The 56673-nt window shown below is 61.5% G+C and carries 50 protein-coding genes, 2 tRNA genes and 2 pseudogenes (1 of these 54 cut by a window edge); 23 read left to right on the top strand and 31 right to left on the bottom strand.

Annotated elements, in window-relative coordinates:
* The first annotated feature begins 256 nt into the window (after positions 1-256).
* Positions 257-466, top strand: coding sequence for a hypothetical protein (locus IYX23_RS07690; protein ID WP_196392332.1), 210 nt, complete (start codon positions 257-259; stop codon positions 464-466).
* A 181-nt stretch (positions 467-647) separates the two neighbouring features.
* On the opposite strand, the gene IYX23_RS07685 is transcribed toward IYX23_RS07690, so the two are convergent.
* From IYX23_RS07685 to IYX23_RS07665, 5 genes are all read right to left on the bottom strand, one after another.
* Positions 648-812, bottom strand: a complete 165-nt coding sequence (locus tag IYX23_RS07685) for a hypothetical protein (protein ID WP_196392331.1) — start codon at positions 810-812, stop codon at positions 648-650.
* A 174-nt stretch (positions 813-986) separates the two neighbouring features.
* Positions 987-1910 (bottom strand): IS3 family transposase, encoded by a 924-nt coding sequence (locus IYX23_RS07680; RefSeq protein WP_196392330.1) that lies wholly within the window; start codon positions 1908-1910, stop codon positions 987-989.
* 196 nt (positions 1911-2106) lie between these two features.
* Positions 2107-2265, bottom strand: a complete 159-nt coding sequence (locus IYX23_RS07675; RefSeq protein WP_196392329.1) for a hypothetical protein — start codon at positions 2263-2265, stop codon at positions 2107-2109.
* Positions 2262-2462 (bottom strand): hypothetical protein, encoded by a 201-nt coding sequence (locus IYX23_RS07670; protein WP_196392328.1) that lies wholly within the window; start codon positions 2460-2462, stop codon positions 2262-2264. The genes IYX23_RS07675 and IYX23_RS07670 overlap by 4 nt, the downstream gene beginning before the upstream one ends.
* Complete coding sequence (locus IYX23_RS07665) at positions 2459-2848, bottom strand: hypothetical protein (protein ID WP_196392327.1); 390 nt, start codon at positions 2846-2848, stop codon at positions 2459-2461. Before IYX23_RS07665 ends, IYX23_RS07670 begins: the two co-directional genes overlap by 4 nt.
* Before the next feature lie 385 nt (positions 2849-3233).
* Here IYX23_RS07665 and IYX23_RS07660 point away from each other — a divergent pair, with 385 nt between their 5' ends.
* Together IYX23_RS07660 and IYX23_RS07655 are read left to right on the top strand one after the other, a co-directional pair.
* A complete protein-coding gene (locus IYX23_RS07660) occupies positions 3234-3503 on the top strand; it encodes a helix-turn-helix transcriptional regulator (protein ID WP_348643638.1) in 270 nt (89 codons plus the stop codon).
* Positions 3481-3774, top strand: coding sequence for a hypothetical protein (locus IYX23_RS07655; protein ID WP_196392326.1), 294 nt, complete (start codon positions 3481-3483; stop codon positions 3772-3774). Before IYX23_RS07660 ends, IYX23_RS07655 begins: the two co-directional genes overlap by 23 nt.
* Positions 3775-3972: 198 nt before the next feature.
* On the opposite strand, the gene IYX23_RS07650 is transcribed toward IYX23_RS07655, so the two are convergent.
* From IYX23_RS07650 to IYX23_RS07640, 3 genes are all read right to left on the bottom strand, one after another.
* Positions 3973-4049, bottom strand: a tRNA-Pro gene (locus IYX23_RS07650).
* A gap of 74 nt (positions 4050-4123) precedes the next feature.
* Entirely contained in the window at positions 4124-4639 is a 516-nt protein-coding gene (locus IYX23_RS07645) for a dihydrofolate reductase (RefSeq protein WP_196392325.1), read from the bottom strand.
* A gap of 6 nt (positions 4640-4645) precedes the next feature.
* Complete coding sequence (locus IYX23_RS07640) at positions 4646-5449, bottom strand: thymidylate synthase (protein WP_196392324.1); 804 nt, start codon at positions 5447-5449, stop codon at positions 4646-4648.
* A gap of 113 nt (positions 5450-5562) precedes the next feature.
* Between IYX23_RS07640 and IYX23_RS07635 the strand changes: the two genes are divergently transcribed.
* From IYX23_RS07635 to hrpB, 4 genes are all read left to right on the top strand, one after another.
* Positions 5563-5838 (top strand): BrnT family toxin, encoded by a 276-nt coding sequence (locus tag IYX23_RS07635; RefSeq protein ID WP_196392323.1) that lies wholly within the window; start codon positions 5563-5565, stop codon positions 5836-5838.
* Positions 5828-6049, top strand: coding sequence for a BrnA antitoxin family protein (locus tag IYX23_RS07630; RefSeq protein ID WP_246716563.1), 222 nt, complete (start codon positions 5828-5830; stop codon positions 6047-6049). The genes IYX23_RS07635 and IYX23_RS07630 overlap by 11 nt, the downstream gene beginning before the upstream one ends.
* A gap of 212 nt (positions 6050-6261) precedes the next feature.
* On the top strand, positions 6262-7248 hold the full coding sequence (locus IYX23_RS07625; RefSeq protein ID WP_196392321.1) for a TIM44-like domain-containing protein: 987 nt from the start codon (positions 6262-6264) through the stop codon (positions 7246-7248).
* A 153-nt stretch (positions 7249-7401) separates the two neighbouring features.
* Positions 7402-9978, top strand: a complete 2577-nt coding sequence (hrpB, locus tag IYX23_RS07620) for an ATP-dependent helicase HrpB (protein WP_196392369.1) — start codon at positions 7402-7404, stop codon at positions 9976-9978.
* A gap of 62 nt (positions 9979-10040) precedes the next feature.
* On the opposite strand, the gene IYX23_RS07615 is transcribed toward hrpB, so the two are convergent.
* Positions 10041-12752: a DUF2235 domain-containing protein gene (locus IYX23_RS07615; RefSeq protein WP_196392320.1), complete on the bottom strand. Its 2712-nt coding sequence runs from the start codon at positions 12750-12752 to the stop codon at positions 10041-10043.
* Between the two features lie 281 nt (positions 12753-13033).
* On the opposite strand from IYX23_RS07615, the gene IYX23_RS07610 reads away from it, so the two are divergent.
* Together IYX23_RS07610 and cobS are read left to right on the top strand one after the other, a co-directional pair.
* Positions 13034-14533 carry a phosphomannomutase/phosphoglucomutase gene (locus IYX23_RS07610; RefSeq protein WP_026222900.1) on the top strand — a complete coding sequence of 500 codons (1500 nt, stop codon included), beginning with the start codon at positions 13034-13036 and terminating at the stop codon, positions 14531-14533.
* A gap of 66 nt (positions 14534-14599) precedes the next feature.
* Positions 14600-15367, top strand: a complete 768-nt coding sequence (gene cobS, locus IYX23_RS07605) for an adenosylcobinamide-GDP ribazoletransferase (RefSeq protein ID WP_196392319.1) — start codon at positions 14600-14602, stop codon at positions 15365-15367.
* Positions 15368-15369: 2 nt separating this feature from the next.
* Here the strand turns inward: cobS and dusA are convergent, their stop codons facing one another.
* Both dusA and IYX23_RS07595 read right to left on the bottom strand, forming a co-directional pair.
* A complete protein-coding gene (gene dusA / locus IYX23_RS07600; RefSeq protein WP_196392318.1) occupies positions 15370-16404 on the bottom strand; it encodes a tRNA dihydrouridine(20/20a) synthase DusA in 1035 nt (344 codons plus the stop codon).
* Between the two features lie 131 nt (positions 16405-16535).
* Positions 16536-16715, bottom strand: a complete 180-nt coding sequence (locus IYX23_RS07595) for a hypothetical protein (RefSeq protein ID WP_196392317.1) — start codon at positions 16713-16715, stop codon at positions 16536-16538.
* A gap of 301 nt (positions 16716-17016) precedes the next feature.
* Here IYX23_RS07595 and IYX23_RS20240 point away from each other — a divergent pair.
* A pseudogene (locus IYX23_RS20240) lies at positions 17017-17129 on the top strand (IS5/IS1182 family transposase); the annotation flags it as partial.
* Positions 17130-17137: 8 nt separating this feature from the next.
* On the opposite strand, the gene IYX23_RS07590 reads toward IYX23_RS20240, so the two are convergent.
* The 3 genes and pseudogenes from IYX23_RS07590 to IYX23_RS07580 form a co-directional block, all read right to left on the bottom strand.
* Positions 17138-17488 carry a NirD/YgiW/YdeI family stress tolerance protein gene (locus tag IYX23_RS07590; protein WP_196392316.1) on the bottom strand — a complete coding sequence of 117 codons (351 nt, stop codon included), beginning with the start codon at positions 17486-17488 and terminating at the stop codon, positions 17138-17140.
* Positions 17489-17637: 149 nt separating this feature from the next.
* A pseudogene (locus tag IYX23_RS07585) lies at positions 17638-18155 on the bottom strand (transposase); the annotation flags it as partial.
* 112 nt (positions 18156-18267) lie between these two features.
* Positions 18268-19155 carry a transglutaminase family protein gene (locus tag IYX23_RS07580; RefSeq protein WP_196392315.1) on the bottom strand — a complete coding sequence of 296 codons (888 nt, stop codon included), beginning with the start codon at positions 19153-19155 and terminating at the stop codon, positions 18268-18270.
* A gap of 670 nt (positions 19156-19825) precedes the next feature.
* On the opposite strand from IYX23_RS07580, the gene IYX23_RS07575 reads away from it, so the two are divergent.
* Positions 19826-20338 (top strand): DUF1269 domain-containing protein, encoded by a 513-nt coding sequence (locus IYX23_RS07575; RefSeq protein ID WP_196392314.1) that lies wholly within the window; start codon positions 19826-19828, stop codon positions 20336-20338.
* 282 nt (positions 20339-20620) lie between these two features.
* Here IYX23_RS07575 and IYX23_RS07570 read toward each other — a convergent pair whose 3' ends face one another.
* Both IYX23_RS07570 and IYX23_RS07565 read right to left on the bottom strand, forming a co-directional pair.
* Positions 20621-21679 (bottom strand): AI-2E family transporter, encoded by a 1059-nt coding sequence (locus tag IYX23_RS07570; RefSeq protein WP_196392313.1) that lies wholly within the window; start codon positions 21677-21679, stop codon positions 20621-20623.
* Positions 21680-22096: 417 nt separating this feature from the next.
* Complete coding sequence (locus IYX23_RS07565; protein WP_196392312.1) at positions 22097-22582, bottom strand: DUF1269 domain-containing protein; 486 nt, start codon at positions 22580-22582, stop codon at positions 22097-22099.
* A gap of 401 nt (positions 22583-22983) precedes the next feature.
* On the opposite strand from IYX23_RS07565, the gene IYX23_RS07560 reads away from it, so the two are divergent.
* Complete coding sequence (locus IYX23_RS07560; RefSeq protein WP_196392311.1) at positions 22984-23127, top strand: hypothetical protein; 144 nt, start codon at positions 22984-22986, stop codon at positions 23125-23127.
* Positions 23128-23323: 196 nt separating this feature from the next.
* On the opposite strand, the gene IYX23_RS07555 is transcribed toward IYX23_RS07560, so the two are convergent.
* On the bottom strand, positions 23324-26791 hold the full coding sequence (locus IYX23_RS07555) for an HAD-IC family P-type ATPase (protein WP_196392310.1): 3468 nt from the start codon (positions 26789-26791) through the stop codon (positions 23324-23326).
* A gap of 215 nt (positions 26792-27006) precedes the next feature.
* On the opposite strand from IYX23_RS07555, the gene ppk2 reads away from it, so the two are divergent.
* On the top strand, positions 27007-27804 hold the full coding sequence (gene ppk2, locus IYX23_RS07550) for a polyphosphate kinase 2 (RefSeq protein ID WP_246716561.1): 798 nt from the start codon (positions 27007-27009) through the stop codon (positions 27802-27804).
* 22 nt (positions 27805-27826) lie between these two features.
* On the opposite strand, the gene IYX23_RS07545 is transcribed toward ppk2, so the two are convergent.
* Both IYX23_RS07545 and IYX23_RS07540 read right to left on the bottom strand, forming a co-directional pair.
* Positions 27827-30865, bottom strand: a complete 3039-nt coding sequence (locus IYX23_RS07545) for an efflux RND transporter permease subunit (RefSeq protein ID WP_196392309.1) — start codon at positions 30863-30865, stop codon at positions 27827-27829.
* Positions 30865-31971, bottom strand: coding sequence for an efflux RND transporter periplasmic adaptor subunit (locus IYX23_RS07540; RefSeq protein WP_348643637.1), 1107 nt, complete (start codon positions 31969-31971; stop codon positions 30865-30867). The genes IYX23_RS07545 and IYX23_RS07540 overlap by 1 nt, the downstream gene beginning before the upstream one ends.
* A gap of 438 nt (positions 31972-32409) precedes the next feature.
* On the opposite strand from IYX23_RS07540, the gene IYX23_RS07535 reads away from it, so the two are divergent.
* The 3 genes from IYX23_RS07535 to IYX23_RS07525 all read left to right on the top strand — a co-directional run bounded on the left by IYX23_RS07535 (position 32410) and on the right by IYX23_RS07525 (position 36580).
* Complete coding sequence (locus IYX23_RS07535; protein WP_246716560.1) at positions 32410-33924, top strand: efflux transporter outer membrane subunit; 1515 nt, start codon at positions 32410-32412, stop codon at positions 33922-33924.
* Between the two features lie 103 nt (positions 33925-34027).
* A complete protein-coding gene (locus IYX23_RS07530) occupies positions 34028-34291 on the top strand; it encodes a hypothetical protein (RefSeq protein WP_196392308.1) in 264 nt (87 codons plus the stop codon).
* Positions 34292-36106: 1815 nt separating this feature from the next.
* Positions 36107-36580: a hypothetical protein gene (locus IYX23_RS07525; RefSeq protein ID WP_196392307.1), complete on the top strand. Its 474-nt coding sequence runs from the start codon at positions 36107-36109 to the stop codon at positions 36578-36580.
* 432 nt (positions 36581-37012) lie between these two features.
* Here the strand turns inward: IYX23_RS07525 and IYX23_RS07520 are convergent, their stop codons facing one another.
* From IYX23_RS07520 to IYX23_RS07495, 6 genes are all read right to left on the bottom strand, one after another.
* Entirely contained in the window at positions 37013-38461 is a 1449-nt protein-coding gene (locus IYX23_RS07520) for a GntP family permease (RefSeq protein WP_196392306.1), read from the bottom strand.
* A gap of 4 nt (positions 38462-38465) precedes the next feature.
* Positions 38466-39485 (bottom strand): patatin-like phospholipase family protein, encoded by a 1020-nt coding sequence (locus IYX23_RS07515; RefSeq protein ID WP_196392305.1) that lies wholly within the window; start codon positions 39483-39485, stop codon positions 38466-38468.
* A 23-nt stretch (positions 39486-39508) separates the two neighbouring features.
* Positions 39509-40351, bottom strand: a complete 843-nt coding sequence (locus IYX23_RS07510; RefSeq protein ID WP_196392365.1) for a Na+-dependent transporter — start codon at positions 40349-40351, stop codon at positions 39509-39511.
* 134 nt (positions 40352-40485) lie between these two features.
* Positions 40486-40653 (bottom strand): hypothetical protein, encoded by a 168-nt coding sequence (locus tag IYX23_RS07505; RefSeq protein WP_196392304.1) that lies wholly within the window; start codon positions 40651-40653, stop codon positions 40486-40488.
* A gap of 45 nt (positions 40654-40698) precedes the next feature.
* A complete protein-coding gene (locus IYX23_RS07500) occupies positions 40699-40890 on the bottom strand; it encodes a hypothetical protein (RefSeq protein WP_196392303.1) in 192 nt (63 codons plus the stop codon).
* A gap of 200 nt (positions 40891-41090) precedes the next feature.
* Complete coding sequence (locus IYX23_RS07495) at positions 41091-41501, bottom strand: hypothetical protein (protein ID WP_246716559.1); 411 nt, start codon at positions 41499-41501, stop codon at positions 41091-41093.
* A gap of 835 nt (positions 41502-42336) precedes the next feature.
* On the opposite strand from IYX23_RS07495, the gene IYX23_RS07490 reads away from it, so the two are divergent.
* From IYX23_RS07490 to IYX23_RS07480, 3 genes are all read left to right on the top strand, one after another.
* Positions 42337-42642 (top strand): hypothetical protein, encoded by a 306-nt coding sequence (locus IYX23_RS07490; protein ID WP_246716557.1) that lies wholly within the window; start codon positions 42337-42339, stop codon positions 42640-42642.
* 215 nt (positions 42643-42857) lie between these two features.
* Complete coding sequence (locus IYX23_RS07485; RefSeq protein WP_196392301.1) at positions 42858-44228, top strand: glycosyltransferase family 1 protein; 1371 nt, start codon at positions 42858-42860, stop codon at positions 44226-44228.
* A 102-nt stretch (positions 44229-44330) separates the two neighbouring features.
* Positions 44331-45374 (top strand): glycosyltransferase family 2 protein, encoded by a 1044-nt coding sequence (locus IYX23_RS07480; RefSeq protein ID WP_196392300.1) that lies wholly within the window; start codon positions 44331-44333, stop codon positions 45372-45374.
* A 177-nt stretch (positions 45375-45551) separates the two neighbouring features.
* Here IYX23_RS07480 and IYX23_RS07475 read toward each other — a convergent pair whose 3' ends face one another.
* From IYX23_RS07475 to IYX23_RS07460, 4 genes are all read right to left on the bottom strand, one after another.
* Positions 45552-46508, bottom strand: coding sequence for an FkbM family methyltransferase (locus tag IYX23_RS07475; protein ID WP_196392299.1), 957 nt, complete (start codon positions 46506-46508; stop codon positions 45552-45554).
* A gap of 168 nt (positions 46509-46676) precedes the next feature.
* Positions 46677-47906: a class I SAM-dependent methyltransferase gene (locus tag IYX23_RS07470; RefSeq protein WP_196392298.1), complete on the bottom strand. Its 1230-nt coding sequence runs from the start codon at positions 47904-47906 to the stop codon at positions 46677-46679.
* A gap of 145 nt (positions 47907-48051) precedes the next feature.
* The gene (locus tag IYX23_RS07465; RefSeq protein WP_196392297.1) at positions 48052-49635 is read right to left on the bottom strand and encodes a glucan biosynthesis protein D; all 1584 of its coding nucleotides are present in this window, start codon (positions 49633-49635) and stop codon (positions 48052-48054) included.
* A gap of 99 nt (positions 49636-49734) precedes the next feature.
* Complete coding sequence (locus IYX23_RS07460) at positions 49735-49968, bottom strand: hypothetical protein (protein WP_196392296.1); 234 nt, start codon at positions 49966-49968, stop codon at positions 49735-49737.
* 272 nt (positions 49969-50240) lie between these two features.
* On the opposite strand from IYX23_RS07460, the gene IYX23_RS07455 reads away from it, so the two are divergent.
* From IYX23_RS07455 to IYX23_RS07445, 3 genes are all read left to right on the top strand, one after another.
* Positions 50241-51704, top strand: coding sequence for an amino acid permease (locus tag IYX23_RS07455; protein WP_196392295.1), 1464 nt, complete (start codon positions 50241-50243; stop codon positions 51702-51704).
* A 134-nt stretch (positions 51705-51838) separates the two neighbouring features.
* Positions 51839-53281, top strand: coding sequence for a deoxyribodipyrimidine photo-lyase (locus IYX23_RS07450; protein ID WP_196392363.1), 1443 nt, complete (start codon positions 51839-51841; stop codon positions 53279-53281).
* A gap of 286 nt (positions 53282-53567) precedes the next feature.
* A complete protein-coding gene (locus IYX23_RS07445; protein ID WP_196392294.1) occupies positions 53568-54527 on the top strand; it encodes an outer membrane beta-barrel protein in 960 nt (319 codons plus the stop codon).
* Between the two features lie 182 nt (positions 54528-54709).
* Here IYX23_RS07445 and IYX23_RS07440 read toward each other — a convergent pair.
* Positions 54710-54787: transfer RNA gene (locus IYX23_RS07440), tRNA-Pro, on the bottom strand.
* Positions 54788-54836: 49 nt separating this feature from the next.
* Complete coding sequence (locus IYX23_RS07435) at positions 54837-55430, bottom strand: MerR family transcriptional regulator (protein ID WP_196392293.1); 594 nt, start codon at positions 55428-55430, stop codon at positions 54837-54839.
* 159 nt (positions 55431-55589) lie between these two features.
* On the opposite strand from IYX23_RS07435, the gene IYX23_RS07430 reads away from it, so the two are divergent.
* Positions 55590-56673, top strand: the 5' portion of a protein-coding gene (locus IYX23_RS07430) for a COX15/CtaA family protein (RefSeq protein WP_196392292.1). It continues 29 nt past the right edge of the window; 1084 of the gene's 1113 nt are visible here — the first part of the coding sequence; the start codon lies at positions 55590-55592; its stop codon lies off the right edge, out of view.

Here is a 56673-nt window from a genome sequence, read left to right as displayed (position 1 = left end):
GGCGCGAGCAAGAGTTAACGCCGCTCGACACGTCCGATCCTGAAATTTTCACAGTTCTCCGAAGACCTTGAGGCGAGCGCCGTTCGGGAGGCACAAAAGCGCGGCACACGCATGTATGCCATAGGCGCGTCCGCAAGCGAGCACCCGAGTCTGTCGACGCGCCAATCAAGGCGGCTCGCCTCTATACCATCACAAGCTGGACAATCTGCGCCAGTAATCTCTGATCCCGCTGGGGTGCCAGTCGAAGGCAGCCACAATGCCAGGCATCAATCGATCGGCAGAACCTCGATATGCGGTCATTGTCTTTGAGGGGGCGAGGTGCACTGCATTGCATCGCGAGGATGACCCAATTCGAGCGCGCGAGATTTTTGAGTATGCCGTCGTTGACGAGTCGAAGGTCGATCGCCGCGTCGAGTTTTACGACAGGCTTTACCTGATCGAGGCTTGGTCTAGCGAGGATGAATAGGACATGTGCCAGGCCTGTCGGCTGGCAGGTTAGTTCTGTCACGTTGCCCGCGGTTCACCGCCGCGGGCGTTTTTTGAGCCAAGCTATTGACCCGCCTGGTACGAAACTATCGGGTTAGCGTGCCGCCGAGGCGATCGGCCGGCGCAGAGCCAAACCGACCCTGCGTCGACCTAATTGCTGATTAGAAGAAAAGCCCTAGGCAACCGCCCGCCAAACCGCCCACCACCGCAGCAGCGATTGTGTTCGAAAGACCGCCGAGAGCTGCATAGGCCAGACCGCCGATGATTACCGCGCCGATTCCAGCGAATAAATACGTGCTAGAGGTGACTTCGAGTTCTCTTGCCATGGGCGTTCCTCCTGATCCGTCCCAGGAGCTGCACTTTGTTTCGGTGCGCTTTTGCGGGACGTGCGTCATTTAGACGCAGTCGGATGCTAGCATTGCCACTTGCAGGAGTCCAACGTAACCGAGAGCGACCTGCTGGAGTGCACCCCGTTTGACCGGACACCGGGCGGGGCTGCTTTAAGCACTGAGGCGGATGAACTCCCGGGGCGATCGGAACTTCAAGCCTGAGTGCGGGTGAACTTCGCAATAATCCTCGATCCAGCTGGGCAATTTGGCAAGGATCGTTTCGGCATCCGGCAAGATCGTGAGCCTTGCGTAGTCGCGTTTAAGCGTCTTTACGAAGCTCTCCGACATGCCGTTGCTCTCCGGGCTGCGCACAGGCGTAAAGAGCATCGTCAATCGGAGCGCGCGCGCTGTGTCGGCGGTGTCAGCGGCGATATAGGCGCTGCCATTGTCGGAAAGCCACTCGACCCGATGTGGCGTTTTCGTTGCGCCAAAGCGGCGCTCGACCGCGGCGACCATCAGATCGCGCACCATCTCGCCCGATACGCCGCCATTGGCGACGGCCGACCAGGCGATGATCTCCCGATCGCAGGCGTCGATCACGAAGAGCACGCGCACGACCTCGCCATTGCGGGCGTGTATTTCGAGATGATCTGAGCACCAGCGGCAGTTCGATCGTAGCGCGATGACGACGCCGTCATGCGTGCGGCCGGGCCGCCGCGCCGTATGGCGTTCGAGCGTCAGTCCGCCGTTCTGCATGATCCGCAACACGCGCTTGGCGTTCACGGGCGGCTTGCCCTCGGCCCGCAGCTTCCGGTTCGCGAGGGCGCAGACGCGCCGGTAGCCGTAGGTCGGGCGCTCGTCGACGATGGCGCGGATCAGCGGCGTCAGTTCCGCATCCTCGGCCTTGCGGCGCTTCCAGGCGAAGAGCTGAGAGGGGGCGATCCCGGCGCGGCGAGCGACGAAGGAGACGCTCATGCCCGGTTGCGAGGCTTCTTCAATGAGACGGATTTTCTCGGCCGCGCTCCAACGCCGGCGGCGTTGAACAGAGGTGATGACTTCGACGCGGGAAACCGACGTCTCGGGAGCATTGGTCATAGTCGTATTCATAGGCTTATGCCTATGCCTTATCGGCTATGCCCGGTGTCCGGTCAAAACAGGGTGCACTCCACCTGCTTGCTACGGCGTCGAAACAAAAAACGCCCCGCCGTTACATCCACGGTCGGGGCGCTCATGGCGCCGGCAAAGAGGAGATCAAAACCGGCGACGTATAGAAAGCTTAATCCGTCACACCTTACGCCGCAATTCCTCGGGCGGTGGCCTTGCGCCGATCCTTGGCCGCCGCCCACGCCGTGGCCAGGCATTGCCCGAACGTCCAGCCGAGCCCGAGGCGCTTGCCGTCTCGGAACCGCTTGTGGGCGTCCCGCATGATCGCGGCGCGGTCGTAATTCACGGCCTCAGCCAGCGCCGCAAAACATCGGACTTGAGGGCGCAGCGCTCGGCGCTCTCGACGATGCGGCGAGACATTCGCATCGTCGCGCCGTCGTATGTATCCGTGACGCGCGCGAGCCTAAGGAAGACCCGCGCGAGTTTGAGCCGCCATGTCATCGCAATGATGGTGCGAAGCGGCAGACGGCGGTGTGCGGTCATGACAGCGCCTCGCGCTCAAGCACGGCGACGGCGTTGCGGATGGAGTCGCCGACCATGTCGCCAATCCAATTGTCATTGACGATGTCGTCTTCGTCCAGAAAGTCGGCGATGAACCGAAGGAATTTGGCCGCGCCTGCGGGCGTCGTCGGCTTAGTTGAGTGCAAGTCGATATCCGCATCGAAGTAGACGCTACAGGCGGCGTCCTGGTCAGTCCCTTCCTCCGATTGATTGAAAGCGGCAGCGGCGCGCTGGTATTTCTCAATCGCCGCGAAGATCGGATCAGCTTCCGTGGCGCCGCCGGCAATAGCGGGAAGCCCGGCGACGGGCGTAGCGGCGAGGCCGGCGAGCATGGCCCGCCGCGATGGTGTATGTGCACTCTCAGCCATGATGCGAACTCCTGTTTCGCGTTGTGGTTAGGCCGGGAGGGGGCGAGATCAACACCTCGCCCGGCCGCTTTTTCGGGCGAGGCCAGCGCATAGGCCCCCTCGCGCCTGTCGGAAGTCATTACGTGACGTAAAAGCCCTGGCCGGCTGCTTCTCAGCCCTTGAGCCCGCACGCTGCGGCGGCCGCCATCAGCGCGCATTCGCCGCGGCTGATCCAGCCGGCGCCGACGTGGTGTAGAGACGGCGGGTGCGGGTGGTTTCGGTTTTCATGCAACCTTCCTCCTTTGGATAAGCCGAGGGCGTTCGCCGAACCGGGCGGTTTCGGCGTTGCTCTCGCGAGCGGCTTGTGATAATTGCACTTGTGTTTTTAGCACAAGGAATATGGCTTGTGAAGCCTGCACAAGTGAGAATGGCGCGCGCAGCTCTAAATTGGTCTCTGGCCGATCTGGCCGGAGCGGCGGGCATTCATCGGAACACGGTCTCCAATTTCGAAACCGGGAAATATGCGGGGAGCGAAGAGGCGCTCGCCGCCATCCGCGCCGCGCTCGAAAAGGCCGGCGTCGAATTCATCGAAGAGAACGGCGGAGGGCTGGGCGTGAGGCTTCGTAAGGGCGGCACCAAGCGGCAATTATCGAATGTTGACCGCAGTCGACCTTGACGACAGCTTTCGGACGACGGAACTTGGCAATTATATCAAGCCGGGGAAGGGTTCGCAGATGACAAGCCCAAACGATTGCTCTGATATTGCTGTTTTAAAAGAAATTCATGAATTGACGGGTCGCATCAGCGACCAGCGCATTCAAACAATCCTGCGGTCGGTTATTGACGCGGTAGCCCTTAATCCACAGCCGCTGCCGCCTCGCGCCCACGAATTATTGCAGGCCGTGGTCAATGCGCTTAATCCACAGCCGCTGCCTCCCGTGCGTTAGGTTCGGGGAGATGCGACGCAAATGAGCACTGGCCTGCTCAGATTCGCGCAGCGCAAGGCCGGTCAGCAACGATGGTTCATTTCGCTGGCTTGCGCCAATATTCGCTGACAATTGCTGAATTGTGGGGGGACGAGAAGGGGGACTAAAGCCGGAAACAGAATTTAATTCGTCGTAAATTCAATCACTTAATTCTGTCTTTGGTCGGAGTGAGAGGATTCGAACCTCCGACCCCCTCGTCCCGAACGAGGTGCGCTACCAGGCTGCGCTACACTCCGACAGAAATGGCCGAAGCCGCTTCGGGCCGTTTTATAGACACAGCAGGATTGCGCCGCAACTGGTTTCCGGCGCTCTAGGGACGGACGCGCTCAAGCGTGACAAAAGCGAAGTCCGCTTCGTCCTTCGGACCGCGCGGCGGCGCTTCGCGCGCGACCTCGCGCCAGTCTCGGGGATCGAGCGGGGGAAAGTGCGCGTCGCCGGCGATATCGAGCGCCACTTCCGTCAGTTCGATCACAGCGGTGAGGTCGAGAAAGGCGCGATAGATGTCCTCGCCGCCCGCGATGATGATCTCGTCGACGCCGAGCAAACCGGCCAGCCTGCGCGCCGTCGCTAAGGCCTCCGCCGGACTTGCCGCGACATGGACGCCCTCGGCCCTGAAACTTGGATCGCGCGTCAGCACGACGCTTTCGCGCCCCGGCAGCGGCCGTCCGATCGATTCGAAGGTGCGCCGTCCCATGATCATCGGCTTGCCCCAGGTGCGCGCCTTGTAGCGCTTGAGATCGCTTGAAAGGCGCCAGGGGAGGCCATTGGCGACGCCGATCACGCCATTGCGTCCGCGCGCCACGACGGCGACGATTTTGGGCTCCATCGCCGTCTACACCGCGATCGGCGCGGCGATCGCCGGCCAGGGTTCATAATTCTCGACGTTCACGTCTTCGTATCTGAAGTCGAAGAGCGCGCGCACCGACGGATTGAGCTTCAGGCGGGGCAGGGGCTTTAGCTCGCGGGAGAGCTGAAGCCGCGCTTGCTCGACATGATTCAAATAGAGATGCACGTCGCCGAAACTGTGCACAAAATCGCCAGGCGCGCAGTCCGTGACCTGCGCGACCATATGCGTCAGCAGCGCATAGCTCGCGATGTTGAAAGGCACGCCGAGGAAGACGTCGGCCGAACGCTGGTAGAGCTGGCAGGAAAGCCGCTTTTCGCCGCCCACCTCTGCGACATGAAACTGGAACAGGCAATGGCAGGGCGGCAGCGCCATCTCGTCGACCTGCGCGGGGTTCCATGCGGAGACGATCAGCCGGCGCGAGAAGGGATTGCGCTTGATCTCCTCGATGACATGGGCGAGCTGGTCGATATCCCTGTCGCCGTCGGGCCAGCGCCGCCATTGCATGCCGTAGATCGGACCAAGGTCGCCATCTTCATTCGCCCATTCGTCCCAGATGGTGACGCCATTATCGCGCAGATATTTGACGTTGGTGTCGCCCTGCAAAAACCACAGCAATTCGTGAATGACCGATTTCAGGTGCACGCGCTTGGTCGTCACCAGCGGAAAGCCTTGCGAAAGGTCGAAGCGCATCTGATGGCCGAAAAGCGATAGCGTTCCGACGCCGGTGCGATCGTCCTTGCGCACGCCTTCGCGCAGGATTTTATCCAGAAGGTCGAGATATTGACGCATTGAAGCCTGTGGACGCCTTTTCGTGAGATCCCTGGGTGGGAGTTCAATTAGCAGGTCTCGTTCATCACGTAACGATTGCTCCAAGATCGTTTGTGTAGTAACAAAAAAGCCCAATGCCGATCGAATTCGATCCCGCAAAACGCCGCGCAACGATCGAGCACAGAGGACTTGATATGGCGCGCGCCGGCGAGGTCTTCGCTGACGCGACGTTGACCGTCGAGGACGACCGCCATGACTATGGCGAAAAGCGGTTCATTTCGGTCGGTTTTCTCGACGGCCGAATGGTGGTCCTCGTTTGGACAAAGCGCGGCGGCGTGAGACGCATCATCTCCATGAGGAAAGCCAATGACCGCGAGCAAGCCATCTACGCCCCCAGATTTGGGCGATGACGCTCCGGATTTGTCAACTGAAGAGTGGCGCAAGAAATTCGCCGCCGCTCCTCTTCGGCGAGGGCGGCCACCAGCAAAACGCCGCAAGGTTTCGACGACGATCCGGCTTGACCCCGATATCGTGGAAGCCTTCCGCGCGGCGGGCGAAGGCTGGCAATCGCGCATCAACGCCGCGCTGCGCGAGTATCTGGAGAAGCGCGCACGATCATGACCAGCAATATGCGGCGACAGAATTCGGACTACCTTTGCCCCAAGTAGCTTCTCATTGGCGGCATGAAATCCATGAAGCGACGCCTGCGCGATTCGGTTGCATCCGCGCCCGGCATCCATTTTCCCCGGCCAAGCCTTTGCGCGCTGACCCTGGCGTTCCTATATATGCGCGGTTAGGGGAGACTGTTTCCCCGCAATTTCGAGGACACAAACATGTCGCGTTTCTTCGCCCTTAAGCGTGGATCGCTGATTTCTCTTGTGCTTGCGGCGCTGTTGGCGCTCGCGCCCGCCATCGCCGAAGCGCGTATGGGCGGCGGCGGCAGCTTTGGCAGCCGGGGGGGTCGCTCTTGGTCCGCGCCGCCTTCGACCCGCACCATGCCGGGCCAGGCCTCGCCCTTCGAACGCAGCGTCGCGCCGCGTCCCGCGCCCGGGATGGCTGGGCCGATGTCGCAGCAAGGCGCCTTTGGCGGCGCTTTCGGTCGCGGCATGCTCGGCGGCCTCGCCGGCGGCCTGCTGGGCGCCGGCCTCTTCGGCCTGTTGACGGGCCATGGTCTCTTCGGCGGCATGATGGGGTTCATGTCGATCATCGGCCTGCTGTTGCAGATCGGGCTGATCGTCTTCCTGGCCCGCATGGCTTTCAATTGGTGGACGCGTCGCAATGCCAACGCCATGGCGGGGGCGGGTCACCGTCCGAGCCCGGGCTTCACGTCGCCCTTCACGGCGCGCGCGCCCTTTGGCGCGGCGGGCTTTGGCTCCGGCGCTTCTCCGGAAGCGGCGATGGCGACGCCAATCAAGATTGCGGGGGAGGACTTCAACGCCTTCGAACGCCTGCTCGGCGAATCGCAGGCCGCCTATAGCCGCGAGGATCTTGGCGCGCTGCGCGGCATGTCGACGCCGGAAATGGCCTCCTATTTCGACGACGAATTGGAGGAGAACCGCCGCAAGGGCGTCATCAACCGCGTCTCTGACGTGAAGCTGCTGCAAGGCGACTTGTCGGAGGCGTGGCGCGAAGGCGTCGACGAATACGCCACCGTCGCCATGCGCTTCGCGCTCAATGACGTGATCGAGGATCGCGCCACCGGCAAGCCCGCGCCCGGTTCGCCCGGGCCAACGGAGACGTCCGAGGCCTGGACTTTCCGCCGACCGGCGGGCGCCGGACCGCAGGAGTGGAAGCTCTCGGCGATTCAGCAGGCGGCGTAAGTTCAGCATTGGGCCGCAATCTTTTGCCCCTCCCGCAAGGGAGGGGCTTTTTTATTGCCGGTCCGGGCGCGGCGCGGCGTCTTGACCCTTTGACCGGCGTCCGCAATCTGCGTCGTGCTATGGAATTTGTGACTTTTGATGCGCGCGCCTTTGATGCTGCATGATCTTTCTGCGCTGCCGATCGACGATGTGCTGCCGGCGATTTGCGCGGCGCTTGACGCGTCGTGCAACCTTGTCGTCGTCGCCCCGCCCGGCGCCGGCAAAACCACGCGCGCGCCGCTCGCGCTGCTCGACGCCGACTGGGCGAAGGGCCGCAAGCTCATTTTGCTGGAGCCGCGACGTCTCGCCGCCCGCGCTGCGGCGAGCCGCATGGCGGCGACGCTCGGCGAGACTGTCGGCGAAACGATCGGTCTGCGGATGCGCCTCGAATCGAAAATCTCGGCGCGAACGCGCGTCGAGGTCGTCACCGAAGGCGTGTTCGCGCGGATGATCCTCGACGATGCGGGGCTCGAGGGCGTGGCGGGCGTGCTGTTCGACGAATATCACGAGCGCTCGCTCGAAGCGGATCTCGGCCTTGCGCTGGCGCTCGACGCCCAGGCAGGACTGCGCGACGATCTGCGGCTCATCGCCATGTCGGCGACGCTCGACGGGGCGCGCGTCGCCGCGCTGATGGGCGCCCAGACGATCGAGAGCCAGGGGCGCGCATTTGGCGTCGAGACGCGTTATCTCGGCCGCGACGCCAATGCGCGCATCGAAGAGGCGATGACGCGCGCGATCATGCTGGCGCTGCGCGAAGAGCGGGGTTCGATCCTCGCGTTTCTGCCGGGGCAGGGGGAGATCGCGCGCGTCGCCTCACGCCTCGCTGATTCGCGCCTGCCGGACGACATCGACGTCGCGCCGCTCTATGGCGCGCTCGATCGCGGCGAGCAGGACCGGGCCATCGCGCCGGCGCGGCCGGGACGCCGAAAAATCGTGCTCGCCACGTCGATCGCGGAAACCTCGCTCACGATCGAAGGCGTGCGCATCGTGATCGACAGCGGGCTGGCGCGTGTGCAGCGCTTCGAGCCGGATCTCGGATTGTCGCGACTCGAAACCGTTCGCGCTTCTCGCGCCAGCGTCGATCAGCGCCGCGGCCGCGCCGGCCGCACCGAGCCCGGCGTCTGCTATCGCTTATGGGACGAGCCGCAGACGGCGGCGCTCCCGGCCTTCGCCGCACCCGAAATTCTCGACGCCGATCTCTCCGGCCTTGCCCTTGATCTCGCGGCCTGGGGGGTGAGCGATCCGGGGCGACTCAAATGGCTCGATCCGCCGCCGGCGCCCGCCTGGAAGGAGGCGGTCGCGCTCGATCGCGAACTCGGGGCGCTCGACGACGATGGTCGGCTTACCGACATGGGCCGCGCCGTACGGGCGCTGCCGCTCGCGCCCAGATTGGCGCGAATGGTGGTCGAGGCGGCGCGCCACGGCGAGGCCAGACGCGCCGCGGAACTCGCCATGCTGCTCTCCGAGCGCGGGATCGGCGGCTCCGACGCCGACCTTTCGCATCGGCTCGAGCGCCTGCACGGCGAAAACTCCAAACGCGCGCGCGATGCCCTGCGCCTCGCCGCGCAATGGGCGCGGCAGGCGATGGCGGCGGCTGATCGATCGCCCACACCCCAGCCCTCCCCCGCTCACGCGGGAGAGGGGGCAGACACCGCCCTTCAGGCAAATCGCCGATCATTAGCGTCCCCTCTCCCGCGCAGCGGGGGAGGGACAGGGAGGGGGCTGTCGGATGGCGCGCTGATCGCGCTCGCCTATCCCGACCGCATCGCCAAATCGCGCGGCGCGCGCGGCGAGTTCCTGATGGCGAATGGTCGCGCCGCGATCGTGCCGGTCGATGATCCTCTGTCGCGCGCGTCTTTTCTCGCCATCGCGGAAATCACCGGCCGGGCGGCGCAGGCGCGCATCCTTGCCGCTTGCGCGCTCACCGCCGAGGAGGTCGAGACGATCGCGGGCGAGCGCATCGAGACGCGCGATGAAACCGTCTTCGACGCGGCGAGCGCCAGCCTGCGGCGGCGCGCCTTCCGGCGTCTCGGGGCGATACGGCTCTCCGAGCGCAATCTGGCGGTCGAGCCGTCCGAAGAAAACGCGGGGATGCTCGCGCGCGGCGTCGCTGGCCTCGGCGTCGCGCGCCTGCCATGGACGAAGTCGCAGATGCAGCGGCGCGACCGGGTCGCCTTTTTGCGTCGCGCTGAGGGCGACGAGTGGCCGGACCTCTCCGACGCCGCTCTGGCGGCAAGCGCCGAAGACTGGCTTGCGCCGTTCATTGAGGGTCGCTCGTCGCTTGCGGAGATGATGGCTGATGATCTTGAGGCCGCGCTCGCTCAGCTTCTCCCCTATGAGTTGTCGCGCAGGCTCGATGCGGAAGCGCCAGCCCATTTCGAGACGCCTGCCGGGTCGCGCCATGCGCTCGATTATGCGGCCGAAAACGGACCGATCCTTTCGGTGCGCGTGCAGGAACTTTACGGCCTTTCAACTCACCCGACTCTTGCGCGCGGACGCGCGCCCTTAACGCTGGAACTGCTGTCGCCCGCGCATCGGCCGATCCAGACGACGCGCGATCTTCCGAGCTTTTGGAAAGGCTCATGGAACGAGGTGAAGAAGGAGATGAGAGGGCGCTATCCGCGCCATCTCTGGCCGGACGATCCGGCGGCCGCGCAGCCGACGACACGCGCCAAGCCGCGGGGCTCGTGAGCCCTGCGGCTGAGCGAAGCGTGGACGCCAGCGCGCTGGGTCCAGGCGCCGCCGGATTTCGTCTACCGCGCAGTGCTTGCGGTCGTCGCAGACGTTTCGGCGCGCGAGAGCCGTTCGATCGCGACCGTCGCCGTGCCGGTATTGTTCCTGTAGAAGATTTGTGCGCGTCCCGGCCAGGCGATGTGAGCCGCGTCATTCACGAAGAGAAATAACTCTCCCGTGTCGCGTGCGATGAACTCGGAAACGAAGGTCGTGCGCGGAAACGGAGAGTTGCAGCTGCGCCCATCGAGTTCGAAAGTGTCTCGGGTCCAGGCGCGCTTCGCCGCGTCGAGTTCATTAGACGGCAACGGATCGCTGACCGACATCGCCATCCCGGGATCGCAAGAAGCGGCTTTCGGCGTCGCCTTGCAAAATTCCGCATGCTCCGGTGTTTCATCGTAGCGGATCGGCAGTCGCGTGCAGCGCCGGCCCCGAGACGACAATGCGCCGCCGCCGTCGACAGGAACGAGCGGCCATTCGAGTTCGCCGCTCTCGCCGATGCGCGCAATCGGATGGAACCAGGCGACGGAGGGCCAGCGGCGCAGGACCGTCGCCGCCGACAGTGTGACCCCGGAGCTGTCAAAGCCGTACGGGTCAGTCAGAATCAACTGATCGAGCCAAGGGTCATGACCACCGTTTCTTGGATCGACATTGATCGTGAGGCGATAGGGCGCGCCGCGCTCGAGCAACCAGCCGCTCGCCCAGCAGGGATCGCTGGTGCGAAACTCTTTTGGACTCGCGCGAACGCCAAGCCATTGCGCGTCTTTTGACGCTTCGCATACGGAGCCGTTCCCGACGAGGAAATTGAACCCCGCGCGGTTGCCGAGGATGAGGACAGGCGCGACGAGGAAGGCGAGGGCGTATGCGACCGGCAAAATCGGACGCGCAATTGCAATCATTTGTCGGCGGGAGGGACTGTTTCGTAGGCGACGCACCAAGCGCGAAAGCGGTCCCGGCGCCACGCCGGCAACCTTCCTGTTTTCTTCGCCCTGAACGTTCCACGCGCGCCGGGCGTGATACTGAATCGTGTCCTGATATTTGTCGTTCAGAGCGCTCAGAACAAGATAGATGACCACCAACGCAATAACGAACAGCGGGTGCTGAATCGCGGCCTGCACATGCGCGCTCAGCCAAGCGGGCGTGATCGACAGAATTGCGTCTCCCACCCCTCTAAAGACGTTGGAGAGCGCATCGAGAGTGGATCGTAGCCAAGGTACGACTGCAAGGGAGTTGCTAAAGTCTGGAATCAATCCGCCCATCCAATCGATAACTTCGTCCGCCATCGGCAGCAGAAGAACGACGATGAACAGTCCCAAGAAGCAGAAGTAGAGAATCCGCCGCAGCCACACGTAATCGCGCGCGATCTCCATATCAACTTCAATTGGAGCGTCGAGCCGTTTCAACGCCGCGTCCGCAAACTGCATCCGCTCCTTCAGTCCTGGAAGCAGGAAGGGCGGAACGGTGGCTTCGTCGGCAGGCGTCACGTGGTCATAGCCGGGGCCGGATTTCGGCTTGGCCACCGCCCCGTCGGGCATCGCGACTTCGGCTTCGTCCTTTTCGTCCTCAACGCCGCCAAGCGCGATCGGCGCGTAATCCTCGTGCCCTTTGACGAGACGTTCGACAACAGAGTGATGAATGGTCGGCTGGAAATAAGCGTTGCCCTTGGCGTCTTCTTTCGTAACGGCGCGCGGGTCGTAGCGGTAAAGGATCGCAAGGCCGGAGCGCGAGTCGTGCAGAGGACCGAAAGACGTCGCGATCTTTCGGAACTCATCCAGGGCGCCGTCTTGAAATGCGAGCTGCTTCGCAGAATTCCTGGCTGCCGATCTTGTCGCCTCTCCAAGCATCCATAGGAGCGGGACATGCGCGGTCGCATCGTCGGGGTAGCCGCCGCCAATGTCGGAATGAACGCCAGCGAACCAGACTTCCTCGACGCGTTTGAACGTTTGACCACTCTCGGCGATGTCTTCCTTGCGGAGCGAAACCCGGATCGGGTGGAAAGTGCGCCTTTCATCGTCAAGGCTCAACGCCTGACGAACGCACTTCACATTTTTCCAAATAGAATGATCGCCGCCGAAACTGATCGGCCAGACCAGCCGATGCACGCCTTCGCGCATCTCTTCGATCGGCACCCCATAAGCCTCGACCGTATCGAACAGGCCCATGAAGTCGATCGTGATATTTTCCGCGCAGCGGGAGGGGTCAGCGGCCTGAACCGTTTCGTAGCCAGGTTGTCCGCCCAATTGCCGTCCGACCCACAAGAAGGCGTCGCGCAGCTTTCGAACGCCGAGCTTCACCCAGATATTTGTGTCGCGCGCCGGGTCCTTGGCGCAATAGTCGCGCCATGCAGCCTCGGAGTTACGCACCATTTCGCGGTGCGACACGCGCCGGCCGTTTACATATGTCGGCAACAGGCCTTGATTGGCGACAAAATCCACGAGCGTTCGAATGGTGAAGGCGCCGCGGCTAAAGCCGAACATGTAGATCGCTGCGTCAGGCTCCCAATTCCAGGACAGAAAACGGTAAAGCTTGCGTACGTTCGAGGGGACGCCGAGACCGGTGGCGCCGTCGAGCATCGCGAGCGGCTTGAAACCCTGTGTGCCGACGCCGGGAATGTAATAGACGATCTGATCGTCCCGGGAGAGGTCAAGCGCCTTGGAGAGGCGGCAAATATTCGAGACCTGGACGAGCAGTCCGTTTCCAGTGCCGTCGGCGAGCAAAACAATTTTCTTGGCCATAGCGAAACCTCGAAAATAATAAAGCAAATTTAGCAACAACCGAAAATTTACGAGCGCTCGCCGCGCTCCGCAAGCATAAAGTGCACCATCCCACGCCGCATTTGGCGCGGGACAAATTTTCGCTTATGTCAAGGCGGCCAAGTCGACGCTCGCCTGGAGCGCTTCCCGATCACATGGAATCATGTGATCGATAAGGAATCGCTCATCAAAGTATTTGAGCAGGTTCTCATCGAAAAAGTCTGTCAACTTTTTCGGAACCTGCTCTAAGCGAAGGATTGTTGATGTTTCCCAAGCCCGTCCCGAATCTGCGCCCGAATACATTCGAATATGAAGAGGCGCCGCTCATCAAATCGACCGGCTTTCGCGAATATGACGCGCGCTGGCTGTTTGGCGCGGACCTCAATTTGATGGGCGTGCAGGCGCTCGGCATGGGGCTTGGCGCGCTGCTGCGCGAATTGGGCGTCGCGCCCGAAATCGTCGTCGGCCATGATTATCGCAGCTATTCTTCATCGATCAAATTGGCGCTGGTGAGCGGCCTCATGGCCGCCGGCGTGCGCGTGCGCGATATCGGTCTCGCACTGTCGCCGATGGCCTATTTCGCGCAGTTCGATCTCGATGTCGCCGCCGTGGCGATGGTCACGGCCTCGCATAATGACAACGGCTGGACGGGCGTGAAGATGGGCGCGCGGCGGCCGGTGACCTTCGGGCCGGAGGAGATGGGACGCCTCAAGGAGATCGTTCTCGCCGGCGAATTTCACGAGGCGGAAGGCGGCTCCTACCGCTACATCGAGAATTTCGGCGCGCGTTACATCGACGATCTCACCCGCCGGCCGCCGTTCACCCGCAAGATGAAGGTCGTCGCCGCCTGCGGCAATGGCACCGCCGGCGCCTTCGCGCCGCGGATGCTGGAGCGCCTCGGCTGCGACGTGATCCCGCTTGACGTCTCGCCGGACTACACCTTCCCGCGCTACAATCCCAATCCCGAAGATATGGACATGCTGCACGCCATCGCCGACAAGGTGCGTGAGACCGGCGCCTGCGTCGGCCTCGGCTTTGACGGCGACGGGGATCGCTGCGGCGTTGTCGACAATAATGGCGAGGAGATCTTCGCCGACAAGATCGGCGTTATGCTCGCGCGCGATCTCTCCAAGGTCCATCCGAACGCGTCATTCGTGGTCGACGTGAAGTCGACCGGACTTTTCGCAACGGACCCCGAGCTCGTCGCGCGCGGCGTCGTCACGGAATATTGGAAGACCGGGCATTCCTACATCAAGCGCCGCGTCAGCGAGCGCAAGGCGCTCGCCGGATTCGAAAAGTCGGGGCACTTCTTTTTCAACGAGCCGATCGGACGCGGCTATGACGACGGGCTGCTCACCGCCGTCCACGTCCTCGAAATGCTCGATCGCAATCCGACGAAGTCGATGGCCGAGCTCTACGCCGAGCTGCCGAAGACCTGGGGCTCGCCGACGATGTCGCCGCATTGCGACGACGAAAAGAAATATGGCGTCATCGACAAGGTGACGGCGCGCATCGAGGCGATGCGGGCGCAGGGCGAACAGATCATCGGGCAGCCGATCCGCGACGTCGTCACCATCAATGGCGTGCGCGTAACGGTCGCCGACGGCACCTGGGGCCTCGTGCGCGCGTCGTCCAACAAGCCGGAACTCGTCGTCGTCGTCGAAAGTCCTGTGTCGCAGTCGCGCATGAAGGAAATGTTTACGGCGATCGACGGCGTCCTGCGGGAAAACCCTGAGGTCGGCGCCTACAACCAGACGATATAGAGCTTTCGCCACGAGCGAGGTTCTACGCTTCTCGACACATTGGCGGGGGAGCTGAACATGGGAGTGATGCAGCGCCCGCTCCTCGCCGATGTCGCAACTTTTCTGCGGTTCTATTCGCGTCTTCCGATCGGCGACGACGCGCAGGCGCGGCTTGATTTCGCGCGCATGGCGCCGGCGCTTCCGATCGCCGGCGCCGTGATCGGCGCCACGGGCGCGGCGGGTCTGTTAGTGGCGCGCATCTGCCATTTTCCTGCGCTCGTCTGCGCGCTCGTCGCTGTCGCGGTCCTCGTGCTCGCCACAGGCGCGCTGCACGAGGACGGACTCGCGGATGTCGCGGACGGGTTCGGCGGCGGGGCGACGCGAGAGTCGAAGCTCGCCATTATGCGCGACAGCCGCGTTGGGACCTATGGCGCGCTGGCGCTGTGTTTCTCGATTCTGCTGCGCGTCGCGGCGCTGGCGTCGATCGCTGAGCGAAGCGTCGCGCTCGCGGCGCTCGCGCTCGTCTTCGTGGCGGCCTTGTCGCGCGTCGCCGGACTGGCGCCGATGATGTGGCTTCCGCCGGCGCGCGCCGAGGGGCTCGGCGCAGGCGTCTCGGCGCCCTCGCGCGAGGTCTGGGCGCGCGCGGGGTTCGCCGCCGCAGCCTTTGGCCTTGGGCCTTGGCTTGCCGGCGCCGGCGCAAGCCAGATCGCGGTTGCGATCATCGCCGCTTTCGGCGCCGCCGCGCTCATCGCCAATCTCGCAAAACGGCAGATCGGCGGCTACACGGGCGACGTCCTCGGCGCCGCGCAGCAGCTCGCCGAGATCGCCGCTCTGGCGGCGCTATCGGCTAATTGAGATCAGGCGGTTTCGGCAGGTTCGGCGTCGGCCGAATTCGCCGCGTCGGCAAAGCGCGCGAGAGCGGCGCGCACCTCGCCAACGGCGTCGAGCAGCGTTTCGACTCCAGCGCCAGGCTTGACGGCTTCGAGCGCCAGCCGCCGACGGAACGACCGTGCGCCCGGCATCCCAGCGAAAAGCCCGAGAAGATGGCGCGTCATCGCTGAGAGCCGCTCGCCCTTCGCGAGTTCGCGCTCGACGTAGGGAAGAAAGGCGTCGACGGCGTCGAAGAGGTCCGCCGCCGGAGAGGGCTGTCCAAACAAGAGTGGATCGACATCCAGGAGCAAGGCCGGATCGTGATAGGCGGCGCGCCCGATCATCACGCCATCGACGAACTGCAGCTGCTCCTGCATCTCAGCCATCCGCGTCAGTCCGCCATTGATGGCGACCGGAACGTCCGGCAGGGCGCGCTTGAGACGGTGCACCAGCCGATAGTCCAGCGGCGGGACATCCCTGTTTTCCTTGGGCGAGAGCCCCTTGAGCCAGGCCTTCCGCGCATGGACGAACAGTGCGTCGGCGCCGCTGTCGACGCAGGCTTCGGCAAGCGCGAACAGCGCTTTTTCGGGGTCCTGATCGTCGACGCCGATGCGGCATTTCACCGTGACGGGAATGGCGACGGCGTCCTTCATCGCCTTAATGCAATCGCCGACGCGGTCAGGCTCGCGCATGAGACAGGCGCCGAACGCGCCGTTCTGCACGCGATCCGACGGGCAGCCGACATTGAGATTAACCTCCGCATAGCCAAATTTTTCGACGAGAACGGCCGACGTCGCTAAAGCAGCGGGTTCGGCGCCGCCGAGCTGCATGGCGACAGGCTGCTCAAACGGATCAAACGCCATCAGCCGGGCGCGGTCGCCGTGGATGACCGCGCCCGTCGTGAGCATTTCCGTATAAAGGCGCGCGCGCCGCGACAACAGGCGATGGAAGTATCGGCAGTGCCGATCCGTCCAATCCATCATCGGCGCAACGGCGAATCTAATATCTTGATTTGTAAGCATTATCTGCTTAGTCTCAACGGCATAGGTCGCGTCGTGTGCACTCCGTTCTACGCCTCGATACGACACTTTTCGCTACTTTTCGACTTCTCAGTGCACACAGAGCGCACACGAAATGGCGACGTTCACGAAGCTCAAATCGGGGTCCTGGCGCGCTCAGGTTCGGCGTAAAGGAAAATATCGAGTCGTTTCTCCGCCGCCGCGACGCCGAGGAATGGGCGCTGGACATCGAGCGCCGGATTGATCGCGGTGAATCTCCAACCAAATGTGCGCGAAGGAACGCCAAGACGTTCGGCGATCTCGTGCGTCCCCATCGGGAGACCTTCAGGATGTAGGAAAAGCAGATCGGTCGATCAAAAGCTGCCAGCCTGATCTTTCTTGAGCGACGCCTTGGGAGTGAGCTGGATCGCGAGCGCCTCGTTCAATTTGGTCGGGATCGGGCGAACGAAGGGGCCGTAGCTAGGGATCGATCTCGGCTACATCAAAACGATATTGTCGCATGCGGCGGCCGTGCATGGCGTGCAGCTCTCGACGGAACCAATCGATCTTGCACGTATTGCACTGGGTCGACTTGGGTTGGTGGGAAAGGGGATCGAACGGGATCGTCGGCCAACACAAGATGAAATCGATCGGATCATCGGCCGTTCCCGCGATCGCGCTACGATCGAAACCCCGCAAACTTCCTCGCCGCCGTCTGCATCGCTGCAACCGTCAGCTATTGGCTATGAGCTGGGCCCTACGGCAGGATTTCCAGTGACTGGATCCAGACATAGCGGCCGGCGAGGCCGACATCGACTTCGCCCACCAGACGGACGCGCGTTTCCGGCGTGACCGCTCGACCGGCGAAGACAGGCGAGCTGATCTCGACGCGGATGTCTCCCGTTGCGTCGCGGAAGAGGAAATAGTCCGATCGTTGGTGCGAGACGATGTTCCCCTTCAGGGTGACATAGCTGCCGGGGCGGACTCGCGAAACCGCAGCGACGGCGCTTGGCCGGCTGCTGGTTGCGGCAGAGGGACCGGTAAACTGGGCCACGGCCGCCGTCACGGGAACTGAAGACAGAATCAGCGCGACCATCACATGTTTCATGTTGAAATCTCCCATGCTGCCGCAGCTTGCTTCAGGACGACGATTGAAGCAACACGCAGGCTGCCGCAAGCATGTAGAAGATGGCTCGCCTCGCCGCCGCCGTCGCCTTCTGGCTGTGAATGAGTCTGGACACTGAAAGCTAGCAGCTCCACGCGCTCTTTGGAGATTCTCACGCCTTCGACCATCTCCTGCAGCGCATCTGATGAGCCGGATGATCAAATTTTTGTTGTTGCAGCCAGCGAAGATGACGAGCGCCCCAAGCGGTCTTGCGCGGAAAGATCCGACCGCGCCGGAGCAAGAATGCGCTCACTTGTTGACGATGCACACACAGCGTTTCAACAGCGGCGGCTCTTGCGCGCAGGAGATCGCGCATCGCTTCATGGCTTTCGTCCGGAACCCAAACAGCCGTCAGTTCGCCGGCCCGAAGCAGCTTAGCGAGCGCGACCGCGTCGCGATGGTTGGTCTTGACCCGATCGCCCGGCTTACGCGGAATGAGAGAGGGCGCCACCACGGAGCAAGGGAACCCCATTGAAACGATGAGTCGGTGCAGGCCATAGCCGGTCGGTCCTGCCTCATAACAAAAATGCGCCTGCGCGTGCTTGGCGGTAATGCGCTTGATCAAGCGACGCATGTTGTCGACCGAAGAATCCACCTCGAGCACCCACCTCCGACGGTGTCAGACAACCGGTCGATACATAAGGGGCGCCAGGCGAACAGCCTCTTGGGGGTCGAAGTTCGTGTCCGGTTCGTCAACAGGTGAACCGCCCCTCGCCGACAGTTCATCGTATCGGCACCGCGCTGACCGACACATCGACATGCATGCCTATCGTGTCGTCTTCACTGCCAACGAATCCGCCAGAGATGGGGATGGCTTGGGCGGCCTCGCGGGTTACGCCGACGCGTATCAGGTTCGCGCCGGCAATCAGACCGTTGGTCGGGTCGTATTCGACCCAGCCAGCGCCGGGCAAATAGACGCCGCACCAGGCATGCGTGCTTCCGCCGCCGCGGGTCTCGCCCGATGTATCGTCATAAAGATAGCCTGTGACGAAGCGCGTCGCGATGCCGTAGCTGCGCAGAGCCTCCATCATCAGCACGGCGAAGTCGCGGCACGTGCCGGAGCCGAGCTCTACGGTCTGGGCCGCCGTCTGCGTACCCTCCTCATAGCGGGCGTCATAGCGGAACTCCTCCTTGATGGCCTGCGTCATCGCCTCCAGCACCTTCAATGTTTCAGTGGCGCCGGAGTCAGCGACGATGCGTTGAGCCCAGGCGTCGACCTTATGGTCTGGGTCCGGCATCTGCCGTTCGGCGAGTAGTGCGAGGTCAGGAGTCTCGTTCTGCGCATAGGAGAAGGGAAAAGTCTCTGCGCCGGGATCAAGACTGTAGTGCGGCAGCGGTTGACCTTCTGGATGGTGCAAGAGATCCAGCGTCGATACGATCGCCAGCCGCGTAGTCCGCAGCGTCTCAGGCCATTCAAAGAAGCACACGGAATTGTTGAAGACGTCGTGTTTCCAAAGTGTGTTGGCAGGAGCGGGATCAACCTCGAGTTCGGTCTTGAGGAGGCGTAGATCATGGCTGTCATCGGGCCGCAACATCAGCCGGTGACGCAGGAGGCCGACCGGATTGCGGTAGGTGTATTCAGTCGTATGGACAATTTTGATCCGCGCCATCTGCCTGGTCCCGAGTATTCAATTCGTGTCACCGCTTTTCAGAACCCGCTGGTCAATGACATGCGTTTTTTCTCGAGGGAAGGAAATCGCGGGGGCTGAAGCCATGACTTACGACTGCGAGCGATCCGCAGCGAGTCGATAAATCGCCAAGAATGATAGAGCGCGCGATCCGCTGACCGCAATGCTTCCATTCGCTCATCTCCAGTCGCCACCGTCGTCTGTTGCCGCGCGATCGCCTCCAGGAGTTTTTCGCGTTTGGCCTTTCGATCTGCAGCGACTTGCGACGCAAATGAAGAGATGTCGTCGAAAATGCATCGGGACCGCGCTCATTGGATCCTTGGCGACGTCGAGCCATGCGGCCAACGCCTGTGCGCCAGCGCCGATGCTCTGGGGTGAGGCCCTCAGCTGATGCTTCACGTCCGGACCCGCTCTTCTCAATCGAATTCCCGAACGCTACTGCGGTCTGCAGAAGCCAGTAGAAAGGACGCGGCGCAAACATAGCGAGTTTCAGCATGCTGCCTGACTCCAGCCTTTTGCCAGTCTCGTCGCGAAGTTAATGCTATGCTACCGTCCTGTGCGGACAGTTTGGTCAAGCAATCAACCGCACTGCTTGAACATAGCGCCTTCATTTGCGCCATTCGAGGCTCTGCTAACCTCAGGGAGGAGTGATATGAGCAATTTGGTTGTATTTGACTTTGATGGCGTTCATACCGCCGACGAGGTCCTGAACAAATTGCGCTCGCTGCAAAAGGAATATCTAATCGATCTTGAAGACGCATGTGTCGTCGAGCGTGATTCCGATGGAAAGATTCATATTAAGCAAGCCGTTAACCTCACGGCTCTCGGAGCCACGACCGGCGGGACGAGAGGGGCCTTGTTAGGCACGCTGGTAGGCTTTCTTTTTCTCAATCCCCTTGCTGGCATGGCTGTTGGCGCCATTGTCGGCGCTGGTTCCGGCGCCCTTGCGGGCCAGCTCGTCGACTACGGCATCAAGGACGATTTCATTCAGAAGCTAGGTGAGACTATTCCCGCCGGATCCTCGGCGCTGTTCATCCTCTTCAAGAGCTTCACCGAGGACAAGGTGCTCCCAGAAATTGAGCGCTATAAGCCGCGTATCTTGAAAACCTCACTCTCAAACGAGCAAGAAGCCAAACTAAGGGCGGTATTGGGCCAGGCCTCGTAGACGACCCGCGCCAAAAGGTAAGCCCAACAAAAAAACGCCCCGCCGTCACATCCAAGATCGGGGCGTTCTCGTCGCGCCGACATGACCAACCGGCGCGAGGTTTTTCTTCATGACGCGCACGGACTGCTTACGGCGAAGACTTTTTTCGCTTTGGCCGCGGCGGCTCGGCGGTCAGAGTTGGATGCGATTACTCCGATCACCGATCCAGTCGATCCAACTTACCCATTCGCTTCCGACAGCAACTGAGTATTTTTAATGTATGCTATCGAGAGTCTGCGTTCACTAGAGCGCTGTTTCCGCAGGGCTTGGGGCCGGCGTCTGGGTGCGCGGCGCTCCAGAAAACATCGTGGCGATCCACTGAGTCGACGGAAATTGCGCGCAGAGCGTGAGAAACGCGATCGCCAGGGGAACGCCGATGAAAGCTCCGGGAACGCCCCACAAGAAGGTCCAAAGAACGACGGCGAACGTCACGACGGAAGGTGAAATCGCCAATGCCGAACCTGAAATGAGCGGCTCGAGATAGCTTCCAATGACGAACTGAATGACGGCGAGCGCTAACAACACGAAAACCGCAGTTTGCCAAGAATCGAATTGAACGAAAGCAAACAGCGCTGGAAAGACGGTAACGACCAGTGATCCGATATACGGCAGATAGTTGAGCGCAAACGCCAGGATTCCCCATGCGGCCGCAAGTTCAAGACCCATGAGCAGCGCGAAAACGCTGACGGCGACGCCAGTCGCAACGCTCGCGATTGTGCGCACGAGCATATATTTGCGGAACTTCGCCCCGATCAACTGACTCGCTCTCAACAGGCGGCGACTTGTTTCTTCGTCTTTCAAGCCGGCGATATGGACTTGGAAATCCTCAGTCTCGGCGAGGCCCATAAGCAGGAATATGAAGACCAGAAGAGAGAAGCCGACGAGAACATTGACCCTCGTAGCGACTGTTTTCAGGAAGCCGACCAACCACGCCGTGTTGAAATTTTCGGTCACGTGCGACATGACGAATATGTCGTGCTCTTCAAGCCACTTCGTTGAGTTGCGGAACGTCGCCTCGATCTTTGACAGATTCTGCCTGATCCAATCGGCGATCTCGCCGCCTCCCCATATGACCATCGAGGTAAGCGCGACAACGACGCCCAATGTCACGACAATGGTGGCCAGCAGCGCCAAAGCTCTTGGCATTCTGGATTGGAGCTCTTTCTGCAGCGGCCAAATTAACGCAATGATGAATATCGCGAAGATCACCGGCTCGAAGACCGCCTGGGCCATGGAAGACACTGCAAGCACTACGATCGCTATGACGAGCGCCGCCATAATGCTCACGATTTTGTTGTCCATCTCGTCCCCCTAACGTCTCGATCGTTGACCCGCCGTAATTCACAGAAGCTGAAACAATTGCCGCCAAGAAACGTCGGATAGCTCGATCAGACAGACCCTCGCTGCGGAAGTTTAATGTCATCGGTCCATGGACCAGCTGTCGCCCAGTGGCAGCGGTCGTCAGAGGCGCCAACGCCACACTTTGGAAACAAGCGGCGGAGGCTCCGTTCGTCCTTTAGGCTCGCAGTGTGACGATACAGTTTCAGGCATCAGCATTCGGACTGATGATGCCTTGCAGGTCAATTGAGCGCCCGTTGAATGAGGTGCGTTGTAGAACACAAAGGGCGAGATGGCCCAATGAGTCACACGATCGCCAGTAGAGCCATCGAAAGCACGTAACGCACAGCGCCCCAGTCGGCCGACTGCGTTGCTCAACCTTCAGCTCGCGGCAAGCGCTTCTCGCAGCGCCTTTTCCTTGCTGTCGTCGAGCGACGTCTTGAGCACTGTTCCGCCTGTGCCCTTCACGGCTTCCAACACTTTGTCGCCAGTGACCTTCTTGATCAAGAGGAACAGGGCCGCATTGCCGGGCTGCAGCGTCTCGGAAAGTTGCTTCATAAAGTCGTTGTTGATGCCGTAATCGGTGAGAGCGCCGCTGACGGCTCCAGAGGCGGCGCCAAGCGCGACGCCGAGAAGCGGGTTGAGGAAAATCACGCCGATCAACAGGCCCCAAAAACTCCCTGAGACCGCTCCGGCCGCCGTCGTGTTGAAAAGCTGATTGAGCTTGACGTTGCCGTCGGCTTGCTTGACGGCGATGGCGGCGTCGCCGAGCTCGATCAAATATTCCTTCTGAAGCTGCAACACCTTCTGGCGCATTCCCTCGGCCTTGGCTTCGGTAGGATAAACGATGACAACGAGATCGGACATGTTCGCTCCCTATATCGCCAGCTGCAGCCGGCTTGCTCGACATTTCCATAAGCGCCGCGTCGGCGCCATCGCCCTTTGTCCTAAACGAATTAGTATAAAGGCTCGCCTTGCATCACGTCAGGTCGTTATTGGTCGACTGAGGCCGGAAAAGGACCGCCAGTCCGCCAATCACCAGCCCAATGAGCGCGATCAGCAGCGCCGACTTTTTTTAGCCAGGCGATCGCCGGCACAGTCAGGGCCAAAGCACCCCGAGAATTGCGATGCGACCGAGACATGAACGCCGGCGACGAATGTTCCCGCGCGAGGAGCAGCATGAGCGCAAGCCCCGTCGCGGGACCGTTCAAGAAGGTGTTCACCGACGGCCACAGAACGATATTCATCGCGATGAGGAACGCCATCCAATGCAGAGTCTGCGTCACAACGATCTGCTTGCGTGCGTGCTTGTCTTTGGTTTGGCGCCAACCAATGAAGACGCACGCGGCGCCAACCGCCAACGCCAGGAACTCCCAATATCCGTCAAAGGGTTGCCGGTGATGCTGGTGTAGGCCACTCCCAGCACCGCCAGAAGCAGCACGTCGAGATAGGCAGCTTGCTGCGCAAGCGTTCCGCTTTGCGCGCGAAAGAATCCGCCTCATCCGCGGCCATGGGGGGTCATCTGATCACTCATCGCGCTTTGCCCTCCTGTATCCGATTGGCTCTCATCGACCCGCGCCGCAATGCTCGAATGATTTCCTACTTGTCTTATTCGCGCATCGCGCCTGAACTTGGCGCGACGACGAACAGCGGCGGCTCTTGATTGACATCAATTTTCTGGCCGACTTCGCCATTGCGCGAAATCACCGTGCCGTCGACCGGCGAAACAATATCGGTCAGAGTAAGATCGTTGCGCACCGCGGCGAGCGCCTTTTCGATTCGAGCGACTTCAGCTTCATCGGCGGCGACCCGCGCCTTCGCGCTTTCGTAAGCCGCGCGTGATTTGTCGAGCGCTGCGCGAGAAATGGCGCCGCGCGCGTTTCTGTCCTGAGTCCGCTCGAAATCTCTTTGCGCACGCAAGAGCGCGCTTGCGCTCCTGTCGCGACGAAGTTGGACCTTCGCCAGAGCCGCCGTCTCGTGATCCGCCGCGGCCTCATAGGGCCGAGGATCAATCTTTCCGCAGAGCTGGCCCGCCTGAACTTTCGCGTTGGGCGCGCAGAGCAGCGAGTCGATCGTTCCCGAGACCTGCGCGCCGAAATTCACTGGCTTCGGCGCGTCCGTCGTCTTCGTCGCTTTCCCCTCGCGGAGCGCGGCGCTTTGGGCGACCGTGTCGGTCGCATGTTGATCGGCGTCGCTGCGATGCAGGAAACCATAGACTTCTCCGGCGATGAGACCTAACACCGCGAGTCCGCCCAGAAAGCCCTGCCAATTGCCCCATCCGTTGGAAGTCTTGCGCGATGCGTCCTGCGCGAGGGCTTGCCGGACGTCCAGCGCAATGGGCCTGGCCGGCGGTTCCGGGGCCGGCGACGAGCCGCGCCTGGACCGAAAGGCGCGAATGACGAATTTTTCAGCCTCGACGATGAGGAAGAAAACAAAACCGCCCAGAAACAGCCACGGCCAAACATTCAGGGGAATGGCGGCGGCGCCGAACAAACGCTGCAGCGGCGGCGCATAAGTGAACAGAAGCTGGAGAATGATAACCGCGCCGACGCCGAGCGGCACATAGCGGTTGCCAAGATGCGCGGCGATCGACAGCGACGAATCCGTCTTGAAGCGGCTGTTGAACAGATAGAAGACCTGGCCGATGACGAGCGCATTGACTGCAACGGCGCGCGCAAGTTCGTCGGCGGCGTCTTGCGACTTCATCCAGAAGAACGCCGACAGGGTGAGGACAAGCAGCGCCAGACCAACAAAGATGACTCGCCATATCGCGAAGCCGTCGAGTATCGGTCGCGACACCGCGCGCGGGGGACGCTGCATCACGTCGATCTCGTGCGGCTCGAAGGAGATGACGAGCCCAAGCGCCACCGACGTCACCATGTTGACCCAAAGGATCTGCGGAGCCGTGATCGGCAAGATGAATCCGACGACGATCGCGACGAGAATGACCAGCGCCTGGGCGACGTTGGTCGGCAACATGAAAAGCAGCGCCTTTTCAATATTGTTGTAGACCGTCCGCCCCTCACGAACCGCCGCCGTGATCGACGCGAAATTGTCGTCGGCGAGCACCATCGCCGCGGCTTCCTTCGTGACCTCGGTGCCTTTGATGCCCATCGCCACGCCAATATCGGCGCGTTTGAGCGCCGGCGCATCATTAACGCCGTCGCCGGTCATCGCCACGACCTGACCGTTCGCCTGAATCGCTTTCACGAGCCGCAGTTTGTGCTCGGGGCTGGCGCGCGCGAAAACGTCAACATTGCGTACCGTCTCCTGGAGCGCGGCGTCGTTCATCTCTTCGATTTCGGCGCCGGCGACGGCGGTTCTCCCGTCGCCGATGCCGAGCATCTTGGCGATCGCCGCCGCAGTGATCTTGTGATCGCCCGTGATCATCGTCACCCGAATGCCGCCATTGTGGCATTCGGCGACGGCCTCGACCGCTTCCTTGCGCGGCGGGTCCATCAGTCCGACCAGCCCTAAAAGGATGAGGTCGCGAGGCAAATCCTCGGGCGCCAGACTCGTTGTCTCAAAACGCGGATTGGGCAGCCAGGCTAGTCCCAGCACGCGTTCGCCCTGCGCCGCGAGCCGGTCCGACGCCTGCATCCAATAATCGCGCATCAGCGGCGCGGGAACACTTTCAGTTTCCTGCCGGCTGCAGTGCGCAAGAATGACTTCGGGGGCTCCCTTGACGAGCAGCATGCGGCCGCCGCCCGCGTCCTCATGCAAGGTCGCCATGAATTTGTGTTCGGACTCAAAGGGTATCGCGTCGAGCCTGCGCCGCCCCGCTCTTTCGGCTTGCCGGTCGAACCCCAGTTTGGCGGCGAAAGGATAAAGCGCGGCCTCGGTGGGGTCGCCTTCGACCTTCCACACGCCGTCCGATTGGCGCAGCTCGGAGTCGTTGCAAAGCGCTGAAACCATGGCCATGCGCTTGAGGACAACGCTTTGGCCTGCCGGCTCGCCGTCGAGCAGCACCTCGCCTTCGCTCGCATAGCCGTCGCCCGTGACATGATATTGCGAATTCGCGCTGACGGCCGAAGCGACCATCATCTCCATGAGCGTCAGCGTGCCGGTCTTGTCGGAGCAAATTCTCGATACGGATCCGAGCGTTTCGACTGCGGGAAGTCGGCGGATGATGGCGTTGCGCTGCGCCATACGCTGCACCCCGATCGCCATCGTAATCGTGATCAGCGCAGGCAAGCCTTCGGGGATCACCGAGACGGCGATGCCCACTACCGCTTGAAAAGCCTCGACAAACGGCAGGTCACGCACCCATCGCCCATAGGCGAAGATCAGGACGCTGATGACGCCGATCACTTTCGCGATCGTGTGTCCGAACTCTTTGATCTGGCGCAGCAGGGGCGTTTCAAGCACATTGACCGCGGCCAGCATCTGATTGATGCGGCCGAGCTCCGTCGCTGCGCCCGTGCCGACGACGATCCCCAGGGCGCGACCCGAGACGACCAGAGTGCCTGAGAACGCCAAGTTCTCGCGATCTCCGACCGTCGAATTTTCCGGCGTGAGGTCCGTCGACTTGTCCGCCGGCACGGACTCCCCCGTCAGGGCGGCTTCGTCCGTTCGCAGGTTTTTCACCTCGATGAGGCGAATGTCCGCGGGTATGCGATCACCTGATTCGAGAAGCACGACGTCGCCTGGAACGAGTTCCTCCGCGGCGACGACGCGCGTCTCGCCATCGCGCAACGTGCGAGCCTCGGAAGAAAGCATGTTGCGGATTGAATCCAGCGCCTTTTCGGCCTTGCCTTCCTGGATAAAGCCGAGCAGCGCATTGATGACGACGACGCCGGTGATGATCGACGCGTCGAGCCAAAGTCCGAGCATCAGCTTGATGAAGCCGGCGGCAAGCAGGACATAGACAAGGACATTGTCAAACTGCAGCAGGAACCGCATCAGCGGTCCGCGCTTCGATCCTTCAGGCAATCGGTTCGGGCCATATTTCTCGAGGCGCCTGGCCGCCTCATCGCGCGCGAGCCCTTTCAAAGGATTGCTCTCGAGACGACGAATTGTCTCGTCGACGGCAATTGCATGCCAGGGCGGATTTTTCGCCGCGTCTCGATCGGTCACTGACTGAAACTCCCGCCTAATTAAATTCGGCGCGATCTTGTCGGATCGCCGCGCTACAGTAAAGTTGAGAAATAGCCGTTCCTTGATACAGCGCGACGGCTCAAGGAGCGCTGCGACGCCTCTTCTTCAGCGACGCATAGTGGTCCGGCCTTGAAAAGGACTCGCCGAATTCAATAGAGCCACGCCACAAGACGAAGCCTTCTGGAGAACGTTCGATGACGAAAGGCGGCGAAGCGCCGATGAAGCGCAAAGAGTATGAGGCGGCGCTACGGAAGCTGCAGGTGGAGCTTTGCGCCTTGCAGGATTGGGTCAAGGCGACGGGCCAGCGTGTGGTCGTCGTCTTCGAGGGGCGCGACGCCGCCGGCAAGGGCGGCGTCATCAAGGCGATCACCGAAAGAGTGAGCCACCGCGTTTTCCGGGTGATGGCGCTGCCGGCGCCCTCCGATCGAGAGAAGACGCAGCTGTATCTGCAGCGTTATGTGTCTCTGCTCCCCGCGGCGGGCGAAATCGTGATTTTCGATCGCAGCTGGTACAACCGCGCGGGCGTCGAATATGTCATGAGGTTCTGCACCGAAGCGCAGCATCGTCGGTTTCTCGAAATCTGTCCCGAGTTCGAACTCTTGATTGTCGACGACGGCATTCTGCTCCTCAAATATTGGCTGGAGGTGAGCGAGGAGGAGCAGAAGCGCCGCTTCGAAGCGCGCATCGACGATCCCTTACGCCAATGGAAGCTCAGTCCGATGGATTTATGTTCGCGGAGCCGATGGTACGACTATTCGCGCGCGAGAGACATGATGTTTAAGGCGACCGATACGAAATTCGCTCCCTGGCGCATCGTGCGCTCGGACGACAAGCGGCGGGCGCGCCTCAACTGCATAAGTCATTTGCTCAAGTCCATTCCGTATGAAGCCGTCGAACATGAAAAGGCGAAACTTCCGAAGCGATCGATGGAGGGCGCCTATGACGATCTCGCCTCGCTCGAAGGATTGAATTTTGTGCCGGAAAATTATTGAAGCAGCGTAACGTCGGGCGCGCTCAGGCCTGCTCCCGAATCCCGAACCATAAGACATACAGCGCCGGCGTGACGATCAGCGTCAGCACGGTGGCGACGAGAAGCCCGCCCATCACCGCGAAGGCCATCGGGCCCCAAAAGACCGTGGGCGCGATGGGAATGAGCCCCAGCACCGTCGAAACGGCGGTCAGCGTGATGGGACGGAATCTGGACAGCGTGGCGTCGACGACGGCTTTCCATTGATCCGGCTCCTCGCGTCGTTCCGTTTCGATTTGCTCGACGAGAATGACCGCATTGCGCGCGATCATGCCGAGCAGCGACAAAATGCCGAGAATGGCGACAAAACCGAGCGGCTTTCCAAAGATGAGTAGCGCCGCGATGATTCCGATCAATCCCATCGGCACAATGCTCAGAACCAGCAGCGTGCGACTGAAGCTTTGGAGCTGGATCATCAGAAGGGTGATCATCAGAAACAGCATCAGCGGCACGCGCGCAAACACCGAGCCCTGCGACTTCGCGCTTTCCTCGACGGTCCCGCCCGTGTCGATGCGATACTGGGGCGGCAGGCTCGCACTTACTGTGGCGACTGCAGGCGCGAGCGCGGCGACGGCGGTCTCGGCCGTCAGCCCAGGCGCTGGGTCAGCCTGAACTGTCAACGTCGGCGCCCGGTCGCGGCGCCAGATCAGCGGGTTTTCTTGCTGGAAATCGAACGTCACGATCTGGCCGAGAGGCGCCACGCCGCCGCTGGGCGTGGCGATTTGCAGCGTCTGCAGCGTTGAGAGCGACATCCTCTGTTCATCTGTCGCGCGCGCGACGACGTCGACGAGATAGATGTCGTCTCGAACCTGCGTGACGGCCTGGCCCGTCACCACGCCCTTCAATGCGGCCGCCAGCGCCTGAGAACTCAGGCCGACGAGGCGCGCTTGATCCTGATCCACCTTTATATGGATGGCGCGCGCCGGCTCGATCCAATCGAAATTTATCCGTCTGACGGAAGGGTCCGCGCCAATTGTCTTCGCCAGATCGAGAGCAATTTGACGAACCTTTTCAGGGTCGGGACCGATGACGCGGTATTGCACGGGCCAGCCCACAGGCGGTCCGAGCTCCAGCGGCGCGATCCGCGTGACGAGGCCGGGAAAATCCTCGGCGAGGATTTTTTCAAGTCTTTGATGAAGCCTGTCGCGCGCGGCCACGTCTTTGGCGATGACGACATATTGCGAGAAAAAATCATGTGCGAGCTGGACGTTGAGAGGCAGGTAGAAGCGTATGGCGCCTCGGCCGACATAAGCGCTCCAGCTCGCCACGTCGGGGTCCCCTTTGAGAATCTTGTCGAATTTCTCCACGACGGCCTGGCTGGCGTAGATCGAGGCGTTTTGCCGCAGAGACAGATCGATCACGAGTTCTGGGCGATCGGACGCAGGAAAGAATTGGCGCGGCACGAGCGGCGTCGCCAATAAAGCGATGACGAAGCAGGCCAAAGTGACGCCGAGCGTCACCCATTTCGCTCTCATCGCCGCGACAAGAAGCGTGCGGAAAACGCGCAGCACGGGACCTTCCCGCTCGACGGTCGAGGCGTCCGGTTTCTTGAGCAACGCCACGCCGATCAGAGGCGTGAACAGGACGGCGACGACCCAAGAAACGATCAGGGCGATCGAGACCACCGCGAAGATCGAGAATGTGTATTCGCCAGCCGAGCTCTTGGCCAAACCGATCGGCACGAAACCGGCAGCAGACACGAAGGAGCCGGTAAGCATAGGAAACGCCAGAGTTTTATATGCGTAGCTTGCGGCCTCCTCCTTTTCGTCGCCAAGCGCAAGACGTGTGGTCATGACGTCCACCGTCGTCATCGCGTCGTCGACGAGCAGGCCAAGCGCAATGATGAGCGCGCCGAGCGATATTCTCTGCAGATCGATCCCCGCAAGCTGCATGATCGGGAACACAACGGCGAGCGTCAGCGGAATGGAGACCGCAACCACCGCGCCGGCGCGCACGCCCAGACTGATCAGACTCACGGCCATGATGATCGCGATCGCCTGCCAGAGCGACGTCATGAAATCGCCGATCGCGTGCTCGACGATTTGCGGCTGATTGGCGACCAGAATGGGCTCAATTCCGATCGGCAGTTCCGACTTCGTCTCCTCCAGCGCCTTCGCAACGTTGCGGCCCAGGGCGAGTATGTCGCCGCCCGGTCGCATGGCGATCGCCAGTCCTATCGCCGGACGGCCGTTCACTCGGAACATCGACTGCGGCGGGTCGACTGACGCGCGCCGGATTTCCGCGATGTCGCGAAGCCGGAGCAGACGGCCGTTCACCGGAATGTTGATCGCCAGAAGATCGCTCTCCGACCCGAAGGCTCCCGATACGCGCAATGAGAGTTTTTCTTGATCCGTCTGGATGACGCCCGAAGGGATGACCTCGTTCTGCGCTTGCAGCGCCGCAATGAGCTGAGACCGGTCCAAGCCCAGACCAGCAAGCTGCCGCGTTGAAAACTCGATGAATATCCGTTCATCCTGCGCGCCGAGGACTTCGATCTTGGAAACGTCGGCGACATTGAGCAGCCGCGAGCGAACGGTTTCCACATAGTCTCGCAGCTCGCGATGGCTGAAGCCGTCCGCGGTGAAACCGTAGATGATGCCGAAGGTGTCGCCGAAATCGTCGTTGAACCCCGGTCCGACGACGCCTGCAGGAAGCGTATGGCGAATGTCGCCGACATTCTTGCGGACGTTGTACCAGATGTCCGGCACTTGCGACGGCGTCGTCTCGCCTTTCAGGTTCACGAAAATCGTTGTGAGACCAGCGGTCGTATAGCTGCGGATGAAGTCGAGGCTGGGCGTCTCCTGCAGCTTGCGCTCGATCCGCTCCGTCACCTGTTTGAGCGTGTCGTCAAGCGTCGCGCCCGGCCAGGCGGCCTGCACGATCATCGTGCGAAAAGTGAAATTTGGATCTTCGTTCCGGCCCAGACTCCAATAGGAGTTGAGACCGGCGATCACGACCGAGATCATGCAATAGATGACGAAGGAACGGTGTCTGAGCGCCCAAGCCGACAGGTTGATCTCTGTCATCACGGCGTATCCAGGATTCGGACCTTCTGGCCTGGGTGAAGCGACTGAACGCCGGCGGTAACGACGGTGTCGTCGGGCGCCAATCCTTCCGCAACGACCACCGAGTCGGCGGAAAAGCGCTGAACCTTGATGTTTCGCATCGATACGGTCATCGTCGCCGGATCGACGACCCAGACGCTCGGCTGGCCGCCGGACTCGGTCAACGCAGCAGCGGGAATGGAGATTGCGGCCGAGGGATCAAGACGCATGCGGCCGGAAATGGTCGCGCCTAATCGCATGGCGGGCGGGGGAGCGATAATGGTGACGCGCACGCGAAACGTCCGCATCGTAGGATCGGCCTGCGGATCGATCTGTCGCACGCGTCCGACCGCTGTGACCCTGGGTTCATCCGTCAGCGCGAGATCGACTCTCGCGTCTCGCGGCGCAGCGCGCAGCAGACGCGCCGGCGCGTCGAATACCGCATCCCACCCACCCCTTCGGGCGATGCGGAAAATCATTTGACCGGCCTGAACCACTTCTCCCGCTTCTGCGCCCCGCGCGACGATCGTTCCGGGCAGATCGGCCTTAAGCTCCGTGTAACCGACGCGGTCCTGCGCGATTTTCAGCTGTGCGGACGCATCCTCGATGTCCGACTGAGCGGTCTCGACGGCTGTCTTCGCCTGATCGAACTTCACCTGCGTCGTGTATCGTCTCGATAGCAGAGACTGCTCCCGCGCGAAATTGCTGCGCGCCTCTCGCAAGCGCCCTTGCGCCGCGGTCAGTCTCGCCTGCGCCGACCGCAGACCATTCAGTTCGGCCTGCGGGTCCAGTTTCGCCAGCACCTGATCGCTCCTGACGGCATCGCCCACGCCCACGAAACGCTCCGTCATCCTGCCGCCGATACGGAAGGCGAGCGCGGCTTCGTTTTCGGGCTGAATGCTTCCGGTCAGCTCAACTGTCTCGCCGATCTTGCTTTTCTCGATTACGATGGCGCGAACCGGACGCGTTTCGGGAGCTTTCTTGTCTTCTTCCCGGCTGCATCCCGTGAGCGTCAGTAGGACCGCGGATGTAGTGAATGCGAGGCGCCATAACCCCGCGATCCACATGATCTTTCTCAAGCGCGCCACATTTCTATCCTGAATTCGCGTCTTCGACATTTAAGCCGTAAACGGCATAAACTGGAAGGTCTGTAGCGATCCGCGCAGCCTGATTGCTCTCTTGTGGATAAGGCATTGGTATGGAGTGGCTGGCGGTCGGAATGCATGTCGGAGGCGGTTAAGAGAGTTACTCGAGGCGAATGGTGGCTATATTGCATGGCGTCTACGGCGCGATGCATCATTGCCGCCGGCATTTCTCTGGGGAACGAGTGCGGCGACCTATCAGCTTGTCAAGGAGTTGATGCAGAAAACTCGGTGCGCGATCTCGGAGTCTTTTTGTCCAACACTCTGTTTCACGCGCGCGAGAGCGGCTCGATGCATTCGATTTCGTCGCGCCGCGCCGAGGAGAACTCGACGTTGCTGATATCTTACTTAGTGCGGCGTCGCGCGTTGGCTTCCGCTTCGATCATGATTGTCTCCGCGGTCCTCTGCGGATGCGACCTCACATGGGAAAAGCCTGACCTCGGCGCGCCGCCGCCCGCCCGTTTCCGGGAGGCCAACCCAACGCCGGCGCCGCCAATCGCCGCCGGGAGAGATTTCGCCGTAAAATTTGGCTCAAAGGAACTCCCCGGTCTCGTCGAGCGCGCGCTCGACGACAATCTGGCGATCACGGCTGCGATTGCGCGCATCGATCAGGCGGACGCCACTGCGCGAATCGCCAGCGCCGCGCTTTGGCCCGCGATATCGCTTGGCGGCCTCGCTCAGCGCACGCAGCTTTCCGGAACGCGGCTTAGCGCAACGCCAAACTTCAATCCCGCCCAGTCGCTTCTGCAGGGCGCCGGGCAAAGCCAGGGCGCGCTTCTCGACAATCAGGCGACGTTCAGCGCCACGCGCGCCAATCTGTTCGCGCTCGGCCTCAACGCCACCTACGAAATCGATTTTTGGGGCAAGAACGAGGACGCCTCGAAAGCGGCGAGGCTCCTCGCCAACGCCTCGCGTTTCGATCGCGACGTGGTGGAGATCGCGACGGCCGCCGCGGTCATGAACGCGTATCTTCAGGTTCTCGCCGCGCAAGACCAGCTGCGGATAGCGGCTGAACACGTCAGGATTGCGGAGGGTGTGCTCGGAGCCATCAACGCGCGGCTGGAGAAGGGCGCCGCGACGATGCTGGACTATGGTTTGCAGGCGGCGGTTCTGGAAGGTCAAAGGGCCACTATTCCGCCCCTTGAGCAGACGCTACGGCAGACCAAGGTCACCCTTGCCGTTCTATTGGGACAGACGCCGGAAACTCTGGAGGTCAAAGGCGGCGCTCTCACTAGACTGCGATTCCCTCGTCTCGAGCCCGGCCTTCCGTCGGAGGTCTTATTGCGGCGGCCGGACGTCGCCAGAGCCGAGGCGGTGCTGGCATCTCAGGAATTTTCGGTGTTGCGGGCGCGGGCCGCGTTTTTCCCATCGGTCGTCCTCAATGGGCAGTACGGCCTGCAAAGCGTGGTCCTGAGCAATCTGCTGAGACCTGAGGCGGTTGCGTGGCAGATTGCGACGGGGCTCGCGCAGCCCCTGTTCGACGGCTACAACCTTCAAGGCCAGTATCAGCTCGAGAAAGGAAGATATGCCGAAGCCTGGGCGGCGTATCGGCAGAGCATACTTAACGGCCTTGCCGACACGGAAAGCGCGCTCATTGCGATGAAGGAGACCGCCAAGAGCGTGAAGATCGGCGTGGACGCGCTCGCTGCGGCTAAAATTGCGCTCGACGCGGCGCGCGCTCAGCTCTTGGAAGGCGTGATCGACGTTGTGACGCTGTCCACGGTCCAGACGACCTATTACCAATATGATTTCAACCTAACGCTCGCGCGTCTCGCTTATTTTCAGTCAGCGGTCAGCCTTTATCAGGCGCTTGGCGGCGGCTGGTCGCCGACCACGCGGCAGATCGAGATCACGCGCGCCAACGCAGCCTATGAGGCCGACAAGGGCCCATACCCTTAGCCATTCTTCGTTTACCTGAACGAGACCTCGGTCTTGAGGGCATTTGCGAAGGCCTTTGCGTTATGTGAAATTGGGGCGAGATGAATCCATTGGGAGGGAACACATGACTACGGAAAATTTTGACGAGAACTCTCAACTCTCGCGTCGCTCGCTGCTCACCGCGCTTTTTGCGGCGGCGGTAATGGCGCCGATCGCGGCGTTGGTTCCAGACGACGCCGAAGCGCAGGAGCGGCAGTTCACCACCTTCCATCACCAGTCGCGCTCCCCCCGTCCGCGCAGCGGCGCGAGGGGGTGGCGCCGCCGTCGCGCGCGCGTCCGCCGCACCGGACCAACGAAACAGCTCGCTCCGGAGACGCCGGCGCAGTAAGGCGCCTCCAAGGCGAGCGCGCGGTCGGTTTTTCGTAAGCCCCCGCGCGAGCCGGGGCGCCGGCTCCGCGTCGCGTGAACTTAAAGGTCTCACGAGTCATGCCGAGAGGACGGAATGACTCCTTTCGCGGCCGCATAGCCGATCGCTGTGCGGGCGCGTCCTTCTCAGCGATCTAAACTTCGCGCGCGACGAGAGGAGCGCGTCGACGCATCCGCCACACCTGCGGCGAGCAAAAAGCCAACTCCCGCATGACGCCGATTTCATCGCTGAGCGACAACCTATCTCAGCGCTCTTCGCGCTTCCCGGATTGCGTCATCGAATGGGCTGTCGGCAGCGATCAAAGGGCATTTTGAAAAATATCTGCTTAAGGCGTGATGAGCGGCGTTCGCGGTCTGGCGCAGCCGGGCTGTTCGACTCTTCCTCTCCGTGAGGCCCCCTGAAGGCGCCGCCGACTTGTCGGGAGGGGGTTATAAATGCACTCACTTACCATACCGAGACGTTCCACCACGCCCGCTTTCCCCAGCGTTTCACGATAGAGCCAACGAGTTTTGGCGTGGGGAACGTAGAGCGCCTACAACACCAGCACTTTGAAAATCACCACTTCGTCCCAGGGCTTGCGCCTTCGCCGAACTCCCGCGTGGTCAGCCGTCCGATGAAATCGCGCGAAGCGTTGTCCTCGAACGCTGCTCGACGCGAACGTCAGGCGCGCAAGGCCGACGAGACATGCAGATCAATCCCGCAAGCGTGCCTCTGCATGTTCCAGGCGCAACATCCTGTTTCAGAAAAATCGTCGTGCCGCGTTGGCGAAGCGGCACGATCGCGCGTCTTGGTTGATCGCGTCCGATTTGGTCTTCTTTAACGCCACTGGACGCATCGGCGGCGAGCGACGCCGTGCCGTCTATTCCACGTCCGAGTCCATTTGATGCATCTTTTTCCAGCCGGAGCATGCATCGTCGTCTTCTGCACGAAGTTGGAGGCGAACGCTTCATCGACGTTAGGATCTGCCGCGGTCGACAGAACCGCCGCGCCCAAAGGCGCCGATGCGAATAACAGTGAGGCGCAAGCAGCTGCAAACAAGTAAGTTTTAAGGTTCCGGCGCATTGTGGCGTGCTCCCTATTCTTAAGTCTTGTGGCTTAAGGCCCTCAACACTACGCGTCAAAATTTTTCGTTACAATGCGGAAGTTCATGGTTCGATTTGCATGGCTAATGCCGTTCTGAATCACAGCCACAAATAGAATAAGCGTGTCTTCAGGAAACTGGGTCGTATAGATCTCGATGCATCGCAAATCAGAAGTCGCAATTGGCGCAGGCTCGAAGCGAGCCACGTGGAAGGTTCCCGACGCCGCCTACGGCGATCTCGCGCGCGCTTATCATCGCTGGCGCCACATTAGCGCATTGGACGAACTGGCTGCGCTCGCCACACGACCGGGATTGATCATGACCGCCATTTTCTGGCGTGTCGTGGTTTATCGGACGCGCGGCGCTGACCAAGCCGACGAGCAGATTTCCTTAATGTTCGGGACAGCGCTGAAATGTTTCAAAGTTATATGCTTATGAATACAGCTGACGCCGACGCCGTTCAGGAGCTGATAATGGCGACGACCGATCATCTTGAGGCCAAGGCCAGTCGGGAACGTTATCAAAGTTTCTCACGGGATCTCGACCTCAGCCTTTTGAATATCGATGCTGTGCGTTTCGTTTAATGCAATCGTCGCAGTCACGCGCTATAGCAGGAAAATGCCCTGAATTTGCTGGTGTTGACTTAACGCGAAGGCTACGCGAGATTTGAGCAGCGAAGCGCTAGGATAGTTCTGATGGCTTCAACGCAGTCCTCTTCCGCCAAGCGGCGCTTGAACGGAATACTTAAAATAGCAATTTGGGTCGTCGTGGCTGCGCTGTTTCTTCTGGCGGCGCTCGCCGTGCTGAACAGCTTTAACTACTCGGTCGGGGTCCGAACTGGCGTTCTCAGCAAGCTGTCGAGGAGAGGCATCGCCTGCCGGACATTCGAAGGCCACTTGGCGCTCCCGAGTTTTTCGGCGTCGACCAATAGTCGATCTCAGAACCAAGAATTTGATAACACGTTCAATTTTTCGGTGCCCGACCCCGGCGTCAGAGAGCAATTAGAAGCAATGCCCGGTCGAACGGTCACGCTCGAATACCACCAGAAACTTTTTGCTCTGGACTGGCCGCTTCCATTCTTATGCGTCCGTAGAACGGCATTTGAAATTGTCGGCGTGAGGCCAGGGCCGAACTCCCCTGCAGCTCCCCCAGCTTCTGCAGGACCATGAGATAATTGGTTTGATGTGGGCGGCATCGCCGCGCGCATTCTCGCCTGAGGCGGCGCCATGATTGACGCAGCGCCTGTCGCCGGCGCCAGTCAGCTTCGCGGGCGCATACGTCGGAACCCGTCAAGCGCCGCTCGGCAATTCGCTTTCGATCAGGAACTCAGCGTTCCGATGGACGCTATCGCGCTTCGTTCACGATATTTCAGTTGGCTTGGGGCTCGGTGTGGCCGGCGGTCTGCCATGAGTCGAATTGAACGAAAGCAAACAGCGCTGGGAAAACGGTAACGATCAGGGATCCGATATACGGCAGATAGTTTAGCGCGAACGCGGACCGACACGGTCGATGGCGGAGACGCCAGCGCAGTAAGGCGCTGCAAGGAGAGCGGGCGGTCGGCTTCTCGTACGACCCCCGCGCGCTCGCCTCGAAGGGCTCGCTCAAAATGAGCCGAACGCCGAGCCGAGGGCAATGACGGCGACAAGCGCGATGATGGCGCCAATGATCGCGACCACGACGATATCGAGATAGCTTTCCTTGTGCGTGCAACCGCAAACGGCGAGCAGAGTCACGACCGCGCCATTGTGCGGAAGACTGTCCAGCGTTCCCGCGCCAATGACCGCGACGCGATGCAGAAGCGCCGGAGCAATTCCGCCTTGTTCAGCAAGACGCAGATAAGTTTCGCCGAGCGTGTCGAGCGCGATCGTCAGCCCGCCCGAAGCCGAACCGGTCAGAGACGCGAGCACATTGGTCGCGATGGCCAGGGAGACGAGCGGACCGCCCTCGATTGACAGCACCCAGGCGCGCACCATAGCGAAGGCGGGCATCGCCGCGACGACCGCGCCAAATCCGACGAGACTCGCGACGCTCATCGCAGGCAGCACGGAAGCCGTGACGCCGGCGTCGACGCTGTCGCGGATCTCCGTCAGTCGGCGCCAGTTGAGTAGAATGAGTGTTACGATCGCCGCCGAGAGCGCCACAACGACGGACCAGACGCCGCCAACGGCGGCAAGCGTCGTCGGTCCCCAGCGCTCTTCTGCCAGGAACGAGTCATCCATCCGCGGCAAGACGAGCAAGGAAATAACAAGATTGACGCCGACGACGACGATCAAAGGCAGCGCGGCGATGAAGGCGTTCGGCGCATCCCCGCGATGGCCGTGGGGAATCTCGGCGATGTCGAATTCATGCGCCGTCGCGGCGCGCTCGCGGAGCGCCTGATCCTGCGTAGCGTCGATATGAACGCTCGGCTCGTTCCCGTACCCTTCTCCCTTGCGGCGCGCCGACGCCTCGGCGCGCGCGAGCCACCAGAGCCCGAACCCGAGCATGATCACGGAGGCCACGACGCCAAGCCCGGGAGCGGCGAAAGGCGTCGTTCCAAAAAACGGCATGGGAATCGCGTTTTGAATCGCCGGCGTTCCGGGCAGCGCCGACATGGTGAATGTCGAGGTGCCGAGCGCGATGGCGGCGGGCGCCAGCCGGCGAGGCACGGCCGCCTTGCGGAACAGCTTCTGCGCCATCGGCGCCAACACGAAAAATGCGACGAAAAGGCTGACGCCGCCGTAGGTTACGAAGGCGCCGGCGAGAACGACGGAGAGCACAGCCCGGCGCGGTCCGAGTTTCTCGGCCATGAAGTTCGCGATCGCGGTGACGGAACCGCTGTCGTCCATGAGTTTTCCAAACAGCGCGCCGAGAAGAAATATCGGAAAAAATTGCGCTACGAAGCGCGACGCCCCGCCCATGAAGGTTTGCGTCCAATGCGCCAGCAAGGGTTCGCCCGCGAAGGCGGCGGCGATCAGCGCCGCCGCGGGCGCCAGCAGCAACACGCTCCAGCCGCGATATGCGAACCAAATGAGTCCGCAGAGCGCGGCAAGAATTCCAGCAAGTCCCATCGCTTCAAATCCCCTCGAGCAGGACGTCAAGATCGAGAGTCGAACGGAGTCCGACGTCGCGCTCATGACGATCGAGGAATGCCTGCGCCGACCGACGACCTTCGTCGCGCAGCATGCAAAGAAACTCCCATTCCGCGATCAGTTTCGAGGAAGCGCTGAGCTGCGTCATCATCTCGGTGGAAATTCGATGAATGCGCATCCCGGCCCAGCGCGAACCCTCCTTTTCTCCGGGATTGGCGGCGCGGCGCAGCAGGGCGATCATGCGCAGCTCCTTGAGCAGAACCGCGTTGAACGACACTTCGTTGAGGCGGTTCAATATTTCTGTCGCCGACCGCGGCGTGTTCTTGCGTTCAATCGGATTGATCTGGACAAGGATCGTATCAGTCGACTCGCATTCGCGAACGAGCGGCGTGATCGTCGGATTGCCGGAATAGCCGCCGTCCCAGTAGGCCTCGCCGTCAATCTCGACGGCCTGAAACATGGTAGGCAGGCACGCCGAAGCAAGAAGCGCGTCCGGCGTAACGTCTGCGTTTCTGAACACGCGGGCGCGGCCGGTCGACACGCTCGTGGCGGTGACGAAAAGCTTTACTCGCGCTTGCGCAAGCCGTTCGAAATTCACGGTTTCCGCGAGGATCTCGCGCAGCGGATTTACGCCCCGGGGATTGAGATCGTAGGGCGAAAATAGACGCGACATGATGTCGGTCGCGACAAAGAAAGGCGAAGCATCCAGCGTCCAGCGACCCATCAGCGCATCGATAGGATTGCGCTGCAATGGACTGAGCCGCGCCGCCTGCGACACGCGCCGCCAGAACAGCTCGAGCGCCGCGCGGGCGCCGTTTGCGCCATCATCGACGTAGCCGCTGATCAGCGCCGCCGCGTTCATCGCGCCCGCCGATGTGCCAGAGATCCCTTCTATTTGGAGCCAAGGCTCTTCCAGTAAGCGGTCTAGAACGCCCCAACTGAAGGCGCCATGCGCGCCGCCGCCTTGTAGGGCGAGATCCACAAGAACCGTGTCGCGCGTCATATCCGCAAGGCTCCACCTCTGCGTCAGAACGAATAAGACACGCGCCTTTGCCATATAACGTAAGGCATCGTAAGGATCGCGCAAAGGAGTACGTAAAGCAAGATCGCGGGTTGAATCTCCCTTTGCTCCGGAAAGTTCGTCGCACCAATCGCAAACGCGATGCCGGGATGTCGTGTCGCAGTCGCGAGGGCCAGCACTGCCCGATCATGCAGATCGGGGCCGCCGAGCAAATGACCGACGGCGAGACCGGCAAGTACGAATGCCAAGATAGCGAGAATTGTGCCATTGCCGACCAGGGCGACGATGCCTGGCCACGCGGTGAATAGGATAGGCAGAACGCTGAGCACGAGGAACACCAAGGCGACAAGCGTCACAGATTTCGAGATTCGCAAAGCAATCACAGGAGCAAATTGCCGGACGAGCATTCCCATCAAAAGTGGCGCAAGGTCCGTGATGAGAACCAGCCGAGCAATTGGCCATGCCCGCATATCGACAGGCGTCTGGAAAAATTGACCAAGCAATGCGACCGCAATTGGAATGAAAATAACCGCCACCACAGCGGCAACAACCAACAATCCGATAGCGTAGGATCGTTCACCATGCACCTTGATTTGCTTTTTTGGGAGAATAGGGGGAACCGGAGAGACGGCGAGCGCGACAAGCGAAACTTCCACGGCGTTATGCAGATCAAAAGCCGTCACAATCGCGGCTATGAATACGGGCAAGATGACGTTCATCGCAAGTAGCGATCGCGCTAGCTGTGCGGGTCGGAGGAGGAGGTAGGTAGCGTCGCTGGGCTGTGAATTCAGGCCAATCGCAAACACGCTCAGAGCGATACTACACTTCAACGCAAATGGAATAAGCATATTCAAGGTCATTGGCATACCCCACCATCGCCAAACCATTCGGCGTCGCTCTATTGCACCCGTGATGCACCTTCACCGTAGTTAGCTTACAGCCCCGCGAGCAAAAAGGGCGCATTCATACGATTTCCGGCTTATTACTTCGCATTGGCGACTTTCGGCCACCTATTGAATTTAGCACAGCCTTTGAGGGCGTCGCGTTCCTTGGCGAACGCGACAAATCTCTTGGCGATGAATTCGTCGAGCTCATTGATGGCGGCGACATGCATGTTGACGATGGGCTCGTCGACGAGCGCCCACAACATCTCCGCCGGTTGCAGTTCCGGCGTGTCAGTGATGACGGTTGGGGATCATGTCGTCGTCAGCAATCCGCGCTCGTCGATCACCTTCTGAAGCGCCGCGACCCAATGGTCGTAGTATTCCCAATCGCCGCGCTCGGATTCCGGCGCGCGTTCCCAGCGCTCGATGGCCTCGATTAGTGCTTTCGCGCGCGAGATCAGCAAGCGTCGGCGAGAGGTTCTCGTCGCTTCAGAAAATCGCATCGGGCCGCAAATTCAGCCCGAAGCCGAAGTCGACGGACGCGCCCGCTGCGGCCGCGCATCCGCATGCTGCTCCGAGCCCCACCGATGCGGAGCCAATTATCGCGCGGTCGACTACTTCAACTATCTTTCCGAGCTTCCCGATCTGGTCCTCACCATGGACGAGTCGCACCGCTATCGCGTGTCGGCAGGCGTTCGCGCCGTCAACGTGATGGCACAAGCTGACAGGGGATCGAAAGGGCCCGCCCGACGCACTCGCCCTCGCGATGAATTTTTCCGCTGGCGGGGACAGGCGACTCTGCGGAAGGAGCCTTGTGTCCGTCCTCGCTCGACCAAGCCTCGATCAGGTCCGCTCCGTCGTAAAGTTCGACCCGGTGATTGTCTGTGGAATTTTTATAGCGCGCCACCACGCCGCCGAAATTGCTGAGCGCCCGGCTGGCGTCGCGATCTCGTAACGTTCCGAGTTGCTTCGCGCCCTTCCAGATGACGATGTTGAAACGTGGTTCACTCGATCGATTGGCATTCATTTTTGCAGCCCCGATTTCGAATCGCCTGTGTTCATGCTTGCATGGCCCGGCCGGTTGTGACGACCGAAAGCTTCCTTGGGGCGCCATCACAACCCGCCCCGCTTGCCGCTCAGCTGATTGGCTATCACAGGCTCTCACCCGCGCCTTCGCGGAGTAGCACCTTGATATAATTGCGGTTGTTCCCCATATCGCGTTCCTATCTCGCCCCTCTCGCTGCCGCTGGACCAGCGCGTTCTCTGGCGGCGGGCGCAATGCGGCCGGATCGTCGCCCGCCATCCACGCGCCGCGTCGCGCCAGTCAACGATGCCGGGCGTGCGATCATGAAATCGGCGCATCCATTTATTGGTAGGCTCTGTCGGGATTGAGCATGATCTCGACGACTTTCTCATCGCAGAGCCATCCCGCCGTCTCCGCGCCCAGCGCCGTGCGCAACATGCGCGCCACGCGACATCGCTTCCGCATTGTCAGAATGAACCGACAACTCTGCCCCAGTCTCTCTTGAACCGCGTGCCGGCAGCTCGAAGGCGGGGTTGTTTAAGCACGCCAGAGCGTTCGTTTTCGCTCTTATTGAGAAGTTCGCGGGCAGGAGACGCGATGAGGGAGCGGCGAAGTCGCGGCGTTCGTACTCCACACGCGTCCCATACCCAAGCGTCCGGCGCCAAGCGTCCCATGCCCAAGCAGCGCGCCTAAGCGCTGGCAGGCGCGACGATTTTAGCGTCTCCATTTGTTTGCCGTAATTATGTATTTGAGGTAGATGCCGGAGCAACAAGACTTTTATGTTGCTTGCCTCTTAAAGCTTAGTTTTTGGCTGTCGGAAGGGCATAGGATGAATGCGACTAACGCTAAGCTTTCGGCGGACAGCCAAGCTTGTGCATTCTTTGAAGACGCCGCGAATAAGCTTCGGACCCATTTCGAGCGCCAAGTGCTTGCGGCGCTGCCGGATTTCGCGCGTCGAGCGCTTGAGTGCGAGTTGAACGCGCTCTCCACATTGTCGAGCGCTGATCCTGTCCCGCCCTTGGCGGAAGTCTCGCTCGTCCGCGCGGAACAATGCGCGCATGACTTGCTGAGCATGAATTACGAAGGCGCCGCCGATTCATTTATGCGGCGCTGCGTGAGCGAAGCGTCGGCGGACATCGCGGCGGCGGTGATCGCCGCATCGGGGCAGGGCGGAAATATCGTGATTTTTCCGACGCCGTCCAGCAGAATGGCCGTTGGTCGAACGCTCTAGCTCGATCCCATAAGGCTAACGCAGACAAGATCTTTTCCTGCGAGCGGCCCGTCTTATCCGCGCCGAGTTCAGCTTAAAGCACAGGGTCTCTGAGCGCGTGTGAGCGGCGATCCAGCATTGTTGGCGCGGAGCCCGAGCCTTGTCACGGCCGACGCGTCGCCGTACGAACGGTCCGCGATGCAAGGAGCGGCGGGGCCTGCGGCTGGAGAGCGGGAATGAAAGAGAAGATCGACGCCTATCTGCTCAAGGAGATGCACCGCGAGCTGAGTGATCTCGAGCAGTATGACGTCGATCCACGCATTCGGTTCGTTTACGACAAAGCGTTGGAGCTCTATTGGACGCTTTCTCGCATGCTCGGCCTGAGCCGCCTGCACGATGGACGCTGGCGGGCGCCTAGCGCGGCCAAGGCGGAGGCGCTGCGCACGCGCCTTGATGGCGCGGTCCCACCGCCGGCGGCGCATAATCGTCTGCTCATCGATATGACGGCGACGCATCGCTTTCGCGGCCATACGGGCGTCCAGCGCGTCGTGCGCGAAATCGCGCGCGCCTGTGTCGAAAGCGGCGAAGCGCTTCCGGTCTATCTCGAAGCAGGCCGGCTCTATGGCCATTTCCAGCACGACAATTTGCCCCATGCGATCGAACTGCAATCGGGCGACACGCTGCTTTTGCTCGACTCCGGATGGGGCTTCGTCGAGGAATATCCGCCGCTCCTGCGCGCAGCGCATGAGGCTGGCGCCAAAGTCGTCGGCGGTCTCTATGATCTCATCCCCTTGCGTTATCCCGCCGCGACCGCCTTAAAGAACAGCGCGCCCTTCGCGCCCTGGCTCGAGGAGGTGCTGCTGCAATGCGACGCCATCGTCTGCATCTCGCAAAGCGTCGCGCAGGACCTCGTGGACTACGTGCGGGAACAGGGTCTCGCGACGCCCGCCAATATGCGGATCGGCTGGTGGCCGCTTGGCGCCGACTTTCGCCCGGGCGCTCAGGAGGCGCCCTCAAAAGCCGTCGAGCGCATCGCTTCAGCGCCGGCGCCGTTCTTCATGAGCGTCGGCACCCTGGAGCCGCGCAAGGCCTATCCCATCGCTTTGGACGCCTTTGAACGTCTGTGGGGGGAAGGGTGCGAGACGCGTTACGTCATCGTCGGCCGGCACGGTTGGAACACGCGGGCGTTGCAGCGCCGAATCCGCCGGCACAGCGAATATGGACGCCGGCTGTTCTGGCTCGACAATGCGAGCGACGCCGATCTTTCACATCTCTATCCGCGGGCGCGCGGCCTGATCTTTCCATCCTTCGTCGAAGGCTTCGGCATGCCGCTGATCGAAGCGGCGCATCACGGCGCGCGCGTGATCGCGAGCGATATCCCGGTTTTCCGCGAAGTCGGCGGCGACGGGGCTGTCTATTTCGATGTGCTGGACGCGCAAGCGCTCGCCGAGCGCGTGCGCGAAGCGCTCTTTGAAACAAGAGAGATCAAGGCCCCGGCGATTTCGACCTGGCGACAATCCGCCGCGAGGCTTGTCTCAATGGTGCGGGGCGATCACTATCAGACCGACGCCGCCGAACTGGCCAAGGTTTTAGAGCCCGCGGAATGAACGCGCCGATCGCCGCGTTGCCTCAACCGCCGCTTCCGCCTATCTTCCGCGCGACTGAAGCTCTGTGAGGGCTCTAAACTCTCGCGTAGGGACCTTGCGTCGATGACCGCCAGCCTCTCCGTCTGCATTCCCATCTATAATTTCGCGAAATTCATTCCTGAAACTCTGGATTCGATCCTCGGTCAGGACGGTGGGGATGACGTGCAGATCGTCATTCTCGACGGCGCGTCGACCGACAACACCGCGGAAATTATTGCGGGCTACGAGCGCAAGCATCCCAATATCAAATATGTGCGCCAGCCTCAGAAAGGCGGCATCGACCGCGACATGGCGAAATCCGTTGAGCCCGCGACCGGCGACTATTGCTGGCTGTTCAGCGGCGACGACATCATGCGGCCGGGCGCGCTGCGTCGCGTGCTCAACGAAATTCAAAGCGGCTATGATCTCTATTTGTGCAAGCACATGGAGTATTATTTTTATCACGACAGCTGGACCGAATATCCGGCCGTCGCGTGCGAGGACGGCGCCGTCTTCGAGCTATCCGATCCGCGCAGCCGCCACGACTATTTCAGCAAGGCGGTCAACACCGAAGCGTTCTTCAGCTTCATCGGCGGGATCATCGTTAAGCGCTCGACCTGGAACCGCGTGCCGCTCAATGAAGAATTCGTCGGAAGCTGCTGGGGGCATGTGGCGCGCCTTTTCGAACTGATGCCCGGCGGCTTAAGCATCAAAGTTCTCTCCGGCGCGCTGCTGGACCGGCGCCCCGACAACGACTCCTTTGCTGGCGGCGGCATGGTCAATCGCTATCGCATCGCCATCGACGGATTCCACAATATCGCCGACCGCTTTTTCGGCCACGACAGCATCGAGGCCTTCCACGTGCGGCGCGTGATCAGACACGAGTTCCATCCGCTGGCGATGCAGCTTGGCAAATTCATGTGCTTCGTCAATCCGGCGGGCGAAGATCGCGCGCTGATGGATAGTCTGATGAAGAAGGTCTATTGCGATTTTTCACTCGACAATCTGCGCGCGAAATTCGCGTATGCGACGATGTCGGCGAAGCGCTTCAGACAGCAACAGCCTGAACTCAGCGCGCACCATGAGCAAAAATATCTCGCGCAAGCAAAGGGCGCGCAAGGCGCGTGACGATCGTTTCGGGGATTATTTTCCGCGGCTGAACAAGGCGGCGCGCCGACATCGATCCAGAATCAGATTTCCAGATCGGCGAATGCTGGTTCGAGCATCACGTCTTCGAAGTTCTGCGCATAAGAGATCATCATGTGGCTGCCGTCCTTATGCTTGATCGAGCAGATTTCGGGACGTTTAGAGGACTAGTATATCCATTGTTTGGGTTGGCTCATCCGCAAGAGGCGCGACCGAATCCCATAGATTGTTGAGGTCCGCGGTCGGGCGAAAGACGGCGGTCTCCACGCCGAGCGTGGAAAACAGAACGCAATAGCGGTCATAGCCGTCCAAGGCTTTCATCAACAAGGGAAAGCTCTTCGTCCGCCGCATGCCATAGGGCCAAAATTCCAGCACTAACGGGGGCTTGTTCTTCAGGACAGCCGATGCGCCGGCGAGCACAAATCCCTCAAAACCCTGCACATCTATCCAGATAACGCAAATTGTTGCATCGATGTCGGGCAGCAAGTTGTCGAAACGCTTTAGGGGAACGCTGATCTTTGGGCGCGACGCTTCGTTATAGGCGTTATCGACGGCGTCGATGGAGAGGCGATTGTCGCCGGTATTGTCGTCGGAAAGTTCGAACAGCGCTTCTCCTTCCCGATCCGAAAGAGCGACCTGATAGATTGTGAATTGGCTCTCTAGGCCGTTCAACGCGACATTGGCGCGCAGCAATCTGCATGTCGATGGCGTCGGCTCGATGGCGATCGCTCTGGCGCATAGTCCTCGCGCGATTGTCGGAATGCTGATGACTCCGATGTTCGCGCCGACATCGATGAGCGTCGCGTCGCTCAGATCCACTCCGCGTTCACGGGAGATCAAGTCGAAGGCTGTTCTAACCGTATCGAACTGACTGGAGCCGGTAATAAAAACTTCCCGTGACATGAACTTGTCAGCCGTATCAACGATAAATGGCTCAATGCTTTGGCGCGCGTGAAGAAGCAGGCCCGTCTGTCGCTTGGAGATTGCGTCGTAAAGTCGCGCGCGATCCCATTCCGTGGATTGTAGCAGGAATTTTTCGACAAACTGATCGAGGTCATAGACCTCGTTCTTGTTGAAAAGACGCAGAGAGTTCATGACATTCTGAAAAAGGCCCATCAGTCGTCCCCCCGATTAAGACGCCCGCGCGCAAGATTTCGATTCACTTTGACGTTCAGAGCCGCATTATTCACATGATCGCATTGAAATTTTTGGATTGTTCGCCAGTGTCGCGGCTGGAGGCCATTTTGCATTCTAGCGTTTCCGGTCTGCAGGCGGTTGCGTCGATCAGACGATCTCGATCTCGGGGAACGGGAAGATCATCTTGCCGCCGCTGGCGAGATATTCCTGCTCCCTCGCCAATATCCCGTCCTTAAAGTGCCAGGGCAGCACGAGGAAGTAATCCGGCTTCATGGCGCGCGCCTCCGCCTCTGAGACGATCGGGATATGTGAGCCGGGCGTGAAGCAACCGAATTTGTCGGGATTGACCTCGGCGATCGCATCGACGAGGTCGGGGCCGATGTCGCAGAATTGCAGCACCACATTGCCCTTGGTCGACGCGCCGTAGCCGAGGATGCGCTTGTTGTCGTCCTTGAGCGCGCGCAGCAGGCGGCGCAGGTCCTCGCGATGGCGGAACACGCGATCTTCGAAATCGCGGTAGGGGCGAGGCGTGTTCAGCCCCATCCGCTCCTCTTGCGCCAGCAGCCAGTCGATCACCGCGAGATTGCGCTTGCGCTGCGTGTTCTTGTGGCCGGCGGTGACGGCGAAACTGCCGCCGTTGACCGCATTCATCTGCACGTCGAGAATCTGGAGATCGGCCGCGCCGAGAATTTTCTCGATGACCCCCAGCGAGTAATATTCGATATGCTCATGGCAGATCGTGTCGTAGGAGGTGAGCCGCAGCATTGACGGCATATAGCTCTGCTCGAAATGCCACACCCCGTCGGGCGCGAGCGCCTTGGCGACTTCGCGGGCGAACCAGACGGGGTCGTCGAGGTCGTAGAACATCGCGATCGACGTGACGATCTTCGCCCGCTTCGGCGAGAGCTTTTCAAACGCCTGCGAAGAGAAGAACTCCGGCGCGAGCTTGATATCGTCTGGATAATATTGTCGGAACTTGGCGCCGGTGGGATCGATCCCGATGCGCGTCAAGCCCGACGTCGTGTAGGCCTTGAGAGACGTCGCGTCGTTTGAGCCGATGTCGAGCACGGCGTCGCCGGGCTTGAGATCGGCGAAGCGCTCGAGATGGGCGATCTTCTGGGTCAGGTGTCGCACCATCGACTGATTGAGGCCCGAGCGATAACCGTAGTTCTCGCCATACATCTCGCTCGCCTCATAGCTGTGCGCGAGCTGCAGCAGGCCTGAATCTGGGCACCAGACGAGCTCCAGAGGTCCGACCGTGACAGGCGTCTCGCGAGAGCTCGGAAAAACGCCCGTGAGCGCCTGGTCGCCGAGCGTCAGAACCGAGACGAGATTGGTTGAGCCGCTAACGCGACACTTGGTAATTCTCTTCGTCATTGTCTAATTTCCTGGCGCATTCGCGAATGAACGTCCGCAGCCTTAGAGGCGCTGCCAACGAGGCGAGGAAGCTCTTCCGTGTATGGTCTCTTTGCAACTCACGGAAGTCTTGGCCCGAAGACGGCGAGAGTGTCAATCGCCCGCGTTAGAGCGGGTGATACTGATATAGCCAATTTTCCGAAAGAACCTCATCGCCGTTCTTGAGGAACAGGCGCATCTCCACCGGCTCAGCGCCTTCGACGGTCAGGTCGAATTGCGCCCGCCAATGGCCCGGCACATTGTCAAAAACCGCTTCGGTGAACACGTATGAGAACGTTCCGCGCGAAGCCCATAACACGGGTTCGGGCTTCACCCCGAAGGGGAGCTTGGCGAGCGGCTCGCCCAGAAACTCCACCATGAACTTTCGGACGCCCTTGGGCCGCGGCTTGCCGGGCTGGCCGCCGTTGCCGAGCCTGGTCGCGACGCAGCGTGCGAGCTTGGTCGGATAGGGCTCGTCCGCAAGCCAATGCAGCCGATAGGAATATTCGAAGGAGGCGCCGGGAACGGCGGGCTTCTCGGGCGCCCAGATGACGACGATATTGTCGTGGATCTCGTCGTCCGTCGGGATTTCGATGAGTTGAATCGCCCCTTTGCCCCAGTCGCCCTTGGGTTCGATCCACACGCTCGGACGGCGATCGTAGAAGACGTTGTCGAGATAATGATCGTAATTGCGGTCGCGCTGCATCAGGCCGAAGCCCTTCGGGTTATTGTCGCCGAACGCCGACGCCATGACCCGGTTCGGATTGTTCAACGGCCGCCACAAGCGCTCGCCTGCGCCGGTCCACATGCTCAACCCGTCCGAATCATGCACTTCCGGCCGCCAATCAATCGCCGTAGGCTTTATGGTCTCCGAGAACCAGAACATCGAGGTGAGCGGCGCGACGCCAAAACGCGTGAAGGCGCCGCGCAAATGCAGCGAGCAGTCGATGTCCATAATCACGCCCTTGCCGCGCGTCATCAGGAAGCGATAGGCGCCAACGATCGAGGGGCCTTCAAGCAGGGCATGCAGGACGACGCCGTCGGCGGTCTCCGGGCCGATGTAAATTTCAGTGAAATCAGGGAATTCTTCGTTCGATCCCGCCTGCCAGGTGTCGAGCGCGACACCGCGCGCCGACATGCCGTACTGGCGCAATTCGCCGATCGCTCGGAAATATGACGCGCCCAGAAACGCGACCCAGTCGTTTTTCTTCCAGTCGAGCGCGCCGTCCTTGGCCTCCTGAATGCGAAATCCCGCGAAGCCGGCCCCAGGCGGCAGGTGCCGCGCGATCGAATCGGCCGGCATATTGAAGTAGCTTGTATCGTAAAGAACTTCGCGCGCCTCGCCGTTTTCAACGACATTCATGCGCACGGCCTTCTTGAAGAACATCCCCAGGTGGAAGAACTCTACGGGGAAGCGGTCCTTGGTGTCGGCGAAAAGCGCGTGATCGGTGTTGTAGGTGATCTGTCCCCACTTCTCGTAGTCGATCTGCGAGGTGATCTCGGGCGCGGGAATATTCGGCTTGCGGTAAGGCTCTTTGACGAGGCGCTGCGCCGTCTGCTTGAGCGTCTCGAAGGAGAATGGCCGCGGTTCGCCGAGCCGGAGATTGGAGACGCTCGTCGCCGCCTCGCTGCGAGGCGCGCCGACCGCGCCGAGGGCGCTCGTCGCCGCCGCCGCTTTGATAAACGAGCGACGATCCTGCTTCTCGACCATCTCGGCGTCCTTGTTGCGAAGTTTGGGAGATGCGCGCCTGGGTCCGCCGCCGCCGCGAGCCTTTCGGGGGGCGCGAGACATTGCGGCGCGGGACCTTAATTAGCCGCGAATCGGCTCATTGCGGATGGCGGTCCGCATGAAGAAATAGAGTCCGATCAGGCCGGCGAGGGAGAAGATGATTTCGAGCGCGCGGCTGATGAGGGGATCAAGCTGAAAAAGCCCACCCAGCGCCCAGCCCGCGGCCCAGGATGCGCCGACCAGCTCGGTGCCAACCAAGATCGCCACGGCGACGAGCGTCGACAGGCGCAGATAATTGATGGGCTTCTGGCTCATGCCGTCATTCTCGAGCTCAACCCCTTAACAGGCGGCCGACGCCGCGCTCGAGTCGTGCTATAGCAAAGGCTGCTGCAAGGCAAGTCAGGCGGACCGGGCCGCGACGCGCAGACGCGCGCGAAGTCACGGATCTCGAAGGCTAATTAAGGCGCGTCGCGATCGCGCTTCGCCTCGCCGCGTCTTTCCGCTTGTATGTTTTTGCGCCGCAATGATAATCGGCGCCGCCGAAGGCGCGGCGCGCTCGCCACGTCGCGAATTCGAAAGGGTGACGCTTGTTCCAAGCCGCCAGCAAGAGCTATCTCAGCCGCAAGTCCGTCCACAAGATCATCGCCGATCACGACGCCGCCGAGGGAGACGGCCTCAAGCGCGCGATGGGCTGGGCGTCGCTGATGTCGCTTGGCGTCGGCGGAATCATCGGCGCCGGCATTTTCGTGCTGACCGGCACGGCGGCGGCGAATTACGCCGGACCAGGCGTCATGATCTCCTTCGTGCTGTCGGGACTCGCCTGCGCCTTTGTCGCGCTCTGCTACGCGGAGCTTGCGTCGCTCATTCCCGTTTCCGGGAGCACCTATACTTACACCTATGTGACTCTCGGCGAGATTTTCGCCTGGATCATCGGCTGGAATCTGGTGCTCGAATATGCCGCCGGCGCGGCGACGGTCGCCGTCGGCTGGGGCGGCTATTTTAACCGCGTCATGCAAGGGCTCGGCATACATGTGCCGCCCGAATTGACGACGGCCTTTTTTGCCGATCCGACCGCGCACGGGGCGCCGCCCGGCGCTGTGCACGGGTTGTTTAATGTTCCCGCCGCCGGGATCGTCCTGCTGCTCACCGCATTGCTCGTGCGCGGCACCTCCGAGTCGACGCTGTTCAATAACGTCATCGTCGCCATCAAGGTCACTGTCGTGCTGATGGTGATCGTGTTTGGCGCCGCGCATATTGATCACGCCAACTGGTCGCCGCTCATTCCCGAAAACACGGGCGAGTTCGGCGCTTACGGCTGGAGCGGCGTCGTGCGCGGCGCTTCGGTGGTGTTCTTCGCCTATATCGGATTCGACTCCGTCTCGACCGCGGCGCAGGAGGCGCATAATCCACAGCGGGACGTGCCGATCGGCATTATCGGCTCGCTCATCATCTGCACGATACTCTACGTGGCCGTGGCGGCGGTGGCGACCGGCGTCGTCAACTACAAGGAGCTGGGCGTTCCGGACCCTATGGCGCTGGTCATGGATCGCACCGGCGTCTCCTGGCTCGCCTGGGCGGTGAAGCTCGGCGCGCTGGCCGGACTGACGACCGCGATTCTGGTGCTGCTCTACGGGCAGACGCGCATCTTTTTCGCCATGGCGCATGACGGTCTGCTGCCCCCGATCTTCGCGAAGCTTCACCCGTCATGGCGCACGCCCGCCGTCAGCCAGATCCTCGTCGGCGTGGTCGTGGCGCTCGCGGCGGGTCTGTTGCCGCTCGATATTCTCGGCGAAATGGTGAGCATCGGGACGCTGGCGGCTTTCGCGCTCGTTTGTTTGTCTTTGCTGCGCCTGCGTCGAATGCACCCGGATCTCCGCCGCCCGTTCCGCGCGCCCGGGACCCCATGGTTGCCGGTCGCCGGCATTTTGTCCTGTTTCGCTTTGATGGTCGCGCTGCCGCTCGACACTTGGCTGCGGCTGTTGATCTGGACCGTCATCGGGGTCGCCATTTACCTTTTTTATGGCATCAAGCACGCCAAACGCCTCCACTAGCCGCCTGGCGCGACGAGATTGATCTCCTGAAAGCGCGGACGGGGGAACCCTTGGCGGCCGGCGAGGTTACGACTTAGTCCCGAGCGGAGCGATCGGGCGTGACCTTTCGGAACGTCAAACGGGGTTCTCGCGATATGAATGCGCCGGCGATCGTCTGGTTTCGCAATGATCTGCGCATCACTGACAATCCGGCGCTTCTGGCGGCTGCACGATCGGGAGCGCCGCTCGTCGCTCTGTACATCCTCGACGATGAAAGTCCTGGAGAATGGCGCACCGGCGCCGCGGCGCGGTGGTGGCTGCACCATTCTCTCAGAGCGCTGTCCCAGAGCCTCGCCGGCAGGGGCCTGACGCTGACCCTGCGCCGCGGGCGCGCTCCCTACGTTTTTGAGCAGATCATCGCCGAAACCGGCGCCGGCGCCGTCTTCTGGAACAAGCTTTACGAGCCTTGGGCGATCCGGCGAGACGCCGAACTCGAGGCGCAGCTGGCCGACGATGCAGTAGAAGCCCATTGTTTCCATGAGTCGCTGCTTTTTGAACCGGAGACGCTTCGCACCAAACAGGGCGAGAGCTTCCGCATGTTCACGCCTTTTTGGCGGGCCTGCCTCGCCGCGTCGGCGCCTGAGCGACCCCTTCCGGCGCCCGAAATCCTGCACGCCGCGCCGCTTCCGCCCGACAGCGACGATCTCGACGCGTGGCGGCTGCTGCCCCAAAACCCCGATTGGGCGATCGGCATGCGCAAGGTCTGGCTCGTCGGCGAGACGGCCGCGCGCGCCGAACTCGCAGATTTCGCGCGCCACCATGTCGTCGACTACAAGGTTGAACGCGACTTCATGGGCCGCGTCGGCGTTTCCAGGCTTTCCCCGCATCTGCACTTTGGCGAATTGTCGCCGCGCGAAGTCTGGCACGCGATCAGCGACCCCGGGAGCATCGGCGGCGAAGCCTATCTGAGGGAACTCGGCTGGCGGGAGTTCTGCCATCACCTGCTGATCTCTCACTGGGACCTGCCGGATCGCCCTTTGGACAGGACCTTCGAGCGTTTTCCCTATCGCGACGACGAGACGTCGCTCGACGCCTGGCGGAACGGTCAGACCGGCTATCCGCTCGTCGACGCGGCGATGCGCGAATTGTGGATCACGGGCTGGATGCACAATCGCGCGCGTCTGGTTTCGGCGAGCTTCCTGATCAAGCACCTGCTCATTGACTGGCGGAAGGGAGAGCGCTGGTTCTGGGACACGCTGGTCGACGCCGATCTCGCTAACAACAGCGCCAACTGGCAGTGGGTGGCGGGCTGCGGGGCCGACGCCGCGCCTTACTTCCGCATCTTCAATCCCGCGCTTCAGGGTGAAAAATTCGATCCGGACGGCGCTTATGTGCGCCGTTACGTGCCGGAGCTCGCGGCGCTCGACGTCCGCTACATCCATCGTCCGTGGGCGGCGCCGGACGACGTCTTGCGCGCGGCCGGCGTCGTGCTTGGCGTCACCTATCCGCATCCGATCGTTGACCATGGCGAGGCGCGGGAGCGGGCGCTCGCAGCCTTCGAGGCCGTTCGGGCCCAGCCGTCATTGCGGGAAGCTTAGCGCACTGCGAGAAGGCCAAGCCACGTTCACGCCGTCGCTGGTCCCGCCATCCGCGATGCGCCAATTCCACACGTCAGCGACGCCCTCAGAGCGAAGATCGTCGATTGAACGCAGCCAGGCCCGAACCGTGAATTTAACGCTCCGTTGCGTGGCGCCTCTGCCACAGTAGCGCCGGAAGTGAAGGGTGGTGGGCTGAATAGCCGTCATTCGGTTGACTGCCCAAGCACTCGCGGATTTTCATCGCCGCTGGTTCGAGAGATGACCAATCCTGATTCGGAAAAGCCAAATGAACAAGGCAGCAGTCACCATTTTGGCCTTGGCGCTGACGGCCGGATCGGCCATAGCCGCCGACCTTCCGTCCTACAAGGCGCCGCCGCCAGCGCCGCTGCCGCCGCCGCCGCTGTGGACGGGTTTTTATGTCGGCCTGAACGCCGGCGGCACATGGTCAAGCAGCAACAGCACTCGGCTTGGCTCGTCTCCGCTCTGGGTGTCGGGCGATAATCCGGGTCCGAATCCTTCCGCTCCCGCCGATTACTCTTTGACTGCCGCGCTTGGCGGGTCAGGCGTCGTCTCGTCGGGCGCTTCCAGCGGTTTCATCGGAGGCGGCCAAATTGGCTACAATTGGCAGGCTGGCTTCGGAGGGTATTCTTTCGTATTCGGCGTCGAGGCTGACATCCAAGGAATTGCAAACGGCGGCGGCAACAATAGTTCCTGGACCAATATTCCTGCAACGGGAGCCAATGTCCTGAACGATTCGGTTCTGACGGCCGTATCCATCCGTAAGAACCTGGATTACTTGGGCACCGTGCGCGGACGTCTCGGCTATTTGATCACCCCAACGCTGCTTGTTTACGGAACGGGCGGTTTGGCCTACGGCGGCGTCAATTTTAACGTCAGCGGCTGGCAGGCAGTGCTTCCCGTTCGTGCGTCCTGGCCGTCGAGTGGTTTTGGAGGCGGCGCATATTCGGATACGCGGGTCGGATGGACGGCGGGCGGCGGCCTAGAATGGATGTTCATGCCGAATTGGAGCGCCAAAGTTGAGTATCTCTATTACGATCTTGGTTCGGTCCAGATGGCCGCGGGCGTGACCGCTCAGTTTTATGACGGCAGTCTCGGCGGACCTCCCGCAGGCTTGAAATGGCTGAACGCCACGCAAGCGCGCGCCAATTACAATGGCAATCTCGTTCGCGCCGGCGTTAATTATCATTTCAACTGGGGCGCCCCTCCGGTCGTCGCCAAATACTGAACCGCTAAGTTCACCTTCAAAAGCGAATCAAAGCCCGGCCGGCGACGTCCGGGCTTTGTCATGCCCGAGGGGCAGGAACGGAGAAGGGGTGCTACAGCGGCTTAAATCCCTCGTGATCCCCAGCTGTGTAGAGTCCGAGCCCTTGCCGTGCAGTTGTTCCTATCGGATTTATCTTCGGAAAATGGTCGGAGTGGCGGGATTCGAACCCACGACCCCTTGTCCCCCAGACAAGTGCGCTAACCGGGCTGCGCTACACTCCGACTCGCGCCGTTATAGTGAGGCCGCGCAGCGCTGGCAACGCCCGGTTCGCTATCGCCTGGTCAATCTGAGCAGGCGTTTGCATTCCTCGATCTCGGCCAGAGCCTCGCGCAGAATTTGCGCCTCCCGCGCCGCGAGCGGGCGTGGTTCGCCGCGGGCCGAAGGCGCCGCAACAGGCTCGCTATGTTCGACGGGCGGCGCCGCGTCCTGAGCTTCGAGCCCTGCAAAAACTGGATTTTGCGCGCGCAGAATGGCGCGGTCGTCGGCGGAGAGGGCGGCGTCCGTCTCGTCTTCGTCTCGCGCTGACCCGATTCGTCCCTCGCCCGCGCTTGGACGGAAAGGGGAGGGAGTCCCGGGCAGGTCTGCTTGGCGGCGTCCGGCGCCGGCAAGGACCGCCTCGACGCCAGCCTCCTTGAGGATGCGCTGCACGCCCTTGATCGTATAGCCTTCGTCATAGAGCAGGCGGCGGATCGCAATCACGAGTTCGATGTCGCGCTCCCGGTAAAAGCGACGCCCGCCTGCGCGCTTAAGAGGATTGATCTGCTTGAAACGGGTTTCCCAGAAGCGCAGCACATGCGCGGGAAGGTCGAGGCTCGCCGCGACCTCGCCGATCGTGCGCATCGCTTCATTGCTCTTGCCCGACACCTGATCCCTCGACTCAAGCCGCGCTAGTCTAACATCCGCAGCGGCGCAGTTTTCAGCCAAATTGACCCGACTTGCCGGAGACGGCCGCGGGGTGTGGACAAGCGAGGGCCGCATCCCTTAACTGGCCGCCGTCATCCGCCTCCCAACCCTCGGCGTCTCATGGAAGATTGGCTGCATTTTCCCCAACCTATCCCGGCGATCAGGCACCATGCGACCGAGGCGAACGCCCGGGCGGTGCGCGACTGGCTGTGGCTGGTCGCGGGGCTGGTCTTTCTGATGGTCATCGTTGGCGGCGCGACCCGGTTGACCGAATCGGGCCTCTCCATCGTCCAATGGAAGCCCGTCACTGGCGTGCTGCCGCCGCTGTCCCAGCAGGAGTGGCAGGAGGCGTTCGAAGCCTACAAGCAGATTCCGCAATACAGGGAATTGTTCCCCGACATGGATGTCGCCGGGTTTAAATACATCTACGCCTGGGAATGGGCGCATCGTCTTCTGGGACGGGTGATCGGCGTCGTTTTCGCCGTTCCGCTCATATGGTTTTGGGCGAGCGGCCGCCTGCCGCGTTCGGCGAAGCCGAAGCTCGTCGGCATTCTTGCGCTCGGGGCGCTCCAGGGCGGCGTCGGCTGGTGGATGGTCGCATCCGGCCTCGTCAATCGCATCGAGGTGGCGCAGGAGCGCCTCGCGATCCATTTGCTGCTCGCCGCGCTGATCTTTTCCGCCTGTTTATGGGTGGCCGGCGGCCTTGGGCCGCGCGCCGTCTCTCTCGTGCATGGGGGCGCAGGTCGCCTGAAGGCGGTCGCGCTGACGATCCTGGCTTTTGTGTTTCTGCAGATTTTCGTCGGCGGCCTTGTCGCCGGACTGCGGGCGGGCCTCGTCAATAACACTTGGCCGTTGATGGATGGCGTCTTCGTTCCTCCGGCCGACGTCTTGTGGCGATTGGAGCCGGTCTGGACCAATCTCGTCGACAATCCGGTCACCGTCCAATTCTTCCACCGCATGATCGCCTATCTGATCTTCGCTCTGGCGCTCGGGCATCTTCTGGATGCGTGGATGAACGCGGAAGGACGCGCGCGCCGCGGCGCCGTGATCCTGTTCGGCCATGTGCTCATGCAGATCGCGCTTGGCGTTGCGACATTGGTGCTGGTCCAGCCGCCCTTCGCCGGCGACCCGCATCTGGCGCTGGCGCTCGCGCATCAGGCGATCGGGATGGCGGTGTTGGGCGTCGCGACGCTGCAGGCGCGAC

The sequence above is a fragment of the Methylocystis sp. L43 genome, from assembly GCF_015709525.1.
Classification (GTDB): Bacteria; Pseudomonadota; Alphaproteobacteria; order Rhizobiales; family Beijerinckiaceae; genus Methylocystis.
The sequence above is the reverse complement of the archived record's forward strand: the minus strand, read 5'-3'. Positions and strand labels throughout refer to the sequence as shown.

What these genes read in the sequence shown, in the direction of transcription:
- IYX23_RS07610 (WP_026222900.1), top strand. Translation starts at nt 13,034, where the DNA reads ATGTTTCCCAAGCCCGTCCCGAATCTGCGCCCGAATACATTCGAATAT.
- IYX23_RS07485 (WP_196392301.1), top strand. Translation starts at nt 42,858, where the DNA reads ATGAAAGAGAAGATCGACGCCTATCTGCTCAAGGAGATGCACCGCGAG.
- IYX23_RS07665 (WP_196392327.1), bottom strand. Translation starts at nt 2,848, where the DNA reads ATGGCTGAGAGTGCACATACACCATCGCGGCGGGCCATGCTCGCCGGC.
- IYX23_RS07680 (WP_196392330.1), bottom strand. Translation starts at nt 1,910, where the DNA reads ATGACCAATGCTCCCGAGACGTCGGTTTCCCGCGTCGAAGTCATCACC.
- IYX23_RS07635 (WP_196392323.1), top strand. Translation starts at nt 5,563, where the DNA reads ATGCCGATCGAATTCGATCCCGCAAAACGCCGCGCAACGATCGAGCAC.
- IYX23_RS07545 (WP_196392309.1), bottom strand. Translation starts at nt 30,865, where the DNA reads ATGACAGAGATCAACCTGTCGGCTTGGGCGCTCAGACACCGTTCCTTC.
- IYX23_RS07525 (WP_196392307.1), top strand. Translation starts at nt 36,107, where the DNA reads ATGGCTTCAACGCAGTCCTCTTCCGCCAAGCGGCGCTTGAACGGAATA.
- hrpB (WP_196392369.1), top strand. Translation starts at nt 7,402, where the DNA reads ATGCTGCATGATCTTTCTGCGCTGCCGATCGACGATGTGCTGCCGGCG.
- IYX23_RS07565 (WP_196392312.1), bottom strand. Translation starts at nt 22,582, where the DNA reads ATGTCCGATCTCGTTGTCATCGTTTATCCTACCGAAGCCAAGGCCGAG.
- ppk2 (WP_246716561.1), top strand. Translation starts at nt 27,007, where the DNA reads ATGACGAAAGGCGGCGAAGCGCCGATGAAGCGCAAAGAGTATGAGGCG.
- IYX23_RS07465 (WP_196392297.1), bottom strand. Translation starts at nt 49,635, where the DNA reads ATGGTCGAGAAGCAGGATCGTCGCTCGTTTATCAAAGCGGCGGCGGCG.
- IYX23_RS07685 (WP_196392331.1), bottom strand. Translation starts at nt 812, where the DNA reads ATGGCAAGAGAACTCGAAGTCACCTCTAGCACGTATTTATTCGCTGGA.
- IYX23_RS07595 (WP_196392317.1), bottom strand. Translation starts at nt 16,715, where the DNA reads ATGGGGACGCACGAGATCGCCGAACGTCTTGGCGTTCCTTCGCGCACA.
- IYX23_RS07655 (WP_196392326.1), top strand. Translation starts at nt 3,481, where the DNA reads ATGTTGACCGCAGTCGACCTTGACGACAGCTTTCGGACGACGGAACTT.
- IYX23_RS07475 (WP_196392299.1), bottom strand. Translation starts at nt 46,508, where the DNA reads ATGGGCCTTTTTCAGAATGTCATGAACTCTCTGCGTCTTTTCAACAAG.
- IYX23_RS07520 (WP_196392306.1), bottom strand. Translation starts at nt 38,461, where the DNA reads ATGGGACTTGCTGGAATTCTTGCCGCGCTCTGCGGACTCATTTGGTTC.
- IYX23_RS07645 (WP_196392325.1), bottom strand. Translation starts at nt 4,639, where the DNA reads ATGGAGCCCAAAATCGTCGCCGTCGTGGCGCGCGGACGCAATGGCGTG.
- cobS (WP_196392319.1), top strand. Translation starts at nt 14,600, where the DNA reads ATGCAGCGCCCGCTCCTCGCCGATGTCGCAACTTTTCTGCGGTTCTAT.
- IYX23_RS07640 (WP_196392324.1), bottom strand. Translation starts at nt 5,449, where the DNA reads ATGCGTCAATATCTCGACCTTCTGGATAAAATCCTGCGCGAAGGCGTG.
- IYX23_RS07590 (WP_196392316.1), bottom strand. Translation starts at nt 17,488, where the DNA reads ATGAAACATGTGATGGTCGCGCTGATTCTGTCTTCAGTTCCCGTGACG.
- IYX23_RS07495 (WP_246716559.1), bottom strand. Translation starts at nt 41,501, where the DNA reads ATGGCGCCCCAAGGAAGCTTTCGGTCGTCACAACCGGCCGGGCCATGC.
- IYX23_RS07615 (WP_196392320.1), bottom strand. Translation starts at nt 12,752, where the DNA reads ATGGCCAAGAAAATTGTTTTGCTCGCCGACGGCACTGGAAACGGACTG.
- IYX23_RS07480 (WP_196392300.1), top strand. Translation starts at nt 44,331, where the DNA reads ATGACCGCCAGCCTCTCCGTCTGCATTCCCATCTATAATTTCGCGAAA.
- IYX23_RS07560 (WP_196392311.1), top strand. Translation starts at nt 22,984, where the DNA reads ATGCAGAGTCTGCGTCACAACGATCTGCTTGCGTGCGTGCTTGTCTTT.
- IYX23_RS07535 (WP_246716560.1), top strand. Translation starts at nt 32,410, where the DNA reads ATGATTGTCTCCGCGGTCCTCTGCGGATGCGACCTCACATGGGAAAAG.
- IYX23_RS07690 (WP_196392332.1), top strand. Translation starts at nt 257, where the DNA reads ATGCCAGGCATCAATCGATCGGCAGAACCTCGATATGCGGTCATTGTC.
- IYX23_RS07510 (WP_196392365.1), bottom strand. Translation starts at nt 40,351, where the DNA reads ATGCTTATTCCATTTGCGTTGAAGTGTAGTATCGCTCTGAGCGTGTTT.
- IYX23_RS07500 (WP_196392303.1), bottom strand. Translation starts at nt 40,890, where the DNA reads ATGCGATTTTCTGAAGCGACGAGAACCTCTCGCCGACGCTTGCTGATC.
- IYX23_RS07445 (WP_196392294.1), top strand. Translation starts at nt 53,568, where the DNA reads ATGAACAAGGCAGCAGTCACCATTTTGGCCTTGGCGCTGACGGCCGGA.
- IYX23_RS07580 (WP_196392315.1), bottom strand. Translation starts at nt 19,155, where the DNA reads ATGGCGCGGATCAAAATTGTCCATACGACTGAATACACCTACCGCAAT.
- IYX23_RS07505 (WP_196392304.1), bottom strand. Translation starts at nt 40,653, where the DNA reads ATGTTGTGGGCGCTCGTCGACGAGCCCATCGTCAACATGCATGTCGCC.
- IYX23_RS07625 (WP_196392321.1), top strand. Translation starts at nt 6,262, where the DNA reads ATGTCGCGTTTCTTCGCCCTTAAGCGTGGATCGCTGATTTCTCTTGTG.
- IYX23_RS07670 (WP_196392328.1), bottom strand. Translation starts at nt 2,462, where the DNA reads ATGACCGCACACCGCCGTCTGCCGCTTCGCACCATCATTGCGATGACA.
- IYX23_RS07530 (WP_196392308.1), top strand. Translation starts at nt 34,028, where the DNA reads ATGACTACGGAAAATTTTGACGAGAACTCTCAACTCTCGCGTCGCTCG.
- IYX23_RS07570 (WP_196392313.1), bottom strand. Translation starts at nt 21,679, where the DNA reads ATGGACAACAAAATCGTGAGCATTATGGCGGCGCTCGTCATAGCGATC.
- IYX23_RS07515 (WP_196392305.1), bottom strand. Translation starts at nt 39,485, where the DNA reads ATGACGCGCGACACGGTTCTTGTGGATCTCGCCCTACAAGGCGGCGGC.
- IYX23_RS07575 (WP_196392314.1), top strand. Translation starts at nt 19,826, where the DNA reads ATGAGCAATTTGGTTGTATTTGACTTTGATGGCGTTCATACCGCCGAC.
- dusA (WP_196392318.1), bottom strand. Translation starts at nt 16,404, where the DNA reads ATGCTTACAAATCAAGATATTAGATTCGCCGTTGCGCCGATGATGGAT.
- IYX23_RS07460 (WP_196392296.1), bottom strand. Translation starts at nt 49,968, where the DNA reads ATGAGCCAGAAGCCCATCAATTATCTGCGCCTGTCGACGCTCGTCGCC.
- IYX23_RS07450 (WP_196392363.1), top strand. Translation starts at nt 51,839, where the DNA reads ATGAATGCGCCGGCGATCGTCTGGTTTCGCAATGATCTGCGCATCACT.
- IYX23_RS07470 (WP_196392298.1), bottom strand. Translation starts at nt 47,906, where the DNA reads ATGACGAAGAGAATTACCAAGTGTCGCGTTAGCGGCTCAACCAATCTC.